38 protein-coding genes and 1 tRNA gene are annotated in these 54,980 nt (G+C 45.1%); 21 read left to right on the top strand and 18 right to left on the bottom strand.

Annotated features, from left to right (window positions below):
- From A142_RS10500 to A142_RS10460, 9 genes are all read left to right on the top strand, one after another.
- The coding region (locus tag A142_RS10500; protein ID WP_019824384.1) for a penicillin-binding transpeptidase domain-containing protein at positions 1-1,034 on the top strand (1,034 nt) is incomplete at its 5' end.
- 38 nt (positions 1,035-1,072) lie between these two features.
- Entirely contained in the window at positions 1,073-3,406 is a 2,334-nt protein-coding gene (locus A142_RS10495; protein ID WP_019824383.1) for a patatin-like phospholipase family protein, read from the top strand.
- Positions 3,407-3,678: 272 nt separating this feature from the next.
- On the top strand, positions 3,679-6,267 hold the full coding sequence (gene acnB / locus A142_RS10490) for a bifunctional aconitate hydratase 2/2-methylisocitrate dehydratase (RefSeq protein WP_029405579.1): 2,589 nt from the start codon (positions 3,679-3,681) through the stop codon (positions 6,265-6,267).
- A 298-nt stretch (positions 6,268-6,565) separates the two neighbouring features.
- Positions 6,566-6,934 carry a YacL family protein gene (locus A142_RS10485; protein ID WP_019824378.1) on the top strand — a complete coding sequence of 123 codons (369 nt, stop codon included), beginning with the start codon at positions 6,566-6,568 and terminating at the stop codon, positions 6,932-6,934.
- A gap of 239 nt (positions 6,935-7,173) precedes the next feature.
- The gene (gene glnK, locus A142_RS10480) at positions 7,174-7,512 is read left to right on the top strand and encodes a P-II family nitrogen regulator (RefSeq protein WP_004738200.1); all 339 of its coding nucleotides are present in this window, start codon (positions 7,174-7,176) and stop codon (positions 7,510-7,512) included.
- 27 nt (positions 7,513-7,539) lie between these two features.
- A complete protein-coding gene (locus A142_RS10475; RefSeq protein WP_017059420.1) occupies positions 7,540-8,769 on the top strand; it encodes an ammonium transporter in 1,230 nt (409 codons plus the stop codon).
- A 295-nt stretch (positions 8,770-9,064) separates the two neighbouring features.
- Positions 9,065-10,078, top strand: coding sequence for a Fe(3+) ABC transporter substrate-binding protein (locus A142_RS10470; protein ID WP_019824377.1), 1,014 nt, complete (start codon positions 9,065-9,067; stop codon positions 10,076-10,078).
- Positions 10,079-10,323: 245 nt separating this feature from the next.
- On the top strand, positions 10,324-11,949 hold the full coding sequence (locus tag A142_RS10465; RefSeq protein ID WP_017084265.1) for an ABC transporter permease: 1,626 nt from the start codon (positions 10,324-10,326) through the stop codon (positions 11,947-11,949).
- A complete protein-coding gene (locus tag A142_RS10460; protein WP_019824376.1) occupies positions 11,949-12,977 on the top strand; it encodes an ABC transporter ATP-binding protein in 1,029 nt (342 codons plus the stop codon). Before A142_RS10465 ends, A142_RS10460 begins: the two co-directional genes overlap by 1 nt.
- A 150-nt stretch (positions 12,978-13,127) precedes the next feature.
- Here the strand turns inward: A142_RS10460 and A142_RS10455 are convergent, their stop codons facing one another.
- The 14 genes from A142_RS10455 to hemL all read right to left on the bottom strand — a co-directional run bounded on the left by A142_RS10455 (position 13,128) and on the right by hemL (position 35,926).
- Entirely contained in the window at positions 13,128-14,540 is a 1,413-nt protein-coding gene (locus tag A142_RS10455; RefSeq protein ID WP_019824375.1) for a phosphoglucomutase/phosphomannomutase family protein, read from the bottom strand.
- A 74-nt stretch (positions 14,541-14,614) separates the two neighbouring features.
- Entirely contained in the window at positions 14,615-17,020 is a 2,406-nt protein-coding gene (locus A142_RS10450; RefSeq protein ID WP_019824374.1) for a GH36-type glycosyl hydrolase domain-containing protein, read from the bottom strand.
- 127 nt (positions 17,021-17,147) lie between these two features.
- Positions 17,148-19,109, bottom strand: a complete 1,962-nt coding sequence (locus tag A142_RS10445) for a beta-N-acetylhexosaminidase (RefSeq protein ID WP_019824372.1) — start codon at positions 19,107-19,109, stop codon at positions 17,148-17,150.
- Between the two features lie 12 nt (positions 19,110-19,121).
- A complete protein-coding gene (locus tag A142_RS10440; protein ID WP_019824370.1) occupies positions 19,122-20,006 on the bottom strand; it encodes an N-acetylglucosamine kinase in 885 nt (294 codons plus the stop codon).
- A gap of 2 nt (positions 20,007-20,008) precedes the next feature.
- Complete coding sequence (locus tag A142_RS10435; RefSeq protein WP_019824368.1) at positions 20,009-21,730, bottom strand: glycoside hydrolase family 9 protein; 1,722 nt, start codon at positions 21,728-21,730, stop codon at positions 20,009-20,011.
- A 98-nt stretch (positions 21,731-21,828) separates the two neighbouring features.
- A complete protein-coding gene (locus A142_RS10430; protein ID WP_019824366.1) occupies positions 21,829-22,824 on the bottom strand; it encodes an ABC transporter ATP-binding protein in 996 nt (331 codons plus the stop codon).
- A gap of 86 nt (positions 22,825-22,910) precedes the next feature.
- Positions 22,911-23,894, bottom strand: coding sequence for an ABC transporter ATP-binding protein (locus A142_RS10425; protein ID WP_019824365.1), 984 nt, complete (start codon positions 23,892-23,894; stop codon positions 22,911-22,913).
- 2 nt (positions 23,895-23,896) lie between these two features.
- The gene (locus A142_RS10420) at positions 23,897-24,922 is read right to left on the bottom strand and encodes an ABC transporter permease (RefSeq protein ID WP_017056648.1); all 1,026 of its coding nucleotides are present in this window, start codon (positions 24,920-24,922) and stop codon (positions 23,897-23,899) included.
- Between the two features lie 2 nt (positions 24,923-24,924).
- The gene (locus tag A142_RS10415) at positions 24,925-25,911 is read right to left on the bottom strand and encodes an ABC transporter permease (protein WP_017633262.1); all 987 of its coding nucleotides are present in this window, start codon (positions 25,909-25,911) and stop codon (positions 24,925-24,927) included.
- A 169-nt stretch (positions 25,912-26,080) separates the two neighbouring features.
- A complete protein-coding gene (locus A142_RS10410; RefSeq protein WP_017056650.1) occupies positions 26,081-27,763 on the bottom strand; it encodes an ABC transporter substrate-binding protein in 1,683 nt (560 codons plus the stop codon).
- A 699-nt stretch (positions 27,764-28,462) separates the two neighbouring features.
- The gene (locus A142_RS10405; protein ID WP_019824363.1) at positions 28,463-31,852 is read right to left on the bottom strand and encodes a response regulator; all 3,390 of its coding nucleotides are present in this window, start codon (positions 31,850-31,852) and stop codon (positions 28,463-28,465) included.
- Between the two features lie 216 nt (positions 31,853-32,068).
- Positions 32,069-33,091, bottom strand: a complete 1,023-nt coding sequence (gene rsmC / locus A142_RS10400; RefSeq protein WP_019824362.1) for a 16S rRNA (guanine(1207)-N(2))-methyltransferase RsmC — start codon at positions 33,089-33,091, stop codon at positions 32,069-32,071.
- A 110-nt stretch (positions 33,092-33,201) separates the two neighbouring features.
- Positions 33,202-34,287 carry an AI-2E family transporter gene (locus A142_RS10395; RefSeq protein ID WP_019824361.1) on the bottom strand — a complete coding sequence of 362 codons (1,086 nt, stop codon included), beginning with the start codon at positions 34,285-34,287 and terminating at the stop codon, positions 33,202-33,204.
- A 343-nt stretch (positions 34,288-34,630) separates the two neighbouring features.
- The gene (hemL, locus tag A142_RS10390) at positions 34,631-35,926 is read right to left on the bottom strand and encodes a glutamate-1-semialdehyde 2,1-aminomutase (protein WP_019824359.1); all 1,296 of its coding nucleotides are present in this window, start codon (positions 35,924-35,926) and stop codon (positions 34,631-34,633) included.
- Positions 35,927-36,222: 296 nt separating this feature from the next.
- Between hemL and erpA the strand changes: the two genes are divergently transcribed.
- From erpA to A142_RS10375, 3 genes are all read left to right on the top strand, one after another.
- Positions 36,223-36,564 carry an iron-sulfur cluster insertion protein ErpA gene (gene erpA, locus A142_RS10385; RefSeq protein ID WP_004734539.1) on the top strand — a complete coding sequence of 114 codons (342 nt, stop codon included), beginning with the start codon at positions 36,223-36,225 and terminating at the stop codon, positions 36,562-36,564.
- Positions 36,565-36,835: 271 nt separating this feature from the next.
- A complete protein-coding gene (locus tag A142_RS10380) occupies positions 36,836-37,960 on the top strand; it encodes an efflux RND transporter periplasmic adaptor subunit (protein ID WP_019824358.1) in 1,125 nt (374 codons plus the stop codon).
- 10 nt (positions 37,961-37,970) lie between these two features.
- The gene (locus A142_RS10375) at positions 37,971-41,060 is read left to right on the top strand and encodes an efflux RND transporter permease subunit (protein WP_019824357.1); all 3,090 of its coding nucleotides are present in this window, start codon (positions 37,971-37,973) and stop codon (positions 41,058-41,060) included.
- Between the two features lie 96 nt (positions 41,061-41,156).
- On the opposite strand, the gene A142_RS10370 is transcribed toward A142_RS10375, so the two are convergent.
- Positions 41,157-42,446, bottom strand: a complete 1,290-nt coding sequence (locus A142_RS10370) for a peptidoglycan DD-metalloendopeptidase family protein (RefSeq protein ID WP_019824356.1) — start codon at positions 42,444-42,446, stop codon at positions 41,157-41,159.
- Positions 42,447-42,575: 129 nt separating this feature from the next.
- Between A142_RS10370 and tyrS the strand changes: the two genes are divergently transcribed.
- On the top strand, positions 42,576-43,763 hold the full coding sequence (gene tyrS / locus A142_RS10365) for a tyrosine--tRNA ligase (protein WP_017059402.1): 1,188 nt from the start codon (positions 42,576-42,578) through the stop codon (positions 43,761-43,763).
- Positions 43,764-44,155: 392 nt separating this feature from the next.
- On the top strand, positions 44,156-45,001 hold the full coding sequence (locus A142_RS10360) for a magnesium transporter (RefSeq protein WP_029405578.1): 846 nt from the start codon (positions 44,156-44,158) through the stop codon (positions 44,999-45,001).
- A 110-nt stretch (positions 45,002-45,111) separates the two neighbouring features.
- On the opposite strand, the gene dacB is transcribed toward A142_RS10360, so the two are convergent.
- Together dacB and A142_RS10350 are read right to left on the bottom strand one after the other, a co-directional pair.
- A complete protein-coding gene (gene dacB / locus A142_RS10355; protein WP_019824354.1) occupies positions 45,112-46,545 on the bottom strand; it encodes a serine-type D-Ala-D-Ala carboxypeptidase in 1,434 nt (477 codons plus the stop codon).
- A gap of 111 nt (positions 46,546-46,656) precedes the next feature.
- The gene (locus A142_RS10350; protein ID WP_019824353.1) at positions 46,657-47,691 is read right to left on the bottom strand and encodes a porin; all 1,035 of its coding nucleotides are present in this window, start codon (positions 47,689-47,691) and stop codon (positions 46,657-46,659) included.
- Positions 47,692-48,193: 502 nt separating this feature from the next.
- Here A142_RS10350 and greA point away from each other — a divergent pair.
- Entirely contained in the window at positions 48,194-48,667 is a 474-nt protein-coding gene (gene greA, locus A142_RS10345; protein ID WP_008222155.1) for a transcription elongation factor GreA, read from the top strand.
- 126 nt (positions 48,668-48,793) lie between these two features.
- Here the strand turns inward: greA and yhbY are convergent, their stop codons facing one another.
- Positions 48,794-49,090 (bottom strand): ribosome assembly RNA-binding protein YhbY, encoded by a 297-nt coding sequence (yhbY, locus tag A142_RS10340; RefSeq protein ID WP_004738252.1) that lies wholly within the window; start codon positions 49,088-49,090, stop codon positions 48,794-48,796.
- 114 nt (positions 49,091-49,204) lie between these two features.
- On the opposite strand from yhbY, the gene rlmE reads away from it, so the two are divergent.
- The 6 genes from rlmE (at position 49,205) to A142_RS10310 (ending at position 54,902) form a co-directional block, all read left to right on the top strand.
- Complete coding sequence (gene rlmE, locus A142_RS10335) at positions 49,205-49,834, top strand: 23S rRNA (uridine(2552)-2'-O)-methyltransferase RlmE (RefSeq protein WP_019824352.1); 630 nt, start codon at positions 49,205-49,207, stop codon at positions 49,832-49,834.
- A 107-nt stretch (positions 49,835-49,941) separates the two neighbouring features.
- Positions 49,942-51,909, top strand: a complete 1,968-nt coding sequence (gene ftsH / locus A142_RS10330; RefSeq protein ID WP_029405577.1) for an ATP-dependent zinc metalloprotease FtsH — start codon at positions 49,942-49,944, stop codon at positions 51,907-51,909.
- Between the two features lie 88 nt (positions 51,910-51,997).
- Complete coding sequence (folP, locus tag A142_RS10325; protein WP_019824350.1) at positions 51,998-52,828, top strand: dihydropteroate synthase; 831 nt, start codon at positions 51,998-52,000, stop codon at positions 52,826-52,828.
- Positions 52,829-52,849: 21 nt separating this feature from the next.
- Positions 52,850-54,190, top strand: a complete 1,341-nt coding sequence (glmM, locus tag A142_RS10320; RefSeq protein WP_019824349.1) for a phosphoglucosamine mutase — start codon at positions 52,850-52,852, stop codon at positions 54,188-54,190.
- A gap of 278 nt (positions 54,191-54,468) precedes the next feature.
- Positions 54,469-54,801 carry a preprotein translocase subunit SecG gene (gene secG, locus A142_RS10315; RefSeq protein ID WP_017059392.1) on the top strand — a complete coding sequence of 111 codons (333 nt, stop codon included), beginning with the start codon at positions 54,469-54,471 and terminating at the stop codon, positions 54,799-54,801.
- A gap of 16 nt (positions 54,802-54,817) precedes the next feature.
- Positions 54,818-54,902: transfer RNA gene (locus tag A142_RS10310), tRNA-Leu, on the top strand.
- Positions 54,903-54,980 lie beyond the last annotated feature (78 nt).

Genomic DNA, 54,980 nt, shown 5'->3' with positions numbered 1-54,980 from the left:
ACAAACGGGAAGCTGCGGCTATTGCCGTGGATAGAAATACCGGTGAAATCCGAGCGATGGTCGGTGGTAAGCGTACTGGCTACGATGGCTTTAACCGTGCCTTGAACGCGAGTCGTCCTATTGGTTCTTTGGTTAAGCCTGCAATCTACTTAACCGCCTTAGAACAACCCCAAAAGTACACGTTGGCGACAACACTGAAGGACACGCCACTGAGCTTGAAAGGCAGTAAAGGCAGCGTATGGAGCCCAAGAAACTTCGATCGTAAGTTCCGCGGAGATGTGCCCTTGTATGTGGCGCTTTCTAAGTCTTACAACGTACCTACCGTTCGTTTGGGCATGCAGTTAGGCATTGATAGCGTCTCGGATACGATTGAAAAGCTGGGTGTCGATAAAAATGAGATACGCCCAGTGCCGTCGATGTTTTTGGGTTCGTTCTCACTGACTCCGTTCCAAGTAGCGCAGATGTACCAAACCATTACCAACTCTGGTCGTATCGCACCTTTGTCTGCTCTTCGTTCTGTGGTTGATAATGATGGCGAGGTTTTATATCAATCAATCCCTCGCGTATCGCAAAGTGTTGATCAGCAAGCTGCTTGGTTAACAACTTATGCGATGAAGCGTGGTGTATCGGAAGGTACGGGTCGTTTCCTACAAGGCCAGTTTGCTTGGGCAGGGTTAGCAGGTAAAACGGGCACCAGTAATGACAGTCGAGACAGTTGGTTTGTTGGGGTTGATGGCCGTGAAGTCACCACCATCTGGCTAGGGCGCGATGATAATAAGCCGACTAAACTAACGGGCTCAAGTGGTGCGTTACGTGTCTATGCCGATTATCTTAAACATAGAACTCCGGAGCAATTATTACTGCCTTGGCCGAATGGGATTACGACGGCCAGTTTTACTCGAACTTCTGAAGGGGCTTTAGAGTTTGACTGTGATGGTGCGGTGAAACTGCCTGTTTGGGATGAGAATGGAAACATTAAAAAGGGCTGTGAAAGTCAACCAAAACAGTGGCTAAAGAAGCTTTTTCAGTGGTAAAGTCATAACAGAAAAGAATGACAAGGATAGTTTAAAGAATGATTTCTCGTTGGATAGTGAGCGGCTTAGGCATTGTGGGTACTGTAATCAGTTTTCAGCTGTTTGCATCTACCGCGACACAGGTTGATCAATCTCAGCAGGCTGAACAAGCTCATAAAAGACCAACCGTTGCTGTCGTTCTTGCTGGTGGTGGGGCAAAAGGTGCAGCTCACATTGGTGTGCTTAAAGCTCTAGAAGAGATGCAAATCCCGGTTGATTATATTACCGGTACCAGTATGGGCTCATACGTTGGTGGTCTTTATGCGACAGGGATGAGCGCAGACGAGATCGAGAGCTTTATTTATACGGTCGATTGGAATCGCGGTTATCGTGATCGCGTTAACCGTAGTGATCGCCGTGTACGTGACAAAGAATATGAAGACCGCTACCAACTGAACACCGATCTCGGCTTAGGTTGGGGCGAAATCAAAGCAAGGAAAGGGGTGGTGCAAGGCCAGAATATGTTACGTATTCTGCGTGAGACCACAGGTAATCTATCCTCATTCGATTCTTTCGACCATCTTGCGATTCCATACCGTTCCGTCGCAACCGACATTATCGAACTTGAAGAGGTGGTCATCGACCATGGTCACCTTGTTGATGCCATGATGGCCAGTATGTCAGTTCCCGGAGCGCTTCCCCCTTATGAGCTAGATGGTCGAATGCTGGTTGATGGTGGTGTCACCAATAATATGCCCGTCGACGTAGCCAGAGCGATGGGTGCAGACATCGTCATTGCGGTGGATATTAGTACCAACTACAAAGGCAAAGATGATTTCACGAATTTTCTAGCCGCAGCTGACCAACTCTCTAATTATCTTGTTCAACGCAGCACCCAAGAGCAAGCTGAAACACTCACAGACGATGATGTCTTCCTGCGCCCAGATGTTGGGGAAATGGAGACGACAGAATTTGATAAAATGCCATCGGCTTTCCTCGCGGGTTATGAAGCTGCTAAGCAGCATACTGATGAACTTTCTAAGCTATCGCTCTCAAATGCCGATTATCAGCATTATATCGAGGACAAACAAAAAGCACGCAGACAGCTGAAGCACGGCGATAAGACCGTCGTTGACCGAGTTGTTATCAATAACAATACCCACTATTCCGATAAGCTGATCGAAAACCGTTTAAACCTAGATTCCGGTAAGATCTTAAAGACCAGTGAAATTGAATCTAAAGTGCAAGACCTCTATGCACTGGATAGATTTGAGTTGGTCACTTATGAGTTTGATAATGTTGACGGTGAAGAGCAACTTACGGTGAATGTGGATGAAAAGTCTTGGGGGCCAAACTACCTCAACTTTCGTTTCTTTCTTGAAGATGATTTCTCTACTACTAGCCAGTACTCGATCGGTGTCTCCGCCAACTTTACCGATATCAACTCGCACGGTGCAGAGTTAAGAACCAATATCGAGATGGGTACGGATAAACGAATTGAGGCCGAACTCTACTCGCCATTCTTTTCGAGTCAAAAATTGTTCACTTCTGCATCGGTTGTTTATAGCAAGGAAAACAGAAATCTACCGGTAGATATTGACGATATTGAAGAGCCGACACTGGACGTAACGAAAGACTACTTTCCAATGACCTATAGCGAGTATGTCGGTGAATTAGCGTTAGGCTATCAACCTACCTTATGGCAAGAGCTGAAGTTTGGTGTTCGTTATACTGATGGGGATGTTGAGGTGGCTTCTTTACCTTCGTTAGGTAATGGTGGTTACACGCGTATTGGTGGATTTATCAATTATCGATTGGATACTTTGGATAACTTCAGCTTGCCAACTGAAGGTTATTTTGTTGATTTAGAATACCTTGTTTCTCATGATGACTTTCAGAATGATAGCTCGATTAACGAAACAGAGTTGACGTCTGAGAGCGATACGGTTTATGAGTTTTCGGCTAATTTAATGGCAGCAAAGAGTATCGAGAAGCATACTTTAGTCGCAAAGCTCGATTACGGTATTGTAGAGAGCAAAAATTCGATTTTCCCTATTGATCCCAAAGAGCTTGGTGGCTTCTTAAACCTATCAGGTATTCCAAGGAACAGTATGATTGGTCAGAACTTGGCGTACACCAGCCTTATTTATCGTTATAAGTGGTTTGAAAATGACTTCGGCCTCTTTGAATCACCATTCTACGTGGGTGCATCCATTGAGCATGGTGGTGTTTGGTCGAACAATGATTTGAGTATTGATGAAGCGCCAATGTACACCGCGGGTTCTGTTTTCGCAGGTGTCGATTCACCAATCGGGCCGATCATTTTAGCTTATGGCCGAACCGAAGATAATTTCGATTCGGTGTATCTGATTGTAGGTACGTCCTACAAATAATCATGCGCAGAGTCGCCATTTAAGTGCGTAATTAGGCAAAAATAGTGGGACTTTCGTCTTAACTTGCTATGTTGGTCAAAATGATAAGATTTTAATTTAACGTTAAATTTGCTATTCTACCGCCCACAGTTTGGCCTCTATGACGCCGCTCATCAATACAAATTGAATGACAAAAATGGCAATGGAGAGCCAAGTTTCCAAGGATGTTCACTTCTTTATTTTACTAACAATTATGAAGGGAAGAAGTGAACCGCAATGAGAGGAAAAAAGTCGTGCTTGAAGCCTACCGTAAACACGTCGAAGAACGTGCTGCCGAAGGAGTTGTTCCAAAACCACTAGATGCTGAGCAGGTAGCTGGCCTAGTTGAACTTCTGAAGAATCCACCTCAAGGTGAAGAAGAAATCATTCTTGACCTACTAGAAAATCGCATTCCACCGGGTGTAGATGAAGCCGCTTACGTAAAAGCTGGCTTCCTTACGGCTATCACTAAAGGTGAAGTAGCTTCTCCACTAGTAAGCAAAGCAAAAGCTGCAGAATTGCTTGGTACCATGCAAGGCGGCTACAACATCGAATCTCTAGTATCTCTACTAGACGATGCTGAGCTTGCTCCAATCGCTGTTAAAGCTCTATCTCATACTCTACTGATGTTCGATGCGTTCTATGACGTAGAAGAGAAAGCGAAAGCTGGCAATGCATCTGCACAACAAGTGCTTCAATCTTGGGCTGATGCTGAATGGTTTACAGCGAAAAACAAAGTAGCGGAAAAGATCACCGTTAAAGTATTTAAAGTTACCGGTGAAACGAACACCGATGACCTATCTCCAGCGCCTGATGCATGGTCACGTCCTGACATCCCAGTACACGCGAAAGCGATGCTGAAGATGGAACGTGATGGCATTACTCCAGATGAACAGGGTAGCGTTGGTCCAATCAAACAAATTGAAGAAATGCAAAAAGATGGCATTCCACTGGCTTACGTTGGTGATGTTGTTGGTACAGGTTCTTCACGTAAATCGGCAACAAACTCAGTACTTTGGTTTATGGGTGAAGATATCCCATTCGTACCAAATAAGCGTACTGGCGGTGTTTGTCTTGGTGGTAAAATTGCACCAATCTTCTACAACACAATGGAAGATTCAGGCGCACTACCCATTGAACTGAACGTACAAGATATGAACATGGGCGACATCATTGATATCTACCCGTACGAAGGTGTTGTTCACAAGAACGGTTCTGTGATTTCAAACTTTGAGCTAAGCAAAGTACTTCTTGATGAAGTGCGTGCTGGTGGCCGTATTCCACTGATCATCGGTCGTGGTCTAACGGGTCGTGCTCGTGACGCTCTAGGTCTAGAAGAAACGGATCTGTTTGCTAAACCAATCGACCCATCTGCATCTGATAAAGGCTACACGCTAGCTCAGAAGATGGTTGGTAAAGCATGCGGCGTTGAAGGTGTGCGTGCTGGTCAGTACTGTGAACCTAAAATGACGACAGTCGGTTCTCAAGATACGACCGGTCCTATGACTCGCGATGAGCTTAAAGATCTGGCGTGTCTTGGTTTCTCTGCAGACCTTGTAATGCAGTCTTTCTGTCACACATCGGCATACCCTAAACCAGTCGATGTAAACACTCACCATACGCTACCTGATTTCATCATGAACCGTGCGGGTGTTTCACTTCGTCCGGGTGATGGCGTTATTCACTCATGGCTAAACCGTATGCTTCTTCCTGATACTGTAGGTACAGGTGGTGACTCGCATACTCGTTTCCCTCTAGGTATTTCATTCCCTGCGGGATCTGGCTTAGTAGCATTTGCTGCGGCAACTGGCGTTATGCCTCTTGATATGCCTGAATCTATCTTGGTTCGCTTTAAAGGTGAAATGCAGCCGGGTATCACGCTACGTGACCTAGTACATGCAATTCCTCTTTACGGTATCAAGCAAGGTCTACTAACGGTAGAGAAAGCCGGTAAGATCAACGAATTCTCTGGTCGTGTACTAGAAATTGAAGGTGTTGAGCACTTATCTGTTGAGCAAGCATTTGAGCTTTCTGATGCATCTGCTGAGCGTTCTGCTGCAGGTTGTACGGTTAAGCTATCTCAAGAGTCTATCGATGAGTACCTGAACTCGAATATCGTTATGCTTAAGTGGATGATTGCTGAAGGTTACGGTGATGTTCGTACGATTGAGCGTCGTATCACAGCAATGGAAGAGTGGTTAGCGAACCCTGAGTTGCTATCTGCTGATTCAGATGCGGAATACGCGCATGTTATTGAGATTGATCTTGCTGACATCGATCAACCAATCCTATGTGCACCAAATGATCCAGATGATGCTCGTCTTCTTTCGGACGTTCAAGGTACTGAGATTCAAGAAGTGTTCATCGGTTCTTGTATGACGAACATCGGTCACTTCCGTGCTGCAGGTAAGATGCTAGAAGAGTTTAACGGCTCGCTAAACACTCGCCTATGGGTGGCTCCGCCAACGAAGATGGATAAAGACCAACTGACAGAAGAAGGCTACTACGGCATCTTCGGTCGTGCTGGGGTACGTATCGAAACTCCTGGCTGTTCACTATGTATGGGTAACCAAGCTCGTGTTGCTGATGCTTCGACGGTTATGTCGACGTCAACGCGTAACTTCCCGAACCGCTTAGGTAATGGCGCGAACGTTTATCTGGCTTCTGCTGAGCTTTCTGCTGTTGGCGCGATTCTAGGTCGCATCCCAACGAAAGAAGAGTACTTAGAGTACGCTGAGAAGATTAATGCAACGGCTGCTGATACATACCGTTACCTGAACTTCCATAAAATGGGTCAGTACACGGAAAAAGCAGACACGGTTATCTTCCAAGAACCAGCTTAGTTCCTCGTTATATTTGTAGCTGCAGCGTTGTTGACTGCGTACGTTCACCGGAGCGCCGGCCGCCCTAATCACATAGAGCTTCTATGCTCATAGGGATGAACGAACTTGTCGCCTAACTGCAACTCCAACTATTTAGAGGAACCCAAATGATAGAACGTCTACTTCGGTAGGCGTTTTTTTATGTCCGAATACTGGACGACGAGCGACTCGATCTCTTGATGACTTCGCTATATACTCTCGCCTCATTTTTGCCACAACCCTTTTATTGAGCCTCTTTTTATTAGAGCTTTGGAGTCTTATGGAATTCGAATTTACTAGAAACACTCTAATGGGTGAATACTATGTGAAATGCAGCATGGGCCATGAGATTGTTGGCCGTTGGCTTCAAGAAGAGATCGGTAAAGATAAGCAAAAATTAGATCATGTGATGGCGTTGATTGAGCAATCTCGACAGGACTTGAGCAATGAAGTGACGTTGCTTGGCAAAGAGATTAGCCTTGCGATTAATGAAGACGAAGTAACGATTCAAGAAAACGTGTTAGCGCATGAGCAAGAGATGGAAGAGGGCAGTGAGTTCGACTTCTATAACTGTGAAAGCCAAGCAAGCTGTGGAATCGACGATTTCGAACTGCTCATCGAACGCTGGATGGATTTTTTAGGTTACTAGTCGCTAATACCTATTTGTTAGTCACTCAGAGCTTTGCAGGCTCCGTTGCCCAAAACTGGAGCAACAATAGTGCAACGCATTAAGATAGTGAAAAGGCCGCACCATATTGGTGCGGCCTTTTTCGTTGTTACGACCTTATTATATTAATGTTGTTTAAAATCAATAATTTAACTTTTTGGCACGCTACTTGGATTGTAATAAGAGAATTAACGGATTAAGTAAGAATTTAAGGAACGAATATGAAATTAATAAATGCCATTGTTAAGCCATTCAAATTAGACGATGTACGCGAAGCGCTCTCTGATGTGGGTATTGAAGGTATGACTGTTTCTGAAGTGAAAGGCTTTGGTCGTCAGAAGGGACACACTGAATTGTATCGTGGTGCAGAGTACCAAGTGGATTTCCTACCAAAAGTTAAGCTAGAGATTGCTACCCAAGCTGAGAATGTTGACCGAGTTGTTGAAGCGATTAGCCAAGCGGCACACACCGGAAAAATCGGCGACGGCAAAATTTTTGTGTATGACCTAAGCCAAGCCGTACGAATTCGTACTGGTGAAATGGATGCTGAAGCACTTTAAAGAATTACAAGGACTGGAGACTTTAATATGGAACTTACAACAACAGTAACGGAACTACGTTACGCACTAGACACTTTTTTCTTCCTCATTTCAGGTGCGTTGGTAATGTGGATGGCAGCAGGCTTCGCGATGTTAGAAGCTGGCCTAGTTCGTTCAAAGAACACCACAGAAATTTTAACTAAGAACATCTGTTTGTACGCAATTGCTTGTACAGCTTTCTTAGTGGTTGGTTACAACATCATGTATGTCGACAACGGTGAAGGCGGTTGGTTGCCATCATTTGGTACTCTAATTGGTACACAAGGTGAAGGCGCAGACCACTCACTAGAATCAGACTTCTTCTTCCAGGTAGTATTCGTTGCAACAGCAATGTCTGTAGTATCTGGTGCGGTTGCTGAGCGTATGAAGCTTTGGTCATTCCTAATCTTCTCTGTAGTACTAACAGCGTTCATTTACCCCGTTGAAGGTTACTGGACTTGGGGCGGCGGTTTCCTATCAGAAGCGGGTTTCAGTGACTTCGCAGGTTCAGGTATCGTACACATGGCTGGTGCAGCAGCAGCGTTGGCTGGTGTTCTACTACTCGGTGCTCGTAAAGGTAAATACGGTAAGAACGGTGAAATCTACCCGATTCCTGGTTCAAACATGCCACTTGCAACGCTAGGTACATTTATCCTTTGGTTTGGTTGGTTCGGTTTCAACGGCGGTTCTCAACTGATGGTTTCGGATTTTGAGAACGCAACAGCAGTAGGTCAAATCTTCCTTAACACTAACGCAGCAGCAGCAGCGGGCGCAATTGCAGCACTGCTAGTATGTAAAACAACTTGGGGTAAAGCAGACCTAACAATGATTCTTAACGGCGCGTTAGCGGGCCTAGTTGCAATCACTGCAGACCCTCTATCACCATCACCTCTATTTGCTGTAGCGATTGGTTCGGTATCTGGTGCATTGGTTGTATTCAGCATCATCGCTCTAGACAAAGCTAAGATTGATGATCCAGTAGGTGCTATCTCTGTACACGGTGTATGTGGTTTCTTCGGTCTAATGGCTGTGCCACTAAGCAACGCTGATGCAACGTTTGGTGCTCAGCTAATGGGTGCAGCGGTCATCTTTGCATGGGTATTCGGTGCTAGCCTAGCAGTATGGGCAGTGCTTAAAGCAACAATCGGTATCCGAGTAACGGAAGATGAAGAACTTGAAGGTATGGACATGCACGATTGTGGTGTCGGCGCTTACCCTGAGTTTGTATCAGTAAAATAATCAACAGTCGTCGCCTAATCTGAATGGGTTAGGTTAGACAAAGAAAGCCCCGCAACTCTTGTTGCGGGGCTTTGTTGTATTTACGGTTGCACAATATATAAACACGAACGTTGAAGTTAGGCTCATTGTTTAAGGGGAATGACAAGACACAAAGTTGAAATGGTTTGTTACAAAAGTGAGAGTTTGAATGGTCTGAGTAGACGGATTTTTTGTTGGTCGTCATTGTAATTATGTTAATGATGAATATAATAACGCAACTGATAGACATTATCATTTCGATATAAAGGATTTTACAATGAAGAAACTGCTAACACTTTCAGCTCTAGCGTGTGGTGTAATTGCCCCGACAGCAATGGCTGCGGAAGAAGTAAACGTATACTCTTACCGTCAACCTTTCCTTGTTGAGCCAATGTTCAAAGAGTTCACAAAAGAGACTGGTATTAAAGTAAACGTTAAGTTTGCTAAAAAAGGTTTAGCAGAGAAGTTAGCTCAAGAGGGTGAATACAGCCCAGCTGACGTTGTCTTAACTGTAGATATCAGCCGTCTATCTGAATTAACTAAACAAGGTCTAGTTCAATCTGTAGAGAGCGATGTACTTGAAAAGAACATCCCTGCTCAATACCAAGATACAGATAATGAGTGGTTTGCTCTAACAACTCGTACACGTAGCGTTTATTCTTCACGTGACCGTGTTGGTCGTCTAGGTGAAGAGTTCACTTACGAAGATCTAACTAAGCCTGAATTTAAAGGCAAAATCTGTACTCGTAGCGGTAAGCACCCATACAATGTTTCTCTAGTATCTTCGATGATTGCTCACAAAGGTGAAGCTGAAACGAAAGAATGGCTAGAAGGCGTAAAAGCAAACCTAGCACGTAAGCCTCAAGGTAACGACCGCGCGCAAGTTAAAGCGATTAAAGAAGGTCTATGTGATGTTGCTCTTGGTAACAGCTACTACCTAGGTAAGATGGTTAATGATAAAGAGCAAAAAGCTTGGGCTGACTCTGTTTACATTAACTTCCCTAACCAAGAGACTACAGGTACTCACGTAAACATCTCTGGTATGGCAATGGCTAAATACTCTCCAAATGAAGAGAATGCCGTTAAGCTAATGGAATTCCTATCTGGTAACACAGCACAAAGCATGTACGCAGAAGTGAACTACGAATACCCAGTGAAAGCAGACGTTAAACCTTCTGAGCTTGTTGCTTCATGGGGTGAATTCAAAGCTGATACAATTTCTCTAGATCAGATCGCTGACCACCACGCAGCAGCAATCAAGCTATTAGATGAAGTTAAGTTCGATCTTTAATTTATTACTGTAGGCTTCGGCCCAAGTAAAATGACAACCTCAAGTCGCCATTTTCGGTCACTTGGGGTTGTTTGTTTTTGGAAAATCACTTTTTGATACAAAGCTCGTCGTTGATCCCTTGAGTTATTAGCATCTCACCTTGAAGTCGTTACAGTATATGGGTATAAATAACCCCACCATTAAAAGGATATGAGATGTATTTGCAAATGCATTTGTGTTTCATTAAGCCTCGTTGTAGTTAGGCGATGAAAGAAAAGAATTATTTATGGAACACCAGTAGCGGCATTATTGCAGTATTGCTGGTTTTACCGATCTTAGCGATTTTTACGACGGCTGTTGGAGAAACAGATGAGCTATTTTCTCATCTGATGTCCACAGTGATGCCCACCTATGCTTACAATACGGTGGTTTTAGTCATAGGAACCATGTTCCTGTCTTTAGTTTTTGGTATTCCGTCTGCTTGGATTATGGCAATGTGCCGTGTGCCGGGTGAGCGTGTTTTACAGTGGGCACTGGTACTGCCATTAGCTATGCCAGGCTATATTGTCGGGTATATCTTTACCGATTGGTTCGACTTTGCAGGCCCTGTTCAAGTGTTACTGCGAGATCTGACTGGGTGGGGACCCGGTGAGTATTGGTTCCCGGATATTAGAACGTTATCGGGCGCCATTATTGTTCTGTCCCTCGTTCTTTACCCGTATGTTTACTTGTTGTGCCGCGCGGCCTTTATGGAGCAAAACGTCTCCTTATTGCAATCCGCTCGGTTGCTAAAATGTTCACCTTGGGAAAGCTTTCGTCGTATTTCTTTACCGCTTGTTCGTCCTTCTATGGCGGTAGGTCTATCGCTTGTCGCAATGGAAACCATCGGTGACTTTGGTACCGTGAGTTACTTTGCAGTCAACACCTTAACGACAGCGGTTTACGATACCTGGTTAGGTTACTCAAGTTTAACGGCTGCAGCGAAAATATCGGCAATTATGCTGGTTATCGTGATCCTACTGTTGAGTTCAGAGCGCTATAGCCGTCGTAAACAGAAACTGTTCCAGAATCAATTCAGCAGTCGTGAAGACTTTCGCTACGACTTGTCCGGTTGGAAAAAATGGTTGGCACTGTTCTGGTGTTGGGGATTAGTGTGCGTTGCATTCTTGTTTCCTCTCGGTCAGTTGATGATCTATGCCTACAAATACTTTGCGCAAAGCTGGACGCCTGAATTCAGAGAGTATGCGGTTAACAGCCTTTATGTGTCAGTAGTCGCGGCGATTATTGGCGTTATCATTGCGATGATTGTGAATTTTAATCAACGTGTTAGCCCAAGTAAGAAAAATCAGGCTTACATGCGTATTGCTTCGATGGGCTATGCTGTTCCAGGCACAGTGTTGGCGATTGGTGTGATGGTGCCTGTGCTGTTCATGGATCATTTAGTTAATGATATTGCTAAAGTGATGGAGTGGGGACGTCCGGGGCTGATTTTCTCTGGCTCTATGTTTGCGCTTATCTTTGCCATGGTGGTGCGTTTTTCTGCGGTGGCGATTGGCAGTATTGAAAGTAGCTTGAGTAAAGTATCTCCTTCATTGGATATGGCTTCTAAAACCATGGGTTGCAATACCAACCAGATGTTACGTCGTGTTCATTTACCTTTGATTAAACGCGGCGCGCTGATCGCCGGTTTATTGGTGTTTATCGAATCAATGAAAGAGCTAAATGCGGCATTGCTGCTGCGTCCTTTCAACTTCGAAACATTAGCGACCTATGTTTATAACTATGCCTCAGATGAGCACCTCGAATTGGCGGCGATGCCTGCTGTATTACTGGTGTTAGTAGGTTTAATTCCTCTGATTATCGTAAACCGTTCCTTGGAGCAGAAACACTAATGAGTTGTGCATTATCAATTAAAGATCTGACTTGTAAATATGAGTCGCAAACCATCTTGGAAGCGCTCTCGTTAGAAGTTGAGCATGGTGAAATTGTTTGTCTTCTTGGTGCAAGTGGCTGCGGAAAAACCACCTTACTTAAGGCGATTGCTGGCCTGCTTCCATTGAGTAGCGGCGTAATGAGTTTGAACTGTCAAACCATCGATGATGGTGATAATTGGTTGCCACCGGAGCAACGAAATATCGGTATGATTTTCCAAGACTACGCTCTGTTCCCGCACCTGACGGTCAACCAGAACGTTGGCTTTGGACTAAAAGAACTCTCAGAGCAGAAAAAGAAAGAGAAAGTTCAAGAGATGTTAGAGTTGGTTCACTTAGATGAGTATGGTGACCGATACCCGCATCAACTTTCTGGTGGTCAACAGCAGCGTGTTGCGATTGCCCGATCTTTGGCATACAAGCCTGATTTACTGCTATTGGATGAACCGTTCTCGAACATCGATACTCAGGTTCGTCATGAGCTGATTTCTCAAATTCGTAAGATCTTTAAGAAGCAGGGTGTGACAGCTATTTTCGTAACTCACAGCCGCGAAGAAGCGTTCGCGTTTGCAGATAAGATGGCAGTAATGAACCATGGTGTGATTGAACAATATGGTTCGGCCTCTGAGTTGTATTTCCACCCTTCGAGTAAGTTCGTTGCAGACTTTTTGGGCGGCGGTAGCTATCTCAATGCGCAGCGTATTTCAGGAAATGAATTTGAAACAAGCTTAGGCCTGATAGAAGCGAAAGCACAAACTCAGATTGAAGTGGGATCGGAATGTTCGTTGTTACTAAGACCGCAGCAGATCCAAGCAAGTTATGAGCAAGACAGCGCTATTTCAGTGCTAGAACAGCAGTTTATGGGCGATCACTGTCGTTATGTAATCGAAGCGCATGGTCAGAAGTTATTAGCAACCTCGTCAGAAGCGCTTGAAGTTGGTATGCCGGTCAACGTAAAAGTGGATACCAAAGGCGTATTGGCTTTTTAAAGAGATATAACGCGATACTAATCGTTACAAGAATCGCGATAAAAAAGCCCAGCACTTCAATCAAAGTACTGGGCAAGAGTTCTTCACTTATAGGCTTTAACAAGGCAGTGATTTGTTAAGTCCCATACAAAACTGCTGCACTCTATAAGCCTATAGAGAGAGGAAGTCTTTCACTTTTTGAAGAACACGTTCTGCAGTGTCTTTATCTTCCATTTCTGCGAAGATTCGTAGTAACGGCTCTGTTCCTGAGAATCGAGCAATTACCCAGCCGCCATTCTTGAAGTACACCTTGGCACCATCTTCATAGCTGACTCTTTCAATTTCGTATTCAAATTCAGGCAGTTGCTTCTCGACGTAGATCTTAGTGTAGAGCGCTTCTTTCTCTGAAGGTTTAAACTTACAATCGCCTTCCGCGGTGTAGGCATAGCCATATTTAGAGTAAATCTCATCAAGTAATTCAGACAGCTTCTTGCCTGTCACACTGATCATCTCAACCAGTAAGCTTGAAGCAAATACGCCATCCTTACCTTTGATGTGACCACGAATGGTTAAACCACCCGAACTTTCGCCACCAATCAGAGAGTCATCGGCCTCCATTTGCGAGCTGATATGCTTAAAGCCTACAGGAACCTCAAAGCTCTTCTCACCATGATCTGCCGCCACTTTATCCAGTAGATGTGTGGTTGCGATGTTACGAACGACAGAGCCCTTCCAGCCTTTGTATTCCAGCAAGTAGTAGTAAAGTAGGAGTAGTACTTCGTTAGGATGAATGAAGTGACCTTTCTCATCGATGATCCCCAAACGGTCGGCATCGCCATCAGTACCAATACCAATGTCATAGCCTTCTGCTGCAACTAAGTGCTTCAAGCGATAGAGCGTTGCAGCATTTGGCGACGGCATTAAGCCACCAAAATCTGGGTTTTTGCCATCGTTGATGACGTCGACATCACAACGACCGTTGATAAGAACCGTTTGCAGAGCGTTTTTCGCCACACCAAACATTGGGTCGATCAGTACGCGTAGGTTCGCTTTCTTGATCGATTCAATATCGATGGCATTAATGATGGAATCAACAAAGGCGTTCATCGGGTTGATGATCTCGATCTCTTTGTCATTCAACGCTTGTTCGAAATCGACACGAATAACATCTTCGTTGGTTAGGGTTGCGATTTGCTGTTCGATCTTCTCTGTGATGATCTCATCGGCATCGCGGCCGCCTTCAATGAACACCTTAATACCATTGTAATCAGCGGGGTTGTGAGAAGCGGTAATACATGCCGAGTAGGTGCAGCCCATCTCTTTCGCTTGGAACATTACGATAGGAGTTGGAACGAATTTATCGATGAAGCTTACTTTGATGTTGTTCGCCGCAAGTACTTCTGCAAACCAGCATGCGGCTTTATCTGAAAGGAAGCGGCGGTCATAGCCGATTACAAACCCATTCTTGGCTGCATCTTCGTTGTTGATGATGTTAGCGAGTGCTTGCGCTACCAAGCGAACGTTCTCTCTAGTGAACTCCTCACCAATGAAAGCGCGCCAGCCACCTGTACCAAATTTAATCATTAGAAAATCCTTTTAGTCTCATTGTCTCAAGCCTGTAAAGACTTGAGACAAGAGCTGTTCGTTAAATTGCGTGACTAGCCTAGAACAACGACAACATCGTTCACGCTGCCTTCTGCTTGTACTGGGATGGCGCCTTCAACTGACTCACCATTGATAGTGATAGAGGCAACGCCTTTGCTTACTGCATTCGGGTTTTGCACTGTGATGTTGTAAGTTGCGCCACGCCATTGACGAGTAACCTCGAACTCTGGCCAGTCAGTCGGGATACAAGGATCAACCGTTAAGCCTTCAAAGCCTGTACGAACACCAAGAATGAAGTTGGTTACCGCGAAGTAAGCCCAACCAGAGGTACCCGTTAACCAAGGGTGGTTTGCACGACCATGGTCTTGGTGATCTTTACCCATGATGAACTGCACGTACGAGTATGGTTCTGCGTAACGCGTTTCAATCATGTCGTTTTGGTTGTAAGGGTTCAGTGCGTCGTAGAACTTCATCGCGCGGTCACCACGACCTAGTTTCGCTTCTGCCACCCAGGCCCACGGGTTAGGGTGAGAGAAGATTGCGCCGTTCTCTTTTACGCCTTGGTAAACGCGAGTTACGAAGCCGATATCATCGTTTGGTGTTGCAAATGAAGGAGAGTTTAGGTGTAGGCCGTATTCAGAGAAAAGGTTCTCATCAACAGCGTCCATCGCTTTCTCACCGCGTTCTTGAGAAACAGCACCAGATAGAACTGCTAGCGTGTTTGACTCAAGGTGCACACGGCCTTCAGCTTGTTGAGCGGTACCGATCTTGTCGCCATTTTTAGTCAGACCACGGATGTACCAGCCGCCTTCGTTATCCCAAAGGTGCGTTTCACACGCTTCGCGAACGTTAGCTGCCATTTCTGTGTATTTCGCAACGTCAGCATCGTTATTGCGGAACTTAGCAAGATCTAGGAATTCTTGTAGCGCCCAGAAGTGTAGGAATGAAACCATTGAAGATTCACCGCCACCTAGGTTCAAACAGTCATTCCAGTCAGCACGAAGACCTTTACAGATACCCGTTTGACCCACGTATTCAGCAGAGAAGTTCAGTGCCGCTTTCATGTGTTCGTAAACTGTCGCCTCGCCACCGTCTGCGTATGGAATCACTTCATCGAAGAAGTCGTGTTCACCGGTTTCCATCACGTACTTGATGATGGTCGGAACGATCCATAGGTGGTCATCAGAACATGTGTCTTCAATGCCGTGGATCTTGTCGTCATCTGACGGTGTTGGAACAACCGTTGGTGATTTTGATGGCTCAACGTCGGCTTTCTCTGGATCGAACCAGTCTGGATCGAACAAGTGTAGACCGTAGCCCGCTTTCACTTGTCCGCGAAGCAGGTCGATAATACGCTTCTTGGTCATTTGTGGGTTGGCATGAGGTACTGAAATAGCATCTTGCGCCGTATCACGGTAACCAAGACCAGTACGACCGCCAACTTCGATGAATGATGCAAAGCGTGACCAAACCACACAGGTTTCTGCTTGGTACAGCGTCCACGTGTTGATCATTGTGTCTAAGCCTTCGTTTGGCGACTTAACTTGGAATTTGTTGCAACGCTCGTCCCAGTGATCTTTGATGCCTTGGAAAGCGGCGTCTACGTTTGCTGTGTCTTGGTACTTCTCACGTAGGCGTTCACCGTTGCCTTTACCGATACCGAGTACATACGCAAAGCGAACTTCTTCACCGGGTTGAATCGTAAATTGCTTGTGCAGAGAACCACAATGGTTGTAACAAGTTTGAGCGCTGTTAGAACACTTACCGTTTTCAACCGCAATTGGATTTGCTTCATCACGGTACATGCCAAGGAAGTTGTCACGTTGGCCATCGTAGCTGTCTGGTGAGAAAGTTGAAGCTAGGTAGTAGAAGCCTTCAAAGTCATTAGTGTTGTAGTACAGGTCGTATTCCAGAACACCTTCTTGGTAAGACGTGCCAGCAGAGTACAGAGACATCTGATGGTTTTGATTGTCTGATTGAATGTGGCTGAAAGAGAACTCAACAAACGAGAAAGTGCTGATAGTACGAGGCTTATCAGTGTTGTTCTTTAATACAACGTCCCAAACTTCTGCATCTTCACCCTTAGGTACGAATAGCGTTTTGGTCGCTGTAATACCGCTGTATTCACATTTGAACTTTGAATATGACAACCCGTGACGAACTTCGTAATTCGCTTCATCTAGGCTCTTTGCCACTGGCTGCCAAGAGATAGACCAGTAATCACCTGTCTCATCATCACGCAGGTACACATAGTGTCCAGGACGGTCAAAGGTGCCGTTTGGACGGAACTTAGTAACACGGTTGTATTCCGGAGAATTGTAGAACGAGTAACCGCCCGCATTGTGCGAAATCACGGTACAAAACTTTTCAGTACCTAGGTAGTTTGTCCAAGGTGCTGGTACATCAGGGCGAGTGATGACGTATTCGCGATTGTCGTTATCGAAATAGCCGTATTTCATTGTCATTTCCTTTTTAACAAACTGCATCTATGCAGCTAATTTTTAAATAGTGATGCTGAGTCGTATCTAACTGAGCACCTTAATTTGAGTCAGCAACCACTCGATGTGAGTGTCGCTTTGGTTTGTTTTATTGAGCTTTCCAAGGGTTGCGATAATCAACATTGAGTCTGTCGAGTAATGGCAGATGCCCCTTTAGGCGAGATAGGTAATCTAGCCAGTTTCGGTTGTTTTTATGTGTCCAACATCCTTCAGCTAAAGCGCTAATTCTTGGGAATACCATGTAATCCATACGCTTTTGGTTGGTGACGATCTCACACCATAGAGCACACTGAATTCCGCGGATCCGCTTACGAATTCGGTCGGTGTCGGATATTTCAGCAAGCGCTTCGTAGGTATAAGCTTGTTCTAATGGGATAACGGCAGCCCAATCTACGCCCGGTTCTTCCGGTGCATAATCTTGGGTCATGTCGAGATAGGTAAATTGTGCCGGTTGCAGCACCACATCAAAGCCTTGGCGAGCGCAATTCACTGCAGCTTCTTCACTGAGCCACGAGTAGATGATGGTCTCTTTACTGACTTTGTTGCCGTGCTGTGCTTCTTCCCAGCCGACCATGCGTTTGCCGAGTTGCTTGAGTTTGTTTTCGGCATAGCGGAATAGGTGACCTTGCAAGTCTTTGCTGTCTTGGTACTGGTGCTCTTTCATCAGAGCTTGAGCAGCAGGGCTGTTAGTCCACACGCCCGGTGGTACTTCGTCTGCGCCCATGTGAATCAATTCGCTAGGGAATAGCTCTGCGACTTCTTCAATAACCGCATCTAGAAATTGATAAGTGCCTGGTAAACCTGGGTTTAGCACGTTGTCGTTGTAGTGCTGAATGCTCTTGTATTGAGTGGTATCTGCTTGCTCTACCAGCATTTCAGGCAGTGATTTGATGGCGGCGCGGCAGTGCCCTGGGATATCAATCTCAGGGATTACCGTGATGCTGCGCTGTTCTGCGTATTCAATGACTTCGCGAATCTGTTGCTGTGTGTAGAAGCCACCATAGTTCTCGGAAATGTGGGTGTATTGCGGTTCTAATGCATGATCAGGACCACGCCAAGCGCCAATTTCAGTTAATTGAGGCAGGCTCTTAATCTCGATTCTCCAACCTTCATCATCGGTTAGGTGCCAATGAAAAACGTTGAATTTGTAGTGTGCAAGTTGGTTGATTAAACGCTTCACTTGCTCCACTGAGTGGAAGTGACGAGCGCAGTCCAACATCATGCCGCGGTATTTGAAACGAGGTTGGTCGGCTATTTGGCAACATGGTACAGAGAAGTTTTCGGCATCCTGTTGTTGAACCAATTGAATCAAACTTGCCACAGCGTGTACAAAGCCAGACTGGCTGCCTGATTCAATAATTATCTGTTGTTCAGTAATGCGGAGTTTGTATTCGGCTTCATCTAACGTCGGGTTGCTGCGAAATAGAATGTCGCCGCTTTCGTCTTTTGAAAGCTCAGCTGAAAGCGCGTTCGAAAGAGACAACTCAAAGGTCAATAGCAATTCTTGCTGGAACCAAGAGACTGCCTTATCAGCAAGATGAGATTGAACTTCAATTCTGCAGTCGTTATTTAGCGCGAAGCTACTTAGCGCGAAACTACCTTGCTGAAATTCGATCTGATTCGGTTGAGGAATTAATGCAATCTCAGCAGCGTTCACTTCAGGTATCTGATTGCGTTCACGGTATGGTGAAGCCAGAACAATTGGTGATATTGCGACAGGCAGTACCGATGTTTCACCTTGGTGATGCGTTTGGATAAAAGCATCATTTAGGCCGTCAGAATAGAAACGGAATGGGGCGCTTTGAATGCTGAATTCAAGGTAGTAATGGTTATTCGCCTTTAACACTGGCGAACTTGGTTTGAACGAACAAAAACTACCAACTTGAGTAAGTTCACCCTGCGATAAACTCTCCTGAAGGATGAATCGGTCAAACGCAAAATGCAGTGACCAATCAGTTACATCAAGATCACTTAAGTTATGTACCGTAAGGCCAAATCGGCAGTTATTTTTTTGTTCAGAAAGAACAGCTAAGTCGATGCGGTAATTCATATAACTTCCCTGCTAAGCCTGTTGATACAAGTTGTGTTGTGATTTACCCGCAAACATCAATGCGCCTTCAATAGCGTCGAATTGAGGTTTAACGATCCATTGTTGTACCGGTGGTGATAACCAGTTGAGAATACGCTCTGCGATACTTCCCATTAAGCACACCTTGTCAGCGCCTTTGCGATGCAGTGCTAACACAAACATTTCGATATCAGCAGCGGTTTGTTTGAGCATCTCGATAGCTAGCTCATCGCCTTCGTTAGCGAGTTGAAAAATGACAGGTGAGAACTGACCGTAGTCTTTTGGAATAGCACCTTTTGACCATTCGACGATGGCATCAACATCATTGCCAAAATGGTTCATCACGTGTTGAGTCAGTGGTGTCTTGTTGCGAATACCGTCTTCTGCAAGCAGGACTTGTTGAATTAAGCGAAGTCCCATCACTGCGCCACCACCTTGATCTGAAATCGGGAATTCACGACCGCCAACCACATGTTGCTCGCCGTCTTTTAGGTAGATTCCACAAGAACCCGTACCACCAATCATGATTGCGCCGTTTTGGCCGTTGTGAGCACCAATGCAAGCGCCATAAGCATCGGTATTTAGCGTCACACTTGCGAAAGGGTGTGGTTGAGCCATGAAGTCGAACCATACTGATTTTTGCTCAGCGCCAGCCAATGCTAGGCCAACATGCATATTAGAAAAATCGTTAGAGTTAAGTTGCCCTTGTTGTGCCGCTTTTGTAATAGCATCAACAATAGAGTTCATCGCAACATCCACGCCTAATAGGATGTTGGCACTGCCACTTTTTGCTTCACCAATCAGCTTGCCTTGGTCATCACGAATACGAGCGCGACAAGACGTGCCTCCACCATCAATACCTACGTAGTAAAGCGTCATAATTATTGCTCCTTACGCTGTGCTAGGTAGTTGAATTGCGCAGCGGTTGCCAATAGGAACCAAGCGCCGTGAGGGATCCATTGTTCACCCCAACGCCAGTTTTGAAGCATGTCGTCTTTTTGAGCTGGCGGATTGAATGCGATGTCTTGTTCGTCTTCGAACCCAGCCGTGATGCCATTACAGATACCTCCTTTGGCATTGAAGAAACCAAGCTGAGGTAGGTAGTCTGGGTTGTTATGGCCATGACCATCGAGCATGCACATGTGGTATGGGTTGAGGCCCAAGATCCAATCAAGGCTATTTTGTGAAAGCTGGATTAAACGCTTTTGCTGTTCGCTATCTTTAATGTGCGGTTGAACTAGGTAAGCCATGGTTGCGAGTGAACCAAGGCGAGCATTTTCACCTTGCCACCAGTAACCTGTCTCGTTCTGTTGAGCGACGAAGAAGGCATCACGTTTATCACCATCGACAGATTTAACGTACTGTCTTGGGTAGCCGAATGGGTTGGTGACCTTGTCGGTGATGTTGATTTCGAACTGACAAGCTTGTTCAACAACTGTGCGCGCCTGTTCTTTTAATTCAGCATCGGTTTCGTTGTCGATGTATTCACATAGTGCAATCACAGGAAGACCGGCTTCAGCTGCATGAAAGTATGGGCGAGAGCCATCAGAATTTGCAGACCAGAAGTTCTCAAATGAATTATCTGACTGTTGGCGAGAGATTAAACGAGTCGCCCAAATTCTTGCTTCTGTTAGGTATTGCTGGTCTTGTGTTACGCGATACAGCTCATTGGCTGCGATTAGGGCGCAATACTCATCGATGATGTTCTCTTCACCATCGTTTAGATACTGGAGGTTGTACTCTTTTAGATGCCAGTAACCCTTAACCGCCGTTTCAAGGTAGGTGTGGCTAGAGTAGCAGCCTGAGACTTCAAGCTCAGAGGCTGCGGCTAATGCTGCGATAGCAACGCCGGCACCTTGTCGATAGCCAGCTTGTAAATCCGTTGATTTATGACCGTCTTGAGTCGCATAAGCGCAGATATCGCGCTGATTGATATCTTTGCTCCATTTGTCGAATACCGTCATGTAGAAGTATCCGTCAGCGTCTTGCATTCGCACCAAAAAGTCAGCACCGAAAAGCGCCTCTTCCGTTAGGCGTGTCATGGAGAATTTCGGGAAGTCTGGATTATGGCTAGTCAAGCGTACGCTTTTTAGCATGTTCCAAACCACCATTGGAATTTGTTGTGGGTTTAGGTAGTTGCCGTAAGACAAGTGGCTAAAATATTTACTGACATCACCTGATGCGTCATACCATCCACCGTGGACATCGACGTATCTGTCGGTACCTAGAATTTGTGCTTGTCGATCTTTTTTGTCGAAAATACCGCCACAGCGCTGTGACTTAAAGTAATGAAGCACATCAGAAAATGTTTGATTCATTAATAGGTTGCAGCCAATCTCAAACACTTCTGAACGCAGGTTGTCAAAGCGCAGGTAGTAGCGACCAGATTCAGTCACTGAACTGAAATCGATAGTGAAGAATTGCCCTTGATGCCAATTTGCTACGCGGCCTTGTTTAACCACATCAAAACTTCCGACAGTCATATGGTTGTCTGCACAGACGAGTAGAGCCGTTGTGCTAGAGAGGCGAGCTTTCTTAGTTTGTAAGATAGCTTGCTTGGGGCCTGTGGACTCATAGCCAATATGGTTGGTCAATAACAGCATCAATATTCTCCGACAGTCCTAGTTTCTATTGGCTAGGTACTTGAATGTTTTGGATATAATTAGTTAGGGCCCGCAGACCCTAACTTAGGTCTTATTGTTTAGCTTTCGTGTAGGTAACAACGTACAAAGTGGTTCTCTGCTAATTGAGTCACTCCAGGAAGTTGCTCTTTACACTTGTCCATTGCGTGGGTACAACGGCCTGCAAATGGGCAGCCTGCTGATACAGGTGTCCAAAGAGGAATCTCACCTTTGTTACCAGCAAGTTGATCGTGGATTGATTTCTTAGGATCTGGCACTGCCGAAACCAGTAGCTGAGTGTAAGGGTGTTGAGGGTTAGCAATAACGTCATCGGTATCACCCCATTCCACCATGTGTCCTACGTACATTACTGAAAGATCTTCAGCGATATAACGCGCAGTTGCGATATCGTGAGTGATGTAAAGCAGAGACATTTGCTTCTCAAACTTCATCTCTTCCATCAGGTTCAAAACACCCGCACGAATCGATACATCAAGCATTGAGGTTGGCTCATCGGCTAGGACAACTTCTGCTCCTACCGCGATATTGCGGGCTAGGTTTACACGTTGACGCTGACCACCAGACAGTTGGTGAGGGTACTTTTTCGCCGTCTCTTTTGGCGGAATTAGACCTACTTGCTCTAAAAGATCGTAGACACGCTCTTCTAATTCTCTCTTGTTGCCCGGAGATACTTTCTTGTGGATCAACAGTGGTCGAGCAATGTGGTGGAAGATGTTATGTGTTGGGTTCAGAGAACCAAACGGGTCTTGCCATACCATCTGCACACCTTCACGGTAATGCATAAGATCTTTTCTGCTCGAGATCTCTTGGATATCACGGCCTTTGTATTCGATCGTACCGCCTGAAGGCGCGTACATTTTTGCGATCATTTTGGCGGTTGTTGATTTGCCTGAACCAGACTCGCCAACCACTGCTAAGCCGCGGCTTTTGTACATCTTGAATGACACGTCGTTAATCGCACGCATCATCGGGGTTTGAATGGTGGTACTGCTTATTGGGAAGTCTTTTACAACATTCTTGCCTTCTACCAATAATTGACCGAAATCTTTGCTCATAATTGTCTCCAGAATCCTTATTCGCTTTGCTTGTTTTAGGCGGTCGAGCCGCCCTGTTCGTTATTCACGCTGAGTCAGCGTGCAAGCTATAGCTTCCTTTGTACTATTGGGTCACCGTACAGGTGGCAGTTAGACAAATGCCCAGGGTCGATAGAACGCAGCTTAGTTGGCACCTTAGTACACGTTTCATGTACACGGTCGCAACGAGCTTGGAAACGACACCCTTCAGGAATTTCTAATAAGTTCAGAGGGTTGCCTGGAATACCTGTCAACTTTGTCTTTGGCCCTGTCAGTGGAGGGAAAGAACTTCCCAGCCCTTTGGTGTAAGGGTGGTAAGGGTTTTCTAGGATATCTTGTGAGTTAGCCACTTCGATTAGCTCACCTGAGTACATGATGCCGATGCGGTCAGAGAACTCGACCATCAACGACAAGTCATGGGTGATGAACAGAATTGAGAAGCCAAATTCTTCTTTCAGTGCGTAGATCTTTTGCAGGATTTCGCGTTGCACAACCACATCAAGTGCAGTTGTCGGCTCATCCATAATTATCAGCTTTGGATTCAGTGCTAGCGCGATAGCGATAACCAAACGTTGACGCATGCCGCCAGAGAATTGGTGAGGGTAGTCACTCAATCGGCTTGGGTGAATATCTACGATTTCAAGTAGACCTTCAGCACGCTGCTTAGCTTGTTCACGAGTCATGTTCGTGTGACGCATGATTACGTCACAGAACTGCTCTTCCATCGGTAGTACAGGATTGAGTGCGTTCATAGCACTCTGAAATACCATCGACATCTCGCTCCAACGGAACGCCTGCATACGGTCATCACTGTATTCAAGGATGTTCTCACCGTTGAAGATAACCTCACCACCACTGATGTAAGCGGGCGGCTTATGAAGACGCATAAGAGAGAAAGCGACCGTTGATTTACCACAGCCAGATTCACCAGCTAGGCCGAATACTTCACCCGGAGCGATATCGAAACTTACGTTGTTACACGCACGAACATCGCCAGACTCTGTGATGTAATCTACGCATAAGTTGCGGATAGAAATTAGTGGTTCAGACATGATTATTTATCTCCGCTCCAAAGTGCATTTTGTGGTGGTAGTTCTGGTTCACGTTCTTCTTTGTCTTGAGCTGCTAGTTTTTTCCAACGCTTCATGCCTTTGTGAGAACGCAGTTGCGGGTTAGCAATTTCATCGACAGCGAAGTTAAGTAGAGCAAGGCCAGTTACAAGTAGTGTCAATGCGATACAAGGAGCCAACAGTTCCCACCAAGCGCCAATCAGCATTGATGAAGAGGTTTGAACGTTGTAAAGCATGATGCCCCAGCTGATTGTGTTCGGGTCACCAAGACCTAGGAACGAGATGGTTGCTTCCATCATGATTGCGTACATCACCGAACCAATGAAGCTTGCGCCAACGATAGAGATAAGGTTTGGCAGAATCTCTACGAAGATGATACGGAATGAAGATTCACCCAAAACTTCAGCGGCTTTTACAAACTCTTTTTCACGCAGTGCTAAGGTCTGGGAGCGAACAACACGGGCACCCCAAGCCCAGGACATAAAGCCGATAACCAAGGTTATGGTGAGTGGCCCTGCCTCACCGATAAAGGCTGCTACTACGAACAGTAATGGGTATTGAGGGATTACCAGCATGATGTTCATTGCGGCGGTTAGAACGTCATCGACACGGCCACCGAAGTAACCTGCAGAAACACCAATAACAGTTGCGAGTAAACATACGGTTAGACCCGCACCAAAACCTACAGCAAGAGATACGCGTGCGCCGTATACCACTTGAGACCAAACATCACGACCCATACGAGTTGTACCTAGTACGTGGTCTGCCTTTTTAGACATGATCAGTGTACGACGGTCATCTGCTAGGTTTTGAGCAACCCAGCCATCAGGGTTAGTTTGTGCAGACTTCACCACGAAACCAGGGTATTCGTGTGGGTTGCCTGTACGCTTGTCTGGTACATGTTTGGTGATCAATGGAGCTGCAATCGCGCCAAGAATAAAGATACTTAGGATGATGACGCCTGTTAGGGCCATCGGGTTACGCCAAATGAGTTTTAGAAAGTCTTTCATGATTATTTACCACCCTTACGAAGACGAGGGTCAAGAACAACGTAAAGCATGTCTGCAACTAGGTTAAAGAACAGCATGAATAGCGTCATGATAAGCAGCTGACCTTGCAGTACTTGGTAGTCACGAGCGTTAATTGCGTTGAAAAGTACGCTGCCCAGACCTGGGTAGTTAAAGATGATTTCGATAATTAACTGACCACCGATTGCCATACCTAGCGACATTGAAAGGGCTGTCACACTAGGTAGCATCGCGTTACGAGCTGCGTAGTTGAATACCACTCGGTTTTCGCTTAGGCCTTTGCCTTTCGCCATGGTGATGTAGTCTTCGGCTAGTAGGTTGATCATGTTGTTACGCATGTTTACTAGGAAGCCACCAATTTGAACAACAGAAGCACAGAACAGTGGTAAGAAGGCGTGGTAAGCGACATCTTTAATGAATGCCCAGCTTGTCCAGTCAGGCATAGTACCTGCGGTGTAGGCATAACCGGTTGGGAACCACTTCAAACCAATTGCAAAGGTAAATAGTGCAATCATTGCGATAACAACTTGAGGAACGGCTTGTAGAATCAGCATCCCTGGAGTTACGAAGGCATCGTACTTACTGCCGCGTTTCCACGCTGCGAAAATACCTAGGATTGAACCAATCGAGAAAGAAAGAATAACTGCGGTGCCGGCTAAGAAAAGCGACCAACCGAATGCTCCACCCAACAGTGTGTTTACAGAAAGTGGGTAGAATTGAATTGATGTACCTAGCTCCCAGCTAAGAATGTTCTTCATGTACGCTACGTATTGAACCAGTAGACCGCCATCAACGAAGCCTAATAGTTCTTTCATTGCAGCAATACGCTCTGGAGTAACTTGTACAGAAGCGTTCGCAAACATCATGGTAACTGGGTCACCAGGCATTGCTCTTGGAATAATAAAGTTTAACGTCGCAGCAACTAATAGCGCGACAAAATAAAATGACAAACGTCTTAAAAAATAACCCATAACTCACACCTTACTCACCCAGATTGTTTCCCTGTTTCTGGATTCAGGTCGCTCCTAGCGAAATTTGGAACGAAAAATCCCCTGACGACTAGCGCCATACTTTCAATTGAGAGTGTGGGGATTTTTATAAGCGGCGTAAGAGGTTACGCCGCAAGGATTGAACGATTACTTATTTAACTGGTTTTAGGTCCAGTACATGAAGTAGACGCTCTGGAATACCAGCCCAAATGTTTGGACGGCCTTTTGGATTTTCTTCGTTCCACCAACCAGTGAAGCGAGTTGTGTTGTATTGGTACATGTAAGCACCAGACATCACAGGGATTGTCACTTGGTCTGCAGCGATGATTTGCTGGATACCGTGTGCAATATCTAGCTGCTCGTTCTTATCAGCTGTTTTATAGAAGCTGTTTAGAAGACCATCTAGCTTGTCGTTTTTGTAGAAGTGCATTGCGAAACGAGGCATACCATCACCAGATTGTAGTGATGAGTTGTAAGCACTGTTCCAGTACGTGTATGGATCCGCACCGTGGAAGTAGTTTGTGTATGCTACGTCGTATGTACCTTCAAGCATTGCTTGGTTGTAAACAGAGAAGTCTGGTGTACGAGCTTTTGCTTTAATACCGATTTCGTTTAGCTGTTCTACCGCTAGTTGAACTGTGTTGTTGAAGTCAGTCCAGCCGTTTGGCGATTGAATCATTAGTTCGAAAGACTTACCTGATGGAGTGTCAACAAAACCATCTTTGTTTACATCTTTGAAGCCAGCGTCAGCAAGAAGCTTCTTCGCGCCTTCAGCGTTGTAAGTGTTGAAGCCTTTGTACTTGTCGTGAGTTTTTTCATCAGACCAAGCTTCAAACGCGTAGCCAAGACCCGATGCGAAATCGTTCACAGTACCGCCACCGTAGAATGCGATGTCGATGATAGTTTGACGGTCAAGAGCCATAGAGAAAGCACGACGGAAGTCAACGTTGCTCAATGCTTCATGCTTCGCAGCATCAGGGTGCTTGAAGTTAACGATGAATGCCTGTGTGCCTGCTGGCGGGTACCAGTAGTGGTGTTTAGGGCTAGCTGCTGCGTATGTACGATCGATATCTGGAACGAAAGAAGACGTCCAGTCCATTTCACTGTTTACAACTTTACCTAGGAATTGGTCGTTGTTCGCAATTTGTGGAACACGTAGACAGTCAACATCTAGGTTGTCTGCATCCCAGTAGTTCGGGTTTGCACACTGGATGTATAGCTGCGCTGTAAACGTATCGATTTCTGTAAATGGACCAGAACCTACCGGGTTCTCATTGGTAAACGTTGATGGATCTTTAACGTCTTTCCAGATGTGCTTAGGTACTACAGGTACTTTAGCAATCTCGTAAGGTACGTTTGAGTTTGCTTCTGTTAGTGTGAACTTAACTTGGTTGTCGTTTAGTTTTTCTACAGAAGTTACCCAAGAGTTGATACCAGATTGGTCAAGCTCTGGCTTCTCTTTTACAAGGTTGAAAGAAAAAACAACATCATCAGCAGAGAAAGTTTCTCCGTCAGACCATTTAACACCCTTACGAATGTCGAAAACAACGCTCATCAGATCATCTGACATCTTGAAGTTTTCAGCTAGACGGAACACTGGAGTGTTACCGTGCATTTCGTTAAATACTACTAGCGGCTCATACATGAAGTCAGTTGTAGTATGTAGGTTAGTAGCACCAAGGTACGGGTTAAAGTTACGTACGAATGTAGTGTACTCTTTCGGGTGAACGGTCAGTTCACTGCGTTCTGCAGCTGTTGCTACTGATGCAAAACCTGTTGTAGCAGTTGCAATAATTGCTGTTGCTATTGCTGTTTTTTTTATATTGGCAAGCATAGCTGTTCCTTACTATTTGCTTTCATTTCACTAATGGATTGAATGTTATCTGTCGCTAAATTGTTTAGTAGATACACACTCTGGTTAAAGGCCTACCTCTTCTTCGTTGCTCCAGATTCATCGTTGATTCTGAGAAGTGGTAAGAGTGGCCTGTAGGCCTTTGGCAGGAGTAAGAAAACACCTTATCGATGAATTAATCAAACTCGTTTCCCGTCAAAAACGTTAAAAACATCCAACTCCACGTCAGTAACGTCAAAAATGGGCGGTTTGATGGTTTTTTGCGCGCAATTGTTAGGGTGATGTGACTCGCAATTGAATTTGTGTTGGTAATTAAATGTTAGTGCTTACTCACTTTTTGTTCTTTTAATTATATAGCCTTGTTCTGTTTTAATGTAATTGTAGATCTTGGTCACTTGCTCTTTTTACGTTAAATTTCCCTAGAAAATTAAATCTGCCGTTCTGTTGTGACTCGCTTCTCAAACTGCAACAAAGAGTCGGAGAACTGTGAAATTCAGCCAAGAATAAGCTTCCAAATAGCGATTGAACTGGTGATTGTTTAAGCTTGAGTAACGTGTCATTTTGCTTGTTTAATGCCGTAAAAGAAGTGCATTTGAATGGACGTTATTGTGCTTTGATTGTGAATGATATCCACAAAAAAGCCCACGCTAGGTGGGCTAATAAGGAGGCATTGGTTCAGGTTTAACTGGTCAATAGTTTCTGTAGTTTATCCCTTAGCATCTCAATGTGCGTCCTCTCTGGCGTCTGTTCTTTACAGTGTTCAAGTATGAATTCGATAGAGCTCAGTACCGTTCGCCAGCGAGGTGTTTTCGGTAGGGTTTCTACGCGTAGGTATTTATCTAGTGTTCGAGTCTGAAGGGTACTTCGGTCTAAGTAAACGCGCCATAAGCCACTCTTCTCTGCAAAAGCAAACTTGGTTTCACCAGTCACCGATTCCCAGTAGATGATGGCATTAGTCATGGCATCGACCAGTACCTCACGCATCAACTCTTGTTTGTTTTTACCTTCACCGGTTGCCTTGTCTGCAAGGCGAGTAAATTCACCGCCAAGTTCCTTAAGCTGTTGTAACTTATCTTTGTCGCCTTCAAAAGCATAGCTTGAAAGTGCCTCTACTGCAGTCTCAAGGTTATTGATTCGGTTTGAGTTAACACCACCACCAACATTAAAGATATACATGGTGTCGAGCCCTGAACCTTCAGGTAACTTAAGAATATCACTCGGTATACGCTGACGTGTGTCATCTATATAGATATCAATATCACCACAGTAATGCGCTTGTTCCACCTTAAGATATTTAGGTGCAATGATCTCGTCGGCCATAGAGCGCTTAAGTTGTTCTTGCCCACGCCTAAACAGTTTCGCTGCCGCTTCGTTGGCAAAGCGAATACGTTGGTTATCACGAATACAGATGATGGCTTCTGGATCCGACTCTAACTGTTCTAGCAAACGTCCTTGAGTTTCTAGCAGGTTAGCTTCAACCATAGCTCGGTGTTTGAGCTCAAGTTGCAATTGGTCATTCTCAAGGCGTCTCTGCTCGGCTTTACTTGCTGATAAGTGAGCCGTAATTCGCGCAGCCAGTTCCTGTTTGTTGAACGGCTTAGATAAATAATCATTGGCACCTGCTTCGAAACCGCGTACACGGTCTTCTGCTTGGTTGAGTGCCGTCAGCATGATGATTGGCAATTGTGCGTGGTCATATTGCTTACGCAGCGATTCACACACTTGATAGCCGCTCATTCCTGGCATCATGATATCGAGCAGAAGCAGCTCTGGCTTCTCTTTCTCAATGAGTTCAATGGTTTCAGGACCGTCACATGCAGTACGTACTCGATAACCTTCTAACTTCAAGAAGCTGTCTAATACTCGCAGGTTAACCGGCTCATCATCGGCGATAACCAGTAACGGGCCATCTGGGTTTTCACTGATAACGCTGTTTTCTTGTTGGCTGTTATCTATTAAATCGGGCGCTTGGAAGTGTGAGTAGTGACCTGATTCGTTGTAACTATCCAGCTCATCTTGAGTCGCTAGAGGTAGGGTAAAGCTAAACGTAGTGCCAAGCATTGGTTGGCTACTTACGTACAGTGAACCACCCATTAGCTCAATCAACTGACGGCTGATCGATAGTCCAAGCCCTGCACCTTGGCGGTAGTTACTCGCATCTTGGCCAGCTTGAATTAATGGCTCAAAGATGTGCTCAAGGTACTCGGCCGGTATACCTTGGCCAGTATCGACAACTTGTACACGAATGTTGTCGTCGATAACGCTGGCAGAGATAACAATTTTACCTTCCGAGGTGTACTTGATGGCATTGCCGACCAAGTTATACATCACTTGCTCAAGTCGTTGAGGATCCGATGAAACCAGACCTAAATCACTTGGGACTTGGTTAATAATACGGATTGGCTTATTGCCCAATAGGTGATGAGACAACTCTAGGACCAAGCTGGTGGCTGCCGACAAATCAACCGCGGATTTCTTAATATCTAAGCTGCCATAGCGCATCTTGTGATAATCAAGCAGATCATCGACCAAGGTCGCCAATCTCTGACCACTATTGATGATGATATCCAACTGATACTTCTGATTAGCCGGAATAGGACCGTTCGCTCCAGATATCAACGCTTCAGCAATACCCACCATGCCATGCAGTGGTGTTCTCAACTCATGTGAAGTAGTCGCTAAGAACTCATCTTTAAGTTTGTTGGCCAGTTGCAACTCTTCGTTTTGCTTTTGAATGGTCTTAAGGTTGTCCTCAAGTTCATCGTTTTGGCTTTTTATGAGCTGCATCTTTTCTCGAATAGAGCGTTGCATTCGTTCAAAGCTGACTGCCAAGCGACCGATCTCATCTTTACGTTCGGTGTTGATCATCGTCTCATCAAGATCACCCGCCGATACTTTCTCGGCAGCCCACGTCAGTTTAAGTAGTGGGGATGTGATGAAGTTAGACAGATAGTGCGATGCAACGACTACGAGAATGATCGCGGTTAGCATCACGATCACGAAGATCTTTTCTAACTGATGAATACGGGCAAACGCCTCTTTCTCTGGTAGTTCAACCACTAAAGCCCATGTTGCGTATTTCAGCTCAATTGGCGTATATGCCGCGATGATAGCTTGATCTAGGGTGTTATCGAAGGTGCCAACCTCCGTTTCACCAGCCAATGCTTTATCGACAACATCTAAGCTCAAGTTGATTGATTCTTGTGAATGGGCAAGGCTACGAGGCAGGTGATCATCACCCACAAGCAGCGTTTGAATGTTCGAACTCTTGTTGAGATCCGCAATCAGCTTAGTAATGCCGTTGATTGGCAGCCTAAACATGGCGTAACTGTGTAGGTAGCCTTGTTGAACAATAGGTGCACCTAACCATGCGGTCTGTTTGCCATTCTCGTCTTTAAAGTCAGAAACGATAACCGGCGTGTAATCTTCGTTAGATTTGCGTCGGTCGGTTACGTCTTTGGCTAGTCGTTGAAAGGTAACGCCTAGGTTTGAGTCTTTGTATTTACCAGTCAGCAAGTTAGTGCCGTAATCGTCATTTTTAAAGACGGAGTAAGCGACGTTACCATTGATATCAACCAATAGAATATCGTCAAAATCGGAGCGTTTAAGCAGCTCTAGGTAAGCATTATGGTAGCGCTTGTGGAGTAGGCGATAACGCTCGCTGCCAATAAAGCTGCTGGACTCTGGAAGAATCGACGTTTTGATTTGATCGCCAGACCCCTGAATGTAGCGCTGCTGCGCATTACCGCGAGCCTCGTCAATATCTAACCCCAATCGTTGGAATGCATTGATCAAACCATAAAATCGCCCGCCACTGGCATTGGCCAATTCTGAGCGAACAAAGCCCATCACTTGGGATTCTTGAGCTTGTAGGTAATCGACAATTTGCTGTTGCTTAGTATCACGAACCGAAACAAGGTGTGAGGTGCTTTGTTCCTGAAGATCCTGACTGTGCGATTGGAGGAAAAATATCGCGATAAGTGTCACTGGGGTAATACTGAGGACAAGAAATGCCAGCATTAGGGTATTTTGAAGGCGCTTAAACTTCTGCTTACGATAGAATCTAAACATAAATTGGGTACTACTTTCCTTTGATGTACTGCTAAAAGGGGCGAAAACAAGTACAGAGAATAGAATTAACGGGTTCCAATTTAACGAAATTAACGAGTTTTTTTACTTTGACAAGTAAGTGGTATTTAAAGCGTGTGCAAAAGCTCATTTTTATAGAGTTTTGACAAAAATATGAACAGACAGCGCAGATAATGACCCTGCGCTGTACTAAAGAGGTTATTTGTTTGCGTGATAGATCGCGAATTTAGTGGTCTTATTTAGAGTCGCGCATTTTCCAAACGCTTGTTCAATAATTGGAATGTATTTTAAGAAACTGTTCGCAACAATAATCATCTCACCAGAACGCTTCAAATGCTTAGGAGCCTGAACAAGTAAGGTCTCAGTCGCGCTGTAGCTAGTGTCTAAACCTGAATGGAATGGTGGGTTACTGATGATGAACTGGTAGTCTTGTGCAGTATCAGAATAGACATCTGACGCGAAGACTTTACCCGTTAAACCATTCGCTTCTAGCGTTGCTTGGCTTGATGCCACTGCAAATGCACTGATGTCGCACATTTCTAACTCGATATCAGGATTACGAGATGCCATTACCGCGCCCAGTACGCCTGCACCACAGCCAAAATCCAGTACCTTGCCTTTTAGTTTTGGCAGAGTATCCAGCAGAAGTTGGCTACCGACATCGAATTGACCGTGACTGAAGACGCCAGGAAGGCTTTTTACCGTCAGAGGTTGTTCATCAATGTTAACCGTGTAGGTTTTAAACCAGTCTTGTAGGTTGAACGCTTGTGGTTGCTCGAAGCATTGACCCCAGTAGAAAGAGCAACGACGCGCTGAATCGTATTTAACAACTTTGCCGTAAGGAGCAAACATCTTCTCGATGCTTTTCACGCCTGAACGGTTTTCACCAACCACGACGATCTCGGTATCTTTGCCTAGCTTGGCAAATAGCATCGCCAACAGAAATTCCGCTTCCGCTTTGGCTTTTGGCCAGTACAGCATCACTAAGTCGGCTTTGGTCTCTTCGGTAAACTCCGCACCATAAAAACGTTGGATGGTGTTGCAGCCTTCTAATTGACGGTAGTAGCTGTAATTAGAAGTAAACACAGAGACAGATTCACAATGCTTCGCTAACTCAACAGGGAACAAGTCTTCTGCCTCACCGGCAACTAAAACATGTTTGCCTTCAAAGTAGGCGAGTTGGCGTTGAGCAATCTGGCTTGGGGCAATATAAGCTGACATAGGACACTCTGTTGAATCGTTAGCAAAAAATGAGGGCGGATTTTCGCATAATCCGCCCAAAGCTTGAAGTGTTTAATACTCGTTCGGCAACCAAGTTGTCGAACCGTTGATTAACTCTTGTCTTGCTGGTTTAAAAAGTCCTTAAACTCTTCATCGTAGATGTTGAAAAGGACAATGGTAATCGCAAAAATCAGTGGGCCGTAGATAAGACCAATTAGGCCAAACAGTTGAATACCGCCCAATAGTGAGAAGAAGATCATTAGGGTATTCATGCCTGCACTGCCTTGCATTAGCAGTGGACGTAGCAAGTTATCAATTGAACCAACAATCGCTACACAGTAAACCGTTAGGAAAATCGCCCACGTGGTATCACCCGTTAGGAACAAGTAAGTTGCTGCTGGAATCCAGATTAATGCGGTCCCCACAACTGGGATGAAAGAGGCAAAGCCCATCATGGTGCCCCAGAATAGACCTGGGAAACCGGCAATCCACATACCTAAACCGCCAGCAAAACCTTGCGCGATGGCAGTTAAGAATGAGCCCATTACTGCTGATTTAGATACTTGCTCTATCTCTGTTAGAAGTTTGTCTTCTTGGCTACGAGACAGCGGCAGAATATGACGAACCACACTGATGATTTTGTCGTGATCTCTTAATAAGAAGAACAAAACGAACAGCATCAAGAAGAAATCCATCAAGAAATTGGTCGCGTCACCTAAGATTTTCGCACTGATACCAACTAGCTTAGAACCAAAGCTGGTCGCAAACTCACCGACTTTTTGTGCGATGGCTTGGGGCTCAATGTTGTCGAAAGGCAGGTAGTTATTCACAAATGATAGCGCTTTGACCACTAACGGGTGAGCAAACAGAGTCTGAATGCCACCTTGGGTCACCCATTGGTAAGTATTCTGAGAGAACAGAGAACCTTGCTGAACAATTGCTGCGAATACTGCCAATAAAGGGATAACAATAATGAAAGTCAGAATCACACAAGACAGCAGAGAGACGATGTTTTCTTTATTCGGTAGCTTTTTTTCAAGCCACTCATGGATTGGGAACATCAATAGTGAAATGATAAAGGCCATCACGATAGAGTTAACGTATGGCTCGATAAGTAGGTAACAAGCATAAGCCGCCGCGAGTAGGGCGATGATGATCACCCAGTGGCTGGTATTGATTTTGAGTTTTTCTGACACGGTAATGGTCTCTATATTTGCGTTCTGAGTTTATAATGGCTGCAAAACAGAGAGTTAGCAATGAGGAGTTTTGATAATGGGATGCTGTAATAAAGATAAGAAATGCCAAGACGAAGAGCAGCAAACAAAAAAAGAGCTCCCTTGGTTCAGAATGTTCCTTGGCACTTTGATGTTGTTGGTTTTTCTTTTCTGGGAACGTTAGTCGCTTTTGGTTCAGTTTTAGCCTTAATCGACGCTTAAATAAGCAGTCATATTTGTGGCTGGTGAGCGCAATATATAAAAAAGGGCTGCATTTAATGCAGCCCTAAATTCAATCGGTTAGCAACTTATAAAGTGCTTTCGATTATTTGCTTTCAGCAGCAATGATAGCAAGAGAACGGTCAGCGGCTTCTAGTGTCGCATCCAGCTCTTTTGAACCATGAGCAAGAGAAGTAAAGCTTGCTTCGAATGCTGAAGGTGCAAGGTAAACACCGTGATCTAACATTAGGTGGAAGAAGCGCTTGAAGCGTTCTACATCACACTTAGTTACATCTTCGTAGCACGTCACAGTTTCTTGGTCAGTGAAAAAGAAACCAAACATACCGCCAACTTGGTGAACTAGCATTGGGATGCCGTGCTTGTCAGCAAGTTGCTTGAAGCCTTTTGCCAACTGCTTAGTTTTTGAAGCTAGACGCTTTTCGTTGCCTTCTTCTCGTAGAAGGTTCAAACATGCGTAGCCAGCAGCCATTGCCACAGGGTTACCTGAAAGCGTACCTGCTTGGTAAACAGGGCCCGTTGGTGCGATGTATTGCATCACGTCTTTACGGCCACCGAAAGCACCCACAGGCATGCCGCCGCCAATCACTTTACCAAGACAAGTTAGGTCTGGCTTGATGTTGTAGTATGCCTGAGCACAACCTTCAGCAACGCGGAAACCTGTCATTACTTCATCAAAGATTAGCAATGCATCCTCTTGGTCACAGATTTCACGTAGACCTTCGTGGAAGCCTTCGACAGGAGGGATACAGTTCATGTTGCCCGCTACTGGCTCAACGATGATACAAGCGATCTCGCCTTTGTTTGCTGCGAAGATTTCACGTACTGAATCTAGATTGTTGAAGGTTGCTGTTAGCGTTAGTTTCGCAAAATCAGCAGGTACGCCAGGAGAGCTTGGTTGACCTAAAGTCAGTGCGCCAGAACCAGCTTTTACAAGTAGGCTGTCTGCGTGGCCGTGGTAGCAGCCTTCAAACTTAAGAATCTTGTCACGACCAGTGAAGCCACGAGCAAGACGAATCGCACTCATTGTTGCTTCTGTACCTGAGCTCACCATACGTAGCTGTTCCATCGATGGAACCATTTCAGATACAAGTTCAGCCATTTTGATTTCAGTTTCGGTTGGAGCACCGAAGCTAAGGCCGCGTTGAGCTGCTGCAATCACAGCATCACGAATAACAGCGTGGTTGTGACCAAGGATCATTGGACCCCAAGAGCCAACGTAGTCGATATACGCTTTACCATCAGCATCAAAAATAAGTGGGCCGTCAGCGCGTTCAACGAAGATTGGAGAACCACCTACGCCATTGAATGCACGAACTGGAGAATTTACGCCACCAGGAATAGTTTGCTGTGCTTTTTCGTATAGCTCTGCTGATTTGGTCATTGATATATCCTCTTTTGACTGTCGGACCAATTGGCACGCATTGTACCTATCCACAATCCAAGTAGGAATGCTTTCGCCCAGATAATCACCCGAATCTGGTTGTTTTGTGTGGTTACACGTTTTAATTGTTAGATATTGGCGAGTTTACAGCAGTAAAAGGAGCGATCCTGTGGTGAATACTTGAACGTTTCAGTCAGGTATTAGATAATCACTGGAATATAAGAAAATACTCAACAACTATGGTCTCGAATTAGATTTGTATCATGTTGTTTTTGACACAGGTAAGAGAGGTTGTCGTGAGCGAAGTAAATATCCCATTGTCTTTTTCTGATGCAGCAGCTACACGCGTACAAACGCTAATTGCTGAAGAAGAAAACCCAGAACTAAAACTGCGTGTATACATTACAGGTGGCGGTTGTAGTGGTTTCCAATACGGCTTCACATTTGATGAAAAAGTAAATGATGGCGACACTACTATTGTAAACAGCGGTGTTACGCTGGTTGTTGACCCAATGAGTCTACAGTACTTAATGGGCGGCATGGTTGATTACACAGAAGGCCTAGAAGGTGCTCGTTTCTTTGTGAACAACCCGAACGCGACAACCACATGTGGTTGTGGTGCATCATTTAGCGTATAGCATGAGTTGAAAATAGCTTGAGCTCAAAGCTGCATTAGAAACATTTCAAACGCCGAACTTATGTTCGGCGTTTTTGTTTTTACTTAGTAACTTATTACTTTTCAAGGCATTCCTCTCACTTTTAGTACACGGCATATTTTTTAAACTGTCGATAGCGTCCAACTTCGTTGAGGATTGGTCTGTTAAGGTTACCTTTGTGCATAAGGAAGTTGCACATCACGGTATTAAGCCAACTAGCGCGCCTGAATTACATCGGACAAAAGGATTTGTTATGCCCACTCTATTTTCTAACTCACCACTTTTTCAGAAATTGAAGCAGCCGTGGCTGGTTTCTCTGACTCTAGTCGTGTTGTTGTCGATCTGGCTTGGCTTAGGAGTCGGGCAAGCGGAAGAGTCGCCGGCAAAAAAGGCGACAGAAATTCCGTTGGCTAAGATTTCCTTTCAAACATTTACCTCATCACCGACCTTTAAAACGATTGATCTTTATGGAAGAACGGCGCCCGATCGGCATGCTCGTCTAGGTGCAGAAGTCGCGGGCAAGATTGTCAGATTGAACGTTGTTAAGGGGGATATGGTTAAAGCTGGACAAGCCATTGCCCAGATAGATAAGGGTGATTTAGAGATTCAACTAGAGCGAGCCTCGGCTTTATATCGCTTGAAGCAGAAAGAGTTTAAAGCGGCGCAGTCACTGAAGAAAAGAGGACTGCAAGGCGAAATCGCCTACACCACAGCAGAGGCCTCATTAACAGAAGCAAAAGCCATGATGCGCAACGCGGAATTGGCTTTAAAGAATACTATCATTACTTCGCCTTTTTCGGGTGTGGTTCAAGACTTAATGGTTGAGCTTGGTGACTTTGTTGGGGTTGGCGATCCTGTTGCGGGCGTGATTGACCTCGATCCTCTGGTCATCGAAGCCGATGTCAGTGAACGTCATATCCAGCATTTGTTAGTTAATCAGTCCGCCTTGGTCCGCTTGCTGGGAAGAGAAGAAGCGGAAGGTCGTCTGCGTTATGTTTCTCGAATCTCTTCTGCTTCTACCAATACTTTTCCAATCGAGATTGAAATCGATAACTCCAAAGGCCTATTACCTGCAGGTGTCAGTGCCGAAGTAAAACTCAACCTAGAAACTAGAGACGCAATCAAGATAACACCGGCGATGCTGGCATTGGATGAGGCGGGTAACCTCGGGGTCAAAACCTTGGTTTCTGTTAGTGACTCACCAACGGTGAAGTTTGTAGGCATTCAGCTAGTAAAGGCCGAACAAGATGGAGTGTGGCTCACTGGGCTGGGTCAACGCGTCGATATCATCACCGTAGGCCAAGGTTTTGTGCGTGATGGTGATTCTGTGATTGCTGTTGAGCAAGGTGCTGAACCCTCAAATGTAACCGCAGAGTAGGAGATTGCCGATGTATTCAATTATTGATGCAGCCTTGTCTCGTGCTCGAACAATGCTCTCCCTTTTGGCGTTAATCCTTGTAGCCGGTGTCGTCACCTATATCACGATCCCCAAAGAATCGAGCCCAGACATTACTATCCCGATTATCTATGTCTCTGTTGGGCACCAAGGTATTTCGCCAACCGATGCCGAACGCTTATTGGTTAGGCCGATAGAGCAAGAGCTGAGGTCGATTGAAGGCGTAAAAGAGATGACAGCAACCGCAGCAGAAGGGCATGCCTCTGTGGTGTTGGAGTTTAATGTTGGTGTCGATCTCACCAAAGCAATGGCCGATGTGCGTGACGCGGTTGATCTGGCTAAACCAAAACTGCCAGAAGACAGTGATGAGCCAACCGTAAATGAGGTGACGCTGGCTTCAGAGCAACCTGTTCTGTCTGTTGTGCTATTTGGTACTGTTCCCGAACGTACCATTGTGCAAATTGCGCGAGAGGTTGGAGATAAATTAGAAAGCTATCGCCAAATTCTAGAAGTGGATATTGCAGGCGATCGTGATGACATCGTTGAAATCATCGTTGATCCGTTATTGATGGAAAGCTATAGCCTAGATCAAGCGGATATCTATAACCTGATCGCCTTGAATAACCGAGTAGTAGCGGCCGGTTTTGTTGATACGGGTTACGGACGTTTTTCTGTCAAAGTCCCTTCTGTGTTTAACTCCTTAAAAGACGTACTTGAGTTGCCAATCAAAGTGGATGGTAAACAGGTCGTGACCTTTGGCGATGTGGCTACGGTTCGCCGAGCGTTTCGAGATCCTGAAAGCTTTGCCCGTTTAGATGGCAAATCCGCGGTTGTCTTGGATATAAAGAAGCGAGCGGGTGAAAACATCATTGAAACCGTTGAGCTAGTCAAGGCAGTAATGGCAGGTGCTCAGCAGCAAGCTGAATGGCCAAATAACCTTTTGGTCAAATACACTTGGGATGAATCTAAAGATGTGAAGATCATGCTCAACGATCTGCAAAACAATATCTTATCCGCCATTATTCTAGTGGTGATCGTTATCATCGCGATTCTTGGTGTGCGTACCGCTTTGTTAGTGGGTATTTCAATCCCTGGTTCCTTTCTTACCGGGCTGCTAGTGCTGTCTGTGTTCGGCTTAACCGTTAACATCGTAGTGTTGTTCTCTCTGATCATGGCGGTGGGTATGTTGGTTGACGGTGCGATTGTGGTGACCGAATTTGCAGACAGGCGAATGCAAGAGGGTGAAGGGCGCAAAGCCGCTTACCGAGATGCAGCGAAACGAATGGCATGGCCGATAACAGCGTCTACTGCGACAACCTTGGCGGCATTTGCTCCGTTATTGTTTTGGCCGGATGTGACGGGCGAATTCATGAAGTATCTGCCGTTAACCCTTATCGCTACTTTAACTGCTTCATTGATCATGGCGCTGTTATTTGTGCCCGTATTAGGCGGCTTGATTGGCAAACCTCAATACGTATCGTCTAAAAGCCAAGCTCGAATGGTCGCACTGCATAATGGTGACTTTTCACAAGCCACCGGCTTAACTAAGGCGTATTACCACACACTGTCGATTGCGATTAAGCACCCCTTTAAGATTCTTTGTAGTGCGATACTGCTCGCGGTTGCGGTTGGATTTACTTACTCTAAAGCCGGTCTTGGGGCTGAATTCTTCCCTGAGGTTGATCCGCCATTTTTTAATGTAAAAGTCCGCTCACATGGTGATCTCTCTATCCAAGAAAAGGATGACATCATGCGTGATATTGAGCTGATGATGCTCAATCATGATGAGTTCGATACCGTTTACACGCGTACTGGTGGTGACGACCAGATTGGCTTGATCTCGATAACCCCCGTTGATTGGCAATACCGCCGCAGTGTTAAAGCAATTATTGATGAGCTAAAAGTACAGACCGACCAATACGCTGGTGTTGAGATTGAATATAAGTTTCCAGATGCAGGACCTCCGGTTGAAAATGACTTAGTGATTGAGCTATCGGCTAAAACACCTGAGCAACTCAATCAGGCGGCAAAGATCGTAAGAAGTTGGGCGGATGGTAATCAAGCGCTGACTAATATCAGTGATACCGCGAGCAAAGATGGCATCGATTGGAAGGTGGATATTCGCCGAGATGATGCCGCGCGTTTTGCAGCTGATGCGACCTTGGTGGGTAATACTGTTCAATTCGTCACTAATGGCCTCAAGATTGGTGATTATCTGCCTGATGATTCTTCAGAAGAGGTCGATATCTTGGTGCGCTACCCGAATGACAAGCGCGATATCGGACGCTTTGACCAGCTGAGAGTGAAAACGCCAGCAGGTTTAGTACCTATTACCAACTTTGCTCAGATTGTACCCGACCATAAGCAAGACACGATTAAGCGCCTTGATGGAAAGCGTGTAGTGAACATTATGGCGGATATGGAAGAGGGCTATAACCTTGCGCTCGAACTGCCAAAGATCGAGCAAGCGTTAAGTGAATTGGGGCTAGCGAGTAGCGTAGAATTTCGTATCCGTGGCCAAAACGAAGAGCAAGAAAACTCTTCCGCCTTTTTACAAAGCGCTTTTTTGGTGGCGTTGGCGGTAATGGCTTTGATCCTGATTACTCAGTTTAATAGCTTCTATCAAGCATTTTTGATTCTTAGTGCGGTGTTGTTTTCGACGGTAGGTGTATTTGTTGGTTTGCTTATCTTCCAACGTCCGTTTGGTATCGTGATGTCTGGTATAGGAGTCATCGCACTGGCAGGGATAGTGGTGAACAACAATATTGTACTGATTGATACTTATAATCAGCTAATAAAAAGAGGTTTGGATAAGCGAGATGCGATTCTAAGAACCGGTGTTCAACGTTTAAGGCCAGTAATGCTTACCACGGTCACCACCATTTTAGGCTTGATGCCGATGGTGCTAGAGATGAACATCGACCTGATTAATCAAAAGATAGAATTCGGCGCGCCGAGCACGCAATGGTGGTCGCAACTTGCTACGGCAATTGCGGGAGGTTTGGCATTCGCGACAGTATTGACCTTGGTACTGACACCATGTCTGTTAATGCTAGGGAGAGACAAAAAGCCTGAACAATAGTAGATACAGTGGTTCGATGAACATAAAAAAGAGCGCCTTAGTGGGCGCTCTTTTTGTTGGTTTATATGGCTCTTAACCTAATTGGTCGCTAGTAGCTTAATTAGTCGCTAGCAACTGGCCGTATCGCTCTAGGTTATTCAGTCGAATCTCTGAGTTGGCAATAAATGTTGCTTTTGCTTTACCCGTTAACGACTTAGATTGAGGCAATTTCACGGTACGCGCATTTTTATGTACGCCATTAACCAAGAATTCATAATGTAAGTGCGGACCAGTCACACGGCCTGTACCGCCCAAAGTACCAATGGTTTGGCCTTGTTTTACGCGCTGACCTGTTTTCACCATACGTCGCTTCATGTGCAGGTATTTGGTGATGTAGGTGTTGCTGTGGCGGATAAACACGTAGTTACCATTGAATTGGTTGTAACCCGACTTCTGAACGATACCGTCACCGGCTGCCCAGATAGGCGTGCCAACAGGAGCTGCGTAGTCAGTACCGCGGTGAGCGCGAACCTTACCGGTTACTGGGTGCCTCCTGGTAGGATTAAAGTTCGATGTTACACGACGAAAATCAATAGGAGAGCGCAAGAACGCCTTCTTCATAGCTCGACCATTTTCATCGAAGTAGTTGCCGCTCTTATCATCCAATACCGCGGTAAATGAATCGCCTTGGTTTTTGAATACGGCTGCCATGATCTTACCGCGACCAACCACTTCACCTTCAACCACTTTTTCTTGGTACAGGATTTTGAAGCTGTCGTTCTTACGAATATCTAACGCAAAGTCGATATCCCAACCGAAGATGCCCGCCAGTTCCATAATTTGGTTTGCGGTTAAACCTGCGCTTACGCCAGCGTTCCAGAAATTAGAGGTAATGTTGGCTTCGGCATAATTGTATTGGTAGGCCACTTCTTTTTTGTCGAAGCTAGAGGAGAATGAATCGCCAGACTTAGTGATCTTGAAGCTTTCAAACGCACTAAGTTGTCGTTTTAACTGAATAAGGTCGTTGTTTTCATCGAAGCCGAACTGCAATACATCGCCAGGTCTTAGGTTAGACAGCTGCTTCTTAATATCATTGTTGGTATTAAGTAGGGTGATCAGCAAGCGGTATGAGAGGCCAATACGTTCGAATAGAACAGAAGTGCTTTCGCCAGAGCGAACGGTGTATTTCTCCCAATTGAGCACTGCCGTCGGTGGCGCGTCACTTGCGCTAATAAGCGCAGAGGCATTGATCGTCAGTGGGTAATGTTTTCCCACAACTAAAGCGCCCGAATCGTCACGCAAACTGTTGACGTCGGGGAGTAAGAAAATCGCGACGAAAATTATGGCACTAAAAAATGCGATAAAAGCCCGGTGCAAAATAGGAAGGCGTGCAAAAATAGACAACATGTTCCGGTTCGTTCTGTAAATATTATGAAAATCGACGACGGAATAGTGTAACTGGTTTCAAAATACATCGCTATTCAAGTAAGATGTCTAATTAATGTATTTTTGCCAAATCTGTGGGAGTGAACAAGAATGGCGAGTATTGAAGCTGCACTAGCCGAGATCAAACGTGGCGTAGAAGAACTGATTCCAGAAGACGAACTGATTGCTAAATTAAAAGAAGGTCGTCCTTTACGCATTAAGCTGGGTGCCGATCCAACAGCTCCAGATATCCACCTAGGCCATACGGTTATCTTTAACAAGCTTCGTGCTTTCCAAGAGCTTGGTCATGAAGTGACATTTCTTATCGGTGATTTCACTGCAATGGTTGGTGACCCATCAGGTAAAAACTCAACACGTCCACCGCTAAGCCGTGAAGACGTATTGAAGAATGCTGAAACTTACAAAGAGCAAGTATTCAAGATTCTAGATCCTGCGAAAACGCAAATCCGTTTCAACTCTGAATGGCTATCTGAGCTTGGTGCTGAAGGCATGATTCGTCTTGCTTCTAACCAAACTGTTGCTCGTATGCTTGAGCGTGATGACTTCAAAAAGCGTTACGCTGGTGGTCAACCGATCGCAATCCATGAATTCATGTACCCACTTCTACAAGGTCACGACTCTGTTGCACTAGAGAGCGACGTTGAGCTTGGCGGTACTGACCAGAAGTTTAATCTTCTAATGGGTCGTGAACTGCAAAAAGCAGCAGGTCAGAAACCACAAGCGGTACTGATGATGCCACTACTTGTTGGTCTAGACGGCGTTAAGAAGATGTCTAAGTCTGCGCACAACTACATCGGTATAAGCGAAGCACCAAGCGAGATGTTTGGTAAGATTATGTCTATCTCTGACGATCTAATGTGGAGCTACTACGAGCTACTGTCTTTCCGTCCACTTGAAGAAGTTGCGGAACTGAAAGCTGGCGTTGATGCAGGTAAAAACCCGCGTGACGTTAAAGTACTTCTTGCTAAAGAAATCATTGCTCGTTTCCACTCTGAAGCAGATGCTGAAGCCGCTGAGCAAGAGTTCGTTAACCGTTTTGCTAAGAACCAAGTTCCTGATGAAATGCCTGAATTTGAATTCGAAGCAGGTCTACCAATTGCGAACGTTCTAAAAGAAGCGGGTCTTGTAAACTCGACTTCTGATGCGATGCGTATGATCAAGCAAGGCGCGGCTAAGCTTGAAGGCGAGAAGATCGAAGACAGCAAATTCGTCCCTGAAGCAGGTACTGCGGTTTACCAAGTTGGTAAGCGTAAGTTTGCTCGTATTACTATCAAGTAATAACGCACATCAATAATTGAACAAAAGGCATCTACGGATGCCTTTTTTATTGACAGAAAGTTGACGAAACTTTGAAATGCCTATTGCTACACTATGCGCGCTGTCAAATTGACAGTAATTCTGGAGATTTTTATGAACAATACCGACCATCCTCCTAGTTTGAATGGAGAAGAATAACCTGTCTCGGTATTGATCTATTGTCCTGCCGTTCAGGTAGGGTATCTTTGTTTTCCCCCTCATTCTTTTCCACACACTAGATTCTAACAAGTAGACACATCAGTAGTTTTCAGCTTTTGATGCGACTAGCAATACGCTCTTGATATGCTCTTGGTGTATTAGCTATATGTTATTTGTTTTGATGGTCGTTACCTTTGCCAATCGGGAGATTCGCCATGACGGTAATGAACAACACTTTTTTATCTATTGAAGCTCTGTACTCAGAGCAAGACATCCAAGCTGTATCGAATGCATTTCAACAGTACGGACGTGATCAACAAATTAACCTTTTGAACAGAATGCCGCTTGAAGATGCGGTGTTAGTACTGGGGCAATGCTCTCTTAGTACGATTCAGACTTTACTTAGTGAGTTAGAAGAGCAGGGCTTTGAAAAGCGCTCGCGACATCTAGCTCACCAACTAGGGCTGATCTACTCTGAGGTGGAGCCTCAGCAGGGCTACCTTTCTACTGGGGTCATGAGCCATGTAAGGCAGCGTATTGGTTGGATTATTGCGTTAGCACTATTGGGAATCGTCTCAGGGCTTATCATTGCTCAGTATGAAGACATTCTCAGCCAACTGGTACTTTTGGCAATCTACATGCCTGTGATTGCTGCTGCTGGTGGTAACACCGGAACACAAGCTGCGACTTTGGTGATCAGAGCCTTAGCCACGGGTGAGTTGAAAAAACGCCAATGGGCTAACGTTTTATGGAAAGAGTTTAGAGTCGCTATTTGTTTAGCTTTAGCGATTGCTGTGGTGATGATTGGACGTATTCTGCTATTTAGCGAAAACCAATCGACAGGTGGTTATGACATCAACATGATTGCGTTAGCGATTGCGGTAGCGCTATTCATTCAGGTGACCATATCAACTGTGCTCGGCGGCGGGTTACCGATAGTTGCTCGGCTATTTAAGCTTGATCCAGCGGTGTTAGTGAGTCCAGTGCTTGCATCTATAGTAGATATCTCAGGAATGTGGATCTACTTCACTGTAGTGAACTCATTCCTAGGAATCGCTTAAAAGCTGATAAAAATAGCTAAATACATCTGAGAAATAAAAATGGCGCTGAAGATGGAAGGTCTTCAGCGCCATTTTTATTGTTTAAGTAGATGCTTACACAGAGCTAAGCATTACTTAGATTTGCTTTGTGCTTGACTGAACTCGACAACATCTTTGTAGAAAGCGCGCTCAAACTGGGTGATCGGTGCTTCCACTGGTTTGTCTGGATCTTGTTCTTCAGGGAAGTAATCACGGACAAATTGCACAAACAGAGAGTTTGGTTTTCCCGCCTTATCTAATCCGTATCCCGCCATGTTGTAACTGCCGTATAGAGAACCACTCTTGGCGATAATGTTGCCTTTAATCGGTGTCTTCCGCATGCTTTGTCGGTACTGAAGCGTTCCATTCATACCCGATGTCGGCATGGCTTCGATTAGGTTGAGTTGTGAGTCGTTTTCCCAGATATAGCGAAGCACCTGCGCCATGGTCTGCGACCTCATTCGGTTATTTCTAGATAGCCCTGAACCATCAGCTAGCTGCGCTTTGCTGAGGTCGATGTTCGCCTTAGTTAGTAGTATCTGCTTTATAGCTTCAGTGCCGTTATTGAAGCTACCCGGTTGAACATAAAATGTCGCTCCCAGTGTTTTGGTAAGATTATCTGCGATAAGGTTATCCGACTTCTTGAGCATGATATCGAGCAGTTCAGGAAGCTTTTCTGAGTTGTGACTAGCGACTAACGTGGTTTTGTCTGCTTTCTCTTTTTTACCAACAATCACATCGCCTTTAACCTGGATCTTCAATTCTTTAAGTAGTGAGTGAACCACTTGAGAGGTGTAAAGTTCTGGATTTTGAATTGCAAACTTGAGAGGGAGTGGCTTTTTACGTTCAACTAAGCAACCAGAGAGCTTGTAAGCGTTATCTGGTGTGGTGATGAGCTCTAAGTCGCATTGTATTGCCTTCTGCCCGGAGCGAGTTACTGTCGCTGCGGTGGTCGTCACGTCTATCGGGTAGTGAGCGGGAGTATAGACCCGAGTGCTGCCGTTATCTTTTGTATAAAAAGAAGCTTGTGCGCAGTTGCTGTCTAAGGTCATCGCACTAGAAGGCGCGCTGTAACAAACGCCTAGAATGTCCCAAGGCCAGCCTACCGCTCGTTGATAGCCTGTATAAGCCGTGTTATCGAGGTATAAGTTGCCTTTGATGGTTCTGGATTGCGACTTAGCGTACTGAGCTAACAGGCTTTTTAGCTGTTCACGTTGCAGAGTTGGATCACCGCTAAATGAAATGATTGAATCATTGCCAGAACGAAGAATGCTAGTCGTGTAATGAAAGTCATCTCCCAACTCTAGCTTGGCCGCTAAAGCCGTCACCAGTTTTAACGTGCTGGCTGGTGGATAAAAGTCATCGCTATTGGTATCAAGCTCGCTTGAATCATTGCTTAACGATTTGATGATCAAACTCGTACTACTACCATCGGGCAGTGTATCTAGAGGGGCGTATGCGGAAGCGTTAACAGATAAAGCGCTAATGGAAAAACTACATAGCAGTAGTGTGGATAGAAGGCGCATAGAAGATTGTCTTGGATGGCTGGTGTTTTCAGTATACAGATATAAAAAACGCCCGCTAGAGAGCGGGCGTTTTGATTCTCAATTAACTAATGAATCATTAGTCAATCAGAATTAGAAGTCGTAACGTAGACCTAGAGCTAGCTCGTCTTCAGCGTCTGCTTTAGATGCAGGACCGTTAACAAGACCAACAGAACCTAGCTTGTCACCTTCAGAAATTAGGTTGAAGTTGTACGAGATGTACGTACGGAAGTTAGGCTTGAAGTAGTAAGTCGCATCGATTGCAACGTTGTCAGCTGAAGTTTCACCGTCAGTTTCTGCGTTGTTGTACGTTAGCGTGAATGCAGTTTTTTCTAGCGTGTATGCTGTTGCAAATTCGTAACCAGTGTAGTCACCGTTCTTCTTCGCTAGCTCACCGTCTGTGAATGTACCAGCAAAGTATAGAGCGTCAGTACGGAAAGATGCAGCTAGCATGTACTCGTTTTGCTCGTCTTGGTCAGCGTAACCAGCACCTAGCTTAAAGCCAGAATCGCCGATAGCGTAGATACCAGATAGAGAGTAGCCGTCTGCGTTGTTGTCAACGAATTCGCCACCAGTTTCTGAACGGTCAGCAAAACGGTAGCTTGCTTTAACGCCTAGGTCTTGGAATTGACCTTTGTATGAAACCATGTTGTCAGAACGATCTGCTACAGCAATTTTCATTGCCGCAGAGTTACCGTGGTAAGACATGATATCGGTAAAGTCTGTGATAACACCTAGTGCACCATCGTTTTTACCGTAAGTAACTTCACCGAAGTTACCGCCGATACCAGCGTAAGTGTAACGGTTAGTAATGTCACCGTCGTTGTTATCAGTAGAGCCGCCGTTTTCAGCAGTTGTGAATTCGCCTTCGTAGAAACCAACACCGTATAGGCCGTCTTGGATTTCAACTTTACCTAGGAAGTTAAGACGTACACGTGTTTTGTCTTCAGCTTTGCCGTCTTTTAGAGATAGACGAGCTTCAGCACGACCACCGATCTCTAGAGAAGTGCCGTTTGAGCTGTATACAGAAGTACCGTCGATACCACCAGCTTGTTTACCGTCCGCTGCTACTGCGTTAGTAGCAAGAGCTGCAGCAGATACAGCAAGCGCGATCATAGTCTTGTTCATGTTATTATTTCCTAATTACTGTCCATAGAAGTTTTATCAAGGATTTGAACCCTTTTGTGTATTGCCCGTATTAATCAGGCTTCATAACCATGATTAGAACAGAAGTCTGAAAAATGCCAGTGCAATCCATGGGTTACTTTTTACCTCTAAAGTTCCATAGTTAGTTAGTAAAATGATATAAAACTAAAAAATGAACACTGTTTTATTATATTTTTTGTTGTTTAAGTTGTTGTTTTAAGGTGTTTTTTATAAAAGTGTGATCTGTGTTTATTTTGTTTTTTTAGGTATTTATTTGCCGTCTTATTGATTAGGTCGTTATTATTCATTTTTGTGATGTCTGTAATTTAGACCTAGATACAGCTTTTATAACGCAAAGTGGAATAAAGATGATTTAGCCATAAAGTTTGTTTACACTAAGCCAAATCGTTTTGTTTCTACTACCCAATAAATACGTTGGGTGTATTTATGTTCGCCAAAGAAAGTTTTGGCATAGAGGTAAAAAATGGAAAAGGTTCCAATGACAGTACGTGGCGCTCAGCAGCTACGTGATGAATTAGATCGCCTACTTAAGCTACGCCCTGTTATCTCAGCAGCTATTGGTGAAGCTCGTGAACTAGGTGACTTAAAAGAGAATGCTGAATACCACGCCGCTCGTGAAGAGCAAGGTATCTGTGAAGCTCAAATCCGTGATATCGAATACAAGCTATCTCTAGCTCAGATCATCGATGTAACCCAAATGGAAAACACGGGTAAGATTATCTTTGGTACAACAGTCACTCTGATTGATGTTGATACAGACGAAGAGTACCGTTACCAAATCGTTTCTGAAGACGAAGCCGATATCAAAACTGGCCGTATCTCAGTGAAGTCACCAATTGCTCGTGGTCTTATCGGCAAGATGGAAGGCGACGAAGTGATGATTTCGACTCCTGGCGGTGATAAAGATTACGAAATTGACAAAGTAGAATATATCTAATTGAATTTTCTTTGTTTCTGATAAGTAAAAAGGTCGCTAAATGCGACCTTTTTCGTTTCTCACGCTACACTAAAAGATAAGCGCATTGGCTATCCCTTTGTGAAGCTAGCTTATTATATGGCTAACTTATTTACGTGGAATCTCGATTTTACGTGCTTCTGACTGACGGAACAGTACTAGAACTTTACCGATAGTCTGTACTTTCTCAGCTTTAGTTTCACGTACAATTGCATCGATAATAAGCTGTTTAGTCTCACGGTCTTCTGATGCAACTTTAATCTTGATCAGTTCGTGGTGGTCTAGAGCTAATTCGATTTCCGCTAGAACAGCTTCAGTAAGTCCATTTGCGCCCATTAGCACAACAGGTTTTAAACTGTGAGCTAGGCCCTTTAGATGCTGCTTTTGTTTGGTACTTAGGTTCATTACGCGGCCAATTTTCTTTACTATTAGGGTTGAAAAAACCTATTTTAACGCCATCTAAAGCTGAAGACTATAATTTATTCAGCAATTAGTACTTTCCTCCAATTTAGGTATCCAATGAGCAAACAGAAACACTCGGCCAGTTCAGGCCGTTGGTTGAAGGAACACTTCGACGACAAGTACGCAAATGAAGCAAGAAAAAAAGGCTATCGTTCACGTGCTTATTTCAAAATGGAAGAGATTCAAACGAAAGATAAGTTGCTGTCTCCTGGGATGACCATTGTGGATTTGGGTGCAGCGCCTGGCGGTTGGTCTCAATATGCTGCTAAGATTGTTGGAGACAACGGACAAATCATTGCGTGTGACTTGTTACCAATGGATCCGATTGCTGGTGTTAGCTTTTTACAAGGTGATTTTCGCGAAGACGCTGTTCTTGAAGCCTTGTTGGAACGTATACAACCAGACATGGTTGACGTTGTGATGTCAGATATGGCGCCTAATATAGCAGGCAACAATTCTGTGGATCAGCCAAGAGCTATGTATTTAGTTGAATTAGCTTTGGATATGTGTCGACAAGTTCTAGCTACCAATGGTAGTTTTGTTGTAAAAGTATTCCAAGGCGAAGGGTTTGACCAATACGTTAAGGACGTCCGCGAGATGTTTAAAACAGTAAAAGTTAGAAAACCCGACTCTTCTCGAGCTCGATCTCGTGAAGTGTTTATCGTAGCCACTGGTTACAAAGGTTAACGATTCTCTTCCAAGAGTGAGAGTTAACAACATGGCTACAGGTTACAAACTGTAGTACCCTACCTTTAATTACAATTAGTTATCGAGAGGCTTACACCTTGAGTGACATGGCAAAAAATTTAATTCTGTGGCTTGTTATCGCGGTAGTGTTGATGTCGGTATTCCAGAGCTTTGGCCCTGGGGAAAGTAACGGCAGAGCAGTAGATTACACCACGTTTGTACAGGAAGTTGGCCAAGGCCAGATTCAAGACGCACAGTTCAATAACAGCGAAATCACTTTCACACGTCGTGGTGGTGGTTCTAAGTATGTAACTTACATGCCTGTTTATGATCAGAAGCTACTTGATGACTTAATTAATCAAAACGTAAAAGTTCAGGGTACACCACCTGAAGAGCAGAGCCTGCTTGGCACTATCTTCATCTCTTGGTTCCCAATGATCTTACTGATTGGTGTGTGGATTTTCTTCATGCGTCAAATGCAAGGCGGTGGCGGCGGTAAAGGCGCGATGTCTTTCGGTAAGAGTAAAGCTCGAATGATGAGCGAAGAACAAATCAAAACGTTGTTTGCGGATGTTGCTGGTTGTGACGAAGCAAAAGAAGACGTGAAAGAGCTTGTTGATTACCTTCGTGACCCAAGTCGTTTCCAAAAACTGGGTGGTAAGATCCCGACAGGTATCCTGTTGGTTGGTCCTCCTGGTACTGGTAAGACATTGCTTGCAAAAGCGATTGCTGGTGAAGCGAAAGTACCGTTCTTTACAATTTCAGGTTCTGACTTCGTTGAAATGTTTGTTGGTGTTGGTGCATCTCGTGTACGTGACATGTTCGAACAAGCGAAGAAAGCGGCACCTTGTATCATCTTTATCGATGAAATCGATGCGGTAGGTCGTCAACGTGGCGCTGGTGTTGGTGGTGGTCACGATGAGCGTGAACAAACACTAAACCAAATGCTGGTTGAGATGGATGGTTTCGAAGGTAACGAAGGTATCATTGTTATCGCTGCGACTAACCGTCCAGATGTACTAGACCCAGCACTACTTCGTCCAGGTCGTTTTGACCGTCAAGTTGTGGTTGGTCTACCTGATGTACGTGGTCGTGAACAGATTCTTAAAGTACACATGCGTAAAGTTCCACTATCGGGCGATGTTGAACCATCTCTGATTGCTCGTGGTACTCCAGGCTTCTCTGGTGCAGACCTTGCGAACCTTGTGAACGAAGCGGCTCTATTTGCTGCTCGTGGTAACAAGCGCAATGTATCTATGGTTGAGTTTGAACTAGCGAAAGATAAGATCATGATGGGTGCAGAGCGCCGTTCAATGGTGATGTCTGAAGAAGTGAAAGAGTCAACGGCTTACCACGAAGCGGGTCACGCAATTGTTGGTCGCTTGGTGCCTGAACACGATCCAGTGTACAAGGTTTCAATCATTCCACGTGGTCGTGCGCTTGGTGTAACTATGTACCTACCTGAGCAAGACCGTGTAAGCATGTCTCGCCAACATCTAGAATCAATGATCTCTAGTTTGTACGGTGGTCGTCTTGCTGAAGAACTTATCTACGGTAAAGACAAAGTTTCGACTGGTGCGTCTAACGATATCGAACGTGCAACTGATATTGCTCGTAAGATGGTCACGCAGTGGGGCTTCTCAGAAAAACTGGGTCCTCTTCTATATGCTGAAGAAGAAGGCGAAGTTTTCCTAGGTCGCGGTATGAGCCAAGCGAAACATGTTTCTGACGATACGACTAAGCTGATCGATGAAGAAATTCGTATTCTAATCGACCGCAACTATGCTCGTGCGAAGCAAATTCTTGAAGAGAACATGGATATCATGCACTCGATGAAAGACGCGCTAATGAAGTTTGAAACGATTGATGCAGGTCAGATTGATGACTTGATGGAACGTAAAGACGACATTCGTGATCCAGCTGGTTGGGGTGATCAGGCGAAAGCAGAACCTGCAAAGGAAGAAGCTAAACCTGAAGCGAAATCAGAAGAAGCAGCAGCCGAACCAAAAGCTGAAGAGTCGCAAGTTGAAGAAGTTAAGTCTGAATCAGATGATGCTCAAAACAAAGATTCTTAATCACTAGGCTTTAAATTAAAACCCTGAGTACGCTCAGGGTTTTTCTGTTTATAGCCCAAGATGTTTTTACCTTTAAGACCCACCTTCCATGATATTAAAAGCACATAATAAAACGCTCGTTTTAGACCGCCCACATGTGATGGGTATCCTCAATGTTACGCCTGACTCTTTCTCTGATGGCGGGAAATTCAATTCATTAGATAATGCTTTACTGCAAGCAGAGCGAATGATTCAAGCAGGTGTTAGCATTATTGACATTGGTGGTGAATCAACTCGCCCGGGAGCACCTGACGTACCTTTAGAAGAAGAACTCGCTCGCGTTATACCTGCCATTAAAGCAATTCGCACTAAGTTTGATGTGTGGATCTCCATTGATACCAGTAAAGCTGAAGTGATGCGCCAAGCCGTTGAAGCGGGGGCTGATTTGATCAATGATGTGCGCGCACTGCAAGAGCCCGGAGCTCTGGAAGCGGCCGCCGATGCTAATGTGCCAGTTTGCCTGATGCACATGAAAGGTCAGCCAAGAACCATGCAAGCTAACCCTAATTACGATGATGTCCTAATCGATGTTGAAGCGTTCTTAAAAGAAAGGGTGGAGGCTTGTGAGGTTGTTGGTATCTCAAAAGAGCAGCTGATTCTAGACCCAGGTTTTGGTTTTGGTAAAACCATCGAGCACAATTACCACCTATTAGCGCACCTTGAAAAATTTCACACGCTTGGGTTGCCAGTCTTAGCGGGGATGTCGAGAAAGTCGATGATCTTTAAGCTACTAGACAAAGCTCCAGCAGATTGCATGGTTGCTAGCGTCACTTGCGCTACCATCGCTGTAATCAAAGGTGCACAAATTATTCGCGTTCACGATGTTGAAGATACATTGGAAGCGATGAAAATAATCGAAGTGATGAATAACAATCACTAATCATAATTAAGGAAAATCAATATGTCTGATAAGAGACGTTACTTCGGCACAGATGGTGTACGTGGCAAAGTTGGCCAGTACCCGATTACACCTGATTTTGTTCTGAAGCTTGGCTGGGCTGCGGGTCGTGTTCTTGCGAAGCAGGGCACAAAGAAAGTCATCATTGGTAAAGATACTCGTATCTCTGGCTACATGCTTGAGTCGGCGCTAGAAGCTGGCCTCGCTGCTGCTGGTCTTCAGGCTACGTTTACTGGCCCGATGCCAACGCCTGCTGTTGCTTACCTAACTCAAACCTTCCGCGCTGAAGCCGGTATCGTTATCTCTGCATCGCACAACCCATACTACGATAACGGTATCAAGTTCTTCTCTTCTGAGGGAACAAAACTGCCGGACGATATCGAGTTGGCAATTGAAGCTGAATTGGATAAAGACATCGAATGTGTTGACTCATTCGAACTTGGTAAAGCGGTACGTTTGAACGATGCGGCTGGCCGTTACATTGAATTCTGTAAGAGCACATTCCCAAATCATATGACGCTTGCAGGAATGAAGATTGTTGTCGATTGTGCACATGGTGCGACTTACCACATTGCGCCTGCTGTATTTAAAGAGCTGGGTGCAGAAGTTATTGCGATTGGTGTTGAGCCAAACGGTACTAACATTAACCACGAAGTCGGTGCGACGGATGTACGTGCTCTGCAAGCAAAAGTGCTTGAAGAAAAAGCGGCATTAGGCCTTGGCTTTGATGGTGATGGTGACCGTATCATCATGGTTGACGAGCTAGGCAACAAAGTTGATGGCGACCAAATCGCTTACATTATTGCTCGTGATGCACTGCGTCGCGGTGAGTTGAAAGGCGGCGTTGTTGGTACACTAATGACCAACCTGGGTATGGAAAACGGCCTTAAGCAGCTAGGTATTCCGTTTGTTCGTGCTGCTGTTGGTGACCGTTATGTAATGGAACAGCTTCTTGCTAAAGGCTGGAAGATCGGCGCTGAAAACTCGGGGCACGTTATCCTACTGGATAAAGTGACGACGGGTGATGCTATCGTTGCTGCTCTACAAGTGTTGGCTTCAGTTGTTGATAGCGAAATGACACTGAATGAGCTGTCTCAAGGCATGACGTTGTACCCTCAAGTTCTAGAAAACGTTCGTTTCAGCGGGGATTCAAACCCACTAGAAGCCGAAGCGGTAAAAGCAGCGGTTGTTGAAGTAGAAGCTGAGCTTGGCGAGAAAGGTCGTGTGCTATTACGCAAGTCTGGTACCGAGCCACTACTGCGTGTCATGGTTGAAGGCGAAGATGCAGAGCTTGTTCAAGCGTCTGCGCTTAAGATTGCAGATGCAGTAAAAGCAAACTGCTAATTTAACCTTTTACTTAGCCGGCGCAGCGAATAGCGCCTGTGATTAGAAGTGATTGAGTTATATCACGGTCAAAAGAGACGTAAATGAGTTTTGTGTCACTTTTGACCTTTTTTTGACCATTCACTTGGTAAAGGCTTATTTTTTAGCAAATTCTCCTTGTCAGCCATCGTCGCATTCGCTAGTATTGCTCGGCCTTCAGTTAGGAGGTCGCTAGCCTTGTTCTTGAAAATAGTTTTTTGAACGGCGCTGGCTCAACAATTAGGAACATAGGTGGAAAAATGTTTACAGTTCTACTTGTGATTTACCTGTTGGCAGCGCTTGGTGTAATTGGCCTAGTGTTGATTCAACAAGGTAAAGGCGCAGATATGGGAGCCTCTTTCGGTGCTGGCGCTTCAAACACTGTGTTTGGTGCTGGTGGCTCAGGAAATTTCCTTACCCGAATGACTGCAATTTTTGCAACTACATTTTTTATCCTTAGCTTAGTGCTTGGTAATATGTCTACACATAAAACTGAGTCACAATGGATTGACCCGACCCAAGGTCAGGTAATTCAACAAGCTGATGATGCAGTGAGTGAAGTTCCGGCGCAAGGCGACGAAATTCCACAATAATCTGTAAAGATTTGATGCCGAGATGGTGAAATTGGTAGACACGCTAGCATGAGGTGCTAGTGCCTTAGGGTGTGAGGGTTCGAGTCCCTCTCTCGGCACCATGTTTACAAACTTGTAAAACATCTTGTTGGGCGTATAATGCTCGCAAGTCGGACGCGGGATGGAGCAGTTTGGTAGCT

Origin of the sequence: Vibrio splendidus 12E03 (assembly GCF_000272105.2) — a bacterium.
Taxonomy (GTDB): Bacteria; Pseudomonadota; Gammaproteobacteria; order Enterobacterales; family Vibrionaceae; genus Vibrio; species Vibrio splendidus_I.
The sequence above is the reverse complement of the archived record's forward strand: the minus strand, read 5'-3'. Positions and strand labels throughout refer to the sequence as shown.

Coding starts and splice junctions, on each gene's coding strand:
- A142_RS10495 (WP_019824383.1), top strand. CDS start 1,073: ATGATTTCTCGTTGGATAGTGAGCGGCTTAGGCATTGTGGGTACTGTA.
- A142_RS10450 (WP_019824374.1), bottom strand. CDS start 17,020: ATGAAATACGGCTATTTCGATAACGACAATCGCGAATACGTCATCACT.
- A142_RS10405 (WP_019824363.1), bottom strand. CDS start 31,852: ATGTTTAGATTCTATCGTAAGCAGAAGTTTAAGCGCCTTCAAAATACC.
- A142_RS10420 (WP_017056648.1), bottom strand. CDS start 24,922: ATGAAAGACTTTCTAAAACTCATTTGGCGTAACCCGATGGCCCTAACA.
- secG (WP_017059392.1), top strand. CDS start 54,469: ATGTTTACAGTTCTACTTGTGATTTACCTGTTGGCAGCGCTTGGTGTA.
- A142_RS10440 (WP_019824370.1), bottom strand. CDS start 20,006: ATGACGCTTTACTACGTAGGTATTGATGGTGGAGGCACGTCTTGTCGC.
- yhbY (WP_004738252.1), bottom strand. CDS start 49,090: ATGAACCTAAGTACCAAACAAAAGCAGCATCTAAAGGGCCTAGCTCAC.
- A142_RS10470 (WP_019824377.1), top strand. CDS start 9,065: ATGAAGAAACTGCTAACACTTTCAGCTCTAGCGTGTGGTGTAATTGCC.
- A142_RS10380 (WP_019824358.1), top strand. CDS start 36,836: ATGCCCACTCTATTTTCTAACTCACCACTTTTTCAGAAATTGAAGCAG.
- greA (WP_008222155.1), top strand. CDS start 48,194: ATGGAAAAGGTTCCAATGACAGTACGTGGCGCTCAGCAGCTACGTGAT.
- A142_RS10475 (WP_017059420.1), top strand. CDS start 7,540: ATGGAACTTACAACAACAGTAACGGAACTACGTTACGCACTAGACACT.
- A142_RS10430 (WP_019824366.1), bottom strand. CDS start 22,824: ATGAGCAAAGATTTCGGTCAATTATTGGTAGAAGGCAAGAATGTTGTA.
- A142_RS10360 (WP_029405578.1), top strand. CDS start 44,156: ATGACGGTAATGAACAACACTTTTTTATCTATTGAAGCTCTGTACTCA.
- A142_RS10445 (WP_019824372.1), bottom strand. CDS start 19,109: ATGAATTACCGCATCGACTTAGCTGTTCTTTCTGAACAAAAAAATAAC.
- A142_RS10350 (WP_019824353.1), bottom strand. CDS start 47,691: ATGAACAAGACTATGATCGCGCTTGCTGTATCTGCTGCAGCTCTTGCT.
- rsmC (WP_019824362.1), bottom strand. CDS start 33,091: ATGTCAGCTTATATTGCCCCAAGCCAGATTGCTCAACGCCAACTCGCC.
- A142_RS10460 (WP_019824376.1), top strand. CDS start 11,949: ATGAGTTGTGCATTATCAATTAAAGATCTGACTTGTAAATATGAGTCG.
- A142_RS10375 (WP_019824357.1), top strand. CDS start 37,971: ATGTATTCAATTATTGATGCAGCCTTGTCTCGTGCTCGAACAATGCTC.
- glnK (WP_004738200.1), top strand. CDS start 7,174: ATGAAATTAATAAATGCCATTGTTAAGCCATTCAAATTAGACGATGTA.
- A142_RS10410 (WP_017056650.1), bottom strand. CDS start 27,763: ATGCTTGCCAATATAAAAAAAACAGCAATAGCAACAGCAATTATTGCA.
- A142_RS10435 (WP_019824368.1), bottom strand. CDS start 21,730: ATGCTGTTATTGACCAACCATATTGGCTATGAGTCCACAGGCCCCAAG.
- A142_RS10455 (WP_019824375.1), bottom strand. CDS start 14,540: ATGATTAAATTTGGTACAGGTGGCTGGCGCGCTTTCATTGGTGAGGAG.
- A142_RS10465 (WP_017084265.1), top strand. CDS start 10,324: ATGAAAGAAAAGAATTATTTATGGAACACCAGTAGCGGCATTATTGCA.
- glmM (WP_019824349.1), top strand. CDS start 52,850: ATGTCTGATAAGAGACGTTACTTCGGCACAGATGGTGTACGTGGCAAA.
- ftsH (WP_029405577.1), top strand. CDS start 49,942: ATGGCAAAAAATTTAATTCTGTGGCTTGTTATCGCGGTAGTGTTGATG.
- A142_RS10425 (WP_019824365.1), bottom strand. CDS start 23,894: ATGTCTGAACCACTAATTTCTATCCGCAACTTATGCGTAGATTACATC.
- folP (WP_019824350.1), top strand. CDS start 51,998: ATGATATTAAAAGCACATAATAAAACGCTCGTTTTAGACCGCCCACAT.
- A142_RS10415 (WP_017633262.1), bottom strand. CDS start 25,911: ATGGGTTATTTTTTAAGACGTTTGTCATTTTATTTTGTCGCGCTATTA.
- A142_RS10485 (WP_019824378.1), top strand. CDS start 6,566: ATGGAATTCGAATTTACTAGAAACACTCTAATGGGTGAATACTATGTG.
- A142_RS10370 (WP_019824356.1), bottom strand. CDS start 42,446: ATGTTGTCTATTTTTGCACGCCTTCCTATTTTGCACCGGGCTTTTATC.
- hemL (WP_019824359.1), bottom strand. CDS start 35,926: ATGACCAAATCAGCAGAGCTATACGAAAAAGCACAGCAAACTATTCCT.
- tyrS (WP_017059402.1), top strand. CDS start 42,576: ATGGCGAGTATTGAAGCTGCACTAGCCGAGATCAAACGTGGCGTAGAA.
- dacB (WP_019824354.1), bottom strand. CDS start 46,545: ATGCGCCTTCTATCCACACTACTGCTATGTAGTTTTTCCATTAGCGCT.
- rlmE (WP_019824352.1), top strand. CDS start 49,205: ATGAGCAAACAGAAACACTCGGCCAGTTCAGGCCGTTGGTTGAAGGAA.